Raw genomic sequence first — 57,396 nt, forward strand, 5'->3', positions numbered from 1 at the left:
ATGGTGGGCAGCCGCAACCCGACTGCGCAGGGCCGCGACAACGCCCGCGCGTTCGCCCGCGAGCTGAGCCAATCCGGCCTGTGCATCTGCTCGGGTCTGGCCCTGGGCGTGGACGGAGCAGCGCACCAAGGCGCGCTCGCGGCCAGTGGCGCCACCATCGCGGTCATGGGCACTGGGTTCGATCAGATCTACCCCAAGCGGCACCGGGCCCTGGCCGAGGAAATCGGCCAGCAGGGCCTGCTGATCAGCGAGTACGCCTGGGGCATGCCGGCCCTGCCAACCAATTTCCCACGCCGTAACCGCATCATTGCCGGACTGAGCCTAGGCACTCTGGTGGTGGAAGCGGCCTTGGCCTCGGGCTCGTTGATCACGGCAAGGCTGGCCAGCGAAGCGGGTCGCGAGGTGTTCGCGATTCCCGGCTCCATCCATTCACCGCTGAGCCGCGGCTGCCACGCCTTGATCCGCCAGGGCGCCAAACTGGTGGAGACGGCGGCCGATGTACTGGAGGAACTGCCGCCGGGCATGCTTGGCTCCCGGAAGGCCGCGGCCGACGGCGACGGCAGCCCGGCCCTGTGCAGCCCCGCCCAGCAGCAGGTGCTGGACCTGATGGGCTTCGATCCCATCGGACTCGATGCCTTGCAGCAACGCGGCGGATGGACGGTCGCCGACTTGCAGGCCCAACTGCTGGAACTGGAGTTGGCGGGGCAGGTGGCACGTTTGGCCGGGCAACGATTTCAACGCCGGGCCGGCGCTTGAAGGCAGGCTGCGGCTCGCGCGCCGCAGAGGCCGAAACGGGCTTTCCCGAGCATTTCCAGGCTCTTTGCGGCCATTTCTCGCCATTTTTCTGCGAAGTGCCTGGGTTATAGTCAGCCCATGTTTGACGTCCTGGTCTACCTCTACGAAACCTATTGGCGGCCGGACGCCTGCCCGGATCACGCCCAGCTGACGCGCAAATTGTCGGCCGTGGGTTTCGAAACGGACGAGATCCAAGAGGCCTTGTCTTGGCTGGATGGCTTGGCCAGCGCGGCCACGTCCTTCCAGGGCCAACAGAGCGAGAACAGCCTGCGTGTTTACTCGACCGCGGAACTCGACCATCTGGGCGAGCCCTCGGTCGGCTTCATCAGCTTCCTCGCCTCGGCCGGCGTGCTGCGCCCGCCCATGCGCGAGATGGTGATCGACCGCGCCATGGCCATTTCCGGCGGCCCCATGGACCTCGAAGACCTGAAGATCATCGTGCTGATGGTGTTCTGGAGCCTCGGCGAAGAGCCCGATGCACTGATCCTGGACGAACTCTTCGTGGCGCCGGAAGACCGCCTGATCCACTGAGTGAAAACGCTCGCGCGATGATGACAAAGGGCTGCCGAGGCAGCCCTTTTGCATGGAAACATGCCCAGCCTCAATTCAGCAGGCGGGAGGGATCGACATCAAGCTTGGCCAGCGCATTGCGGGTGGCGCGCACGGTCAAGGCCTCGTCCTGAGCGGGACGCAAGAGACCAGCTTGCAAGAAGGCCGCCATGCGGTTGAGCGGGAACAGCACGCCGCGGCCCGTGGGCGTGACGAACAAGGCCATTTGCCGGCGCATACCGCGCCAGGCCAGCTGCACCGCTTCGTTGCGGCCACGGTAATCCAGCATGAACCAGCCGCCGACCTGGAGTTCGCGCGCCCAGGCCAGCATGGCCGGCGTCGGCGCCGAACCGCCTTCGGCCACCACCTCCATGCCGTCGGACTCATGCCCGGACAGGTCACGGACCAGCAGCTCATTGATATCGGCCTCCTCGCTGCCCTCGGGCAGCATGGTTTCCAGCGTTTCCAACTGGTCCATCAGCTCGTCCAGGCGCTCGCGCGGGATCGCCGCGGTCTTGGCGGTGAAGGCTGCCGCCAAGGCATTGTTCAGGCCGCGCACATGCTCGTCCTGCTTGTCGACCGACAGCCCCGCCTGACCCATGCCGTCGCGCAGGGTCTTGAGCAAGGGCGGCAGGCGGCGAATCACCTCGGCACGCTCCTCGCGGGAGACCTTGGCACTGGCCGACCAGATCAGGTCGGCAGCGGCACGCTTCATCTGCTTGGTGTTGTCGGACTGGGCGCCAGTGCGCACCGCCGTGACGGCCAGCACATCGGCCCAGATGTGGAACAGGAATTCGCGCACCCCGTCCTGCACCGGCACCTCGTTGAGCATCTTGCGCAGCTCGATGGTGTACTGGATGGCCAGGGTTTCGCGCTGCTCGACCTGCTGGGCCAGGGAGACACCGTGGCGGGTGGTCTGATTCTCGTTCTTGAAGTAGTTGTCGAGGAACTTCTCGAACTCGGTCAGCACGGTCTGAAAAACACGGCGGCCGGTGTCCGGATAGGCCTCAACCACCTGCACCACACGCTTGATTTCGCGCTCCAGCGGGTCGCCGGCGGCGCCGCTGGTGCCAGTGTTGCCGCTAAAGCCCATGACACAAGCACCCATGCGGTCGATCAACTGGCGGGCCGGATGGTCGGTGGTGGCAAAGAAATCGGGTTCGCTGACGGCGACGCGCAGCACCGGCATCTGCAGGCGGGCAAACCAAACGCGCACCGAGGCCGGGATGTGCTCCTCCATCAGGATGCTCTGGAACATCATGGCCACCAGCTCGATGGTGGCGCGCTCGGCCGGCGTGTCGGCGGCCTGCTTGAGCACCGACTTGAAAGCCTGGTTGCGGGTCTTGATTTCTTCCAGCAGCTTAGGGGCGGCCGAAGGCTGACCCTCGGCGTGTACGGATTCGCGCTGCAGCGATTCCTGGGCATGCTTGATGGCCGCACTGAGACGGGGCGCAGCCGGACGGGAGGCGAGGTACGCCGGCGGCTGAGCGGAAGCGAATGCCATGGGCTCGACCTGAGTCGGCGCCGAGCTGGCATCCATGCGGGAGGCCGTCTCACTGGCCACAGCGGCAGCGCGCGTCGCCACGGTTTCGGCCATGGCCGTCGCGCCAAAGGCCGGCACTTGACGTCCGACAATCTTCTGCAGCAACTGCAACACCTCTTCAGCTTGGCTGCTGGCCGGGCTGCGCACGACTGCGCCAGCGCTGGCGTCGGGGAAGCCCGATGCCGCGCGGATCTGCGGCGAACGCGCGGCGGCACCGAACTGCGTCGCGCCGTATGGCATACCGGCGCCAGGCACATAGGCCGAGGCAGAGGCCAGCGGCGTGCTGTCGTTGCTGCGGCGAATGAAGGGGCGCAAATCGACCTCGGGCAGCACCGACTGAGAAATCAGCCAGCGGTTGGTCTCGTGATAGCACTCGACCAGCAGCTGGGAAAACTCCTCATGCAGCGTGGTCCTCAGCATCTGCCAATCGGAGCCGGCCAGACCGCTGCGCGTCCAGGCGTCGAGCACCAGCTTGGCCACGACGTTGGCACGCAGGAGGTCCTGCGCCGGCATGTCATCCTGCTTTTCCAGGACCTGCATGCGGGTGCGCAGGTCGGTGAACTCCCAGGTCGCCTTGTCCATCATGGCCAAGGCCAGGCGCGAGGCCGTGATCTCGCGCTCGATGGTGTCGTCGTCGACCAAGGACATGGTCGCCTGCTCGCTCGCACCCGAAGCCGCAGCTGCAGTGGACGTCTCCACGATGCCGTAGACCGCCGCATGGCGCAGGCCGCTGATCACGCCGGATAGCCAGGCCGGGCCGTGGCGGTTCCAGGACTGCACGCCATCACGCCGCGCCACCATCACCGCATATTCGGTCGTCTGCAAGAGCAGCTGCGCGGCAGCTTCATTGAGCACCTTGCCGAGTGCCGAGATGCCACGCACCAAGGACTCGATATAGATGCGCCGCGCCTGGGAGGCCAAGGCCTGATTGCGGGCGGCTGCGCTCATGGGAATTCGTAGGTCATGCTGAGTGGTTTTCGACCACTCTACACCACGGCTCCAGAGTTTGGATCGTCAGGATCTTCCTTGTTGATGGGCGTCTTCACCAGATCTTCGCGCTTGACACCCAACCACATGGCGATCGCCGCGGCCACAAAAACCGAGGAATAGATGCCGAACAAAATGCCGATGGTCAGTGCCACAGCAAAGTAGTGCAGGGTCGGGCCGCCGAAGATCAGCATGGACAACACCATCAACTGCGTGCTGCCGTGGGTGATGATGGTGCGGCTCATGGTGCTGGTGATCGCGTGGTCAATCACTTGATGGGTGTTCAACTTGCGGAACTTTCGGAAGGCTTCTCGCACCCGGTCAAAAATCACCACCGACTCATTCACCGAGTAGCCCAGCACCGCCAGAATCGCGGCCAGCACCGCCAGGGAAAACTCCCACTGGAAGTAGGCAAAGAAGCCAAGAATGATGACCACGTCGTGAAGGTTGGCGATGATGCCAGCCACGGCGAACTTCCATTCAAAGCGGAAGGCCAAGTAGATCATGATGCCGACCACGGTCACGATCAGAGCCAGGGCCGCGTCATGGGCCAACTCTTCACCCACCGCCGGGCCCACCACCTCACTGCGAGAGAGCTTGACCGGCTCGGCGCCGTCCGCGGTCAGGCAGACCTGCTTGCTGATGGCCTCGCCCTTGTCGCTGACGACTTGACGTTGGCTGATATGGCCGGATTCCGCCGAGCACAGCTCGGAGAAAACGCGGTCCACCTGCTCGGTCTGCTTGATGTCGCCGCGCAGAGGCAGGCGCAGCATGACGTCATGCGAACTGCCGAAGTTCTGCACCACGATTTCGCCAAAGCCCATCTTTTCAACCACATGGCGGGTCTTTTCGAGCTCAGCTGTCTTGGCATACTCGATCTCGATGACGGTGCCACCGGTGAACTCCACCGAGAAGTTCAGGCTGCGCGTGACCAGGAAGAAAACGGCCGCGGCAAAAGTCAGGAAGGAGATGACGTTGAAGATCAACGCATGCTTCATCAGCGGGAGATCCCGCTGGATTCGGAACAGTTCCATGATTCGAGGCTTTCTTGATTAGGCCTTGGCCACGGGCTGCTGCTCAGCCTCGGGACTCGCTGCGGGTTTCCAGATCTGCCCAATCGACAGCGACTTCAGCTTCTTCTGGCGGCCATACCAAAGATTGGCCAGAGCACGCGAGAACACGACCGAGGAGAACATCGACGTCAGAATGCCCAGGCAATGAACGATGGCGAAACCCTTGACTGGACCGGAACCGAAGGCCAGCAAAGCGATGCCGGCGATCAATGTGGTCACATTCGAATCCAGAATGGTCGCGAACGCGCGCTCGTAGCCGATGCTGATGGCCGCCTGTGGCGCCACACCGGCGCGCAGTTCTTCCCGGATGCGCTCGTTGATCAGCACATTGGAGTCAATCGCCATACCCAGCACCAGCGCAATCGCGGCGATACCCGGCAAGGACAGGGTCGCCTGCAGCATGGACAGCAGGGCCAGCAACATCAGCAGATTGAAGCCGAGCGCCAGGGACGAGAACACGCCGAACAACATGTAATAGATGCACATGAAGACGGCCACAGCCACAAAGCCCCAGGTCACGCTCAAAATGCCCTTGGCGATGTTCTCAGCACCCAGGCTGGGGCCGACCGTCTTCTCTTCGATGATTTCCATCGGTGCAGCCAGGGAACCGGCGCGCAGCAGCAAAGCGGTGTCGTTGGCTTCCTGCGTGCTCATGGAGCCCGAGATCTGGAAGCGATTGCCCAGCTCGCCACGGATCACCGGCGCGGTCACGACCTCGCCCTTGCCCTTTTCGAACAAGATGATGGCCATGCGCTTGCCGATGTTCTCGCGCGAGATGTCCTTCATGATGCGGGCGCCCTTGGCGTCCACGGTCAAGCTGACGGCGGGTTGCTGCTTGTCGTCGAAGGTGGTTTGGGCATCGTTCAGGCTTTCACCGGTCAGCACCACCTGGCGCTTGACGATGATGGGGCCGAAACCGCGGTCGATGAAGCGTTCGGTGCCGAAAGGAACCGGGCCGCTGCCGGCCAGCGCAGCCTGCGCCTCGGCGCTGTCGTCCACCATGCGCAGTTCCAGCGTGGCGGTGCGGCCGATGATGTCCTTGGCCTTGGCCGTGTCTTGCACGCCCGGCAGTTGCACGACGACACGGTCTGTGCCCTGCTTCTGAATCACCGGTTCCGCCACGCCGAGTTCATTGACGCGGTTGTGCAGCGTGGTGATGTTCTGCTGCAGCGCTGCGTCCTGCACGGCCACCTGGGCCTTGGGCTTGAGCGTGCCGACCAGACGCAGGTCCAGACCTTCAGTCACCGGCAGCCACTGAACATCTGGCAGTTGTTCACTGAGCACGGCCAGGGCCTGCTTGCGCACCGCTTCCTCTCGGAAGGTGACGCCGACGGCATTGCCGTCGCGGTTGATACCGGCGTGGCGAATGTTCTTCTCGCGCAGCATGGTGCGCACATCACCGGTCAGGCTTTCCGCCTTCTTGGTCAGCGCCGACTTCATGTCGACCTGCATCAGGAAGTGGACACCGCCGCGCAAGTCCAGGCCCAAGTACATAGGGTTGGCATGCAGGGCGGTCAGCCAGCGCGGCGAGCGCGAGAGCAGATTCAGCGCGACGATGTAGCTGGGCTCGTTCGGGTCAGCATTCAGCGCTTTGCTGATGACGTCCTTGGCCTTGACCTGGGTGTCCAGGTCGGCAAACCGGGCCCGCACCGAGCCGCCTTCAAACTGGACGAAGTCGGGCTTGATCTGAGCATCGCTGAGCGCCTTTTCCACGCGCGTGGCCACCGCGGCGTCGACCTTGACGGTGACCTTGCCGCTGGAGACCTGCACCGCAGGCGCCTCACCGAAGAAATTCGGCAGCGTGTAGATGATGCCGATCAGCAGCGCGACGACCAGGATCGCGTACTTCCACAGCGGGTAACGGTTCATGAAGGCTTCCTCTCAGGCCCGCACACCGGTACCGCCTCTGCTCATGCAAAGAAGCGGCAGCGATGCCGGTTGGGCCGCCGCGCAAGCGGCTGGCTTCTTGTCGGCCCGGGCCACCCGGGGCGGGCAGCCGGGCCGGGTTTCGGATTACTTGATCGTGCCCTTGGGCAGCACTTGCACGACGGCGCCGCGCTGCACCTGCAGCTCCACACCGTTGGCCACTTCCAGACTCAGGTAGCTTTCGCCGACCTTGCTGATCTTGCCCAACAGCCCACCCGATGTGACCACCTCGTCGCCCTTGGCGATGGCGTCGATCATGGCCTTGTGTTCCTTCTGGCGCTTCATCTGGGGACGAATCATCACGAAGTACAGCACCACAAACATCAGCACCAGAGGCAGCATGCTCAGCAGGCTGGACTCCGTACCGGTGGCGGCAGCGGGCGCAGCCTGGGCGAAAGCATTGGAGATGAACACGAGAAATTCCCTTTTGATTTGAATGCGGACATCGGACCAAGCCCATGCCACGCGGGGCCGGTGCCCGAATGAACGGCGGATTGTATGCGCCGCCTAAGGCCTGCCATGCTGGGGTCCTCCTGCATGACGACTGCGCGGCAAGCCTGCAGCACCGAGGCCCATCTGGGGCCGGCTGTGCTTGACAGCAAGTCGCGCCGTTAATATATTTACAGAATACCAACTCAAATGAGAATTCACATGACCTCTTCTCTTGCTTCGAATCTGCCTCGCTGGACCGGCGTCTTCCCCGCGGTCACCACCAAGTTCAAGCCCAACGAAGACCTGGACATCGCCGAGATGGAGCGCCATTTCGAGTTCCAGATCCAGAACGGCGTGCACGGGCTGGTCACCGGCGGATCCTTGGGCGAAGCCAGCACTTTGACGCTAGAGGAAAAGCTGGAGGTGGCGGCCACCGCCCTGCGCGTCTCTGCCGGTCGCGTGCCAGTGTTGGCCAATGTGTCGGAAACCAGCACGCGCAATGCCATCCGCTATGTCGAAGCCGCTGCCAAGCTGGGCGTGCAAGGCCTGATGCTGATGCCCGCCGTGCTCTACCCAGCCGACACTCGCGAGGCCATGACCAATGTGCGCACCATCGCAGCGGCCGCGCAACTGCCCATCATGATCTACAACAACCCGGTGTCCTACCGCGTCGACCTCAAGCCCGAGGACATGGCCGAGTTGGCCGATTGCGAATGGCTGGTGGCCATCAAGGAATCGACCGACAACATCCGCCGCATCACCGATCTGCGCAACACCCTGGGCACGCGCTACCAACTCTTCATCGGCGTCGATGACCTCAGCTTCGAAGCCCTGGCCCTGGGCTGCGAAGGCTTGCTGGCCGGCCTGTGTGACGCCTTCCCAGCCGAAACCGTGGCCATCTACAAGCTGATGCAGGCCAAGCGCTACGACGAAGCACTGAAGATCTACCAATGGTTCATGCCCCTGCTGCACCTCGATGTCAGCGCCAAACTGGTGCAGAACATCAAACTTGCCGAGGCCATGGCCGGCGTCGGCAATGAGAACGTACGCCGCCCGCGCTTGCCCCTGGTCGGCGCAGAGCGAGAACGCGTAGCCACCATCATCCAAAAAGGCCTGGACACCCGGCCCGATTTGAGCGGCCTGTTCTGATCCGTTCTGACAAGGGCCGATGGCCTGCGATGATGTAGCCATGAAAAGTAGCCGCCAGGACTCCAGCTCAAAGAACGCCCCAGCCACCGAGGAGGGCGAACCCGACAAACGTCGCTACGCCGACCAGGCCTATGACGCGCTGGAATCCATGATCGCCACACTGGAGTTGCGCCCGGGCGCACCCATCGTCGAGGCCGAGCTGATTGAGCGCACGGGTCTGGGCCGCACGCCCACTCGCGAGGCCCTGATGCGCCTGGTGGCCAGCGGCCTGATCGTGCAGCAGCCGCGTCGCGGCCTGCTGGTCAGCGACATCCGCCTGGCCGAGCATCTGGACCTGATCGAGGCACGGCGCGTGCTGGAGCGATTGATCGCAGCTACCGCCGCACGCCGCGCCACGCCGCAGCAACGCCAGGACCTGCTGCATTGCGCTCGCCAGATGATCAAAGCCAGCCAGGCCGGCGATCTGGCGGCTTATATGGCGGCCGACCAGGCTCTGGACCATGTGGCTCATGCAGCCTGCCGCAACCCTTTCGCGGTGGCCGCCGTCGTGCCCATGATCATCCAGTGCCGGCGCTTCTGGTATGCCTATCAACACCAAGGCGATATGAGCGAAGGCTCGCGTTGTCATCTGATGCTGGCGGAAGCCATTGCGGCCGGCGAGTCCGAACGTGCCAGCGCCGCCGCCGATGGCTTGATGGACTATCTGCGCAGCTTCGCCAGCGCCGTCATCGCCTGAAATTTTTCTCAATCACCCTTACGCCATGCGCATCATCGATTCCCACACCGGCGGCGAGCCGACCCGCATCCTGATTGACGGTGGCCCGGACCTGGGCAGTGGGAGCATGGCCGAACGACTGACGCGACTGCGCGAACAACACGACGTCTGGCGCAGCGCCATCGTCAACGAACCGCGCGGCTCGGACGTGCTGGTCGGCGCACTGCTGTGCGAGCCACAAGACCCAAGCTGCAGCGCTGGCGTGATCTTCTTCAACAACGTCGGCTACCTCGGCATGTGCGGCCATGGCACCATTGGCCTGGTCGCCACCTTGGCATTTCTGGGTCGCATCCAAGCGGGTGAGCACCGCATCGAGACGCCGGTCGGCACAGTCAGCGCCACGCTCCACGAGGACGGCAGCGTCACTGTGGCCAATGTGCCGGCCTACCGCTGGGCGCGTCAGCTGCGCGTCGAAGTGCCCGGCCATGGCGCCGTTCACGGCGATGTGGCCTGGGGCGGCAACTGGTTCTTTCTATGTGAAGACCATGGCTTGGACTTGCGCCTGAGCGAAGTCGAGGCCCTGACCGACTTGTCCTGGCGCATCCGCCTTGCCCTGCAGGAGCAAGGCATCACCGGAGAGCTTGAGCAGGAGATCGACCATATCGAGCTGATCGGACCGGCTCGTCACCCCGACCACCAAGGCCGCAACTTTGTGCTTTGCCCCGGCAAGGCCTACGACCGCTCGCCTTGCGGCACCGGCACCAGCGCCAAGATCGCCTGCCTGGCCGCCGAGGGCAAGCTGGCGCCCGGCGCGCGCTGGGTGCAGGAAAGCGTGATCGGCAGCCACTTCACGGCCAGCTTTCAGACCGCAGACCATGGCCGCGTGCTGCCCAGCATTCATGGCCAAGCCTACATCACCCTCGATGCGAATTTGATCTTCCAGCCTGGCGATCCCTTTGCCTGGGGCATCAGAGGCGACAGCTGCAGTAGCGGCGGCTGATGGCCGCCCAGCCTCTGCCCACTCGCCGCCATGCCGATGTGATCATCATCGGCGGCGGCATCATCGGCGCCGCCTGCGCACGCGAGTACGCGCGCCAAGGCTTGAGCGTGGCTGTGGTCGAAGCTGGGCCCATCGGCGGCGGAGCGACCGCGGCATCCATGGGACATCTGCTGGCCGTCGACGCCCTGGACCCGGCGGACCAGACTGAATCGGACCTGAGCCGGCGCAGCCTGCAGCTCTGGCAGAACTGGCTGCATGAGCAGGAGGCGCACCGCGAGCTGGCCGAATACAGCCGCTGCGGCACGCTCTGGTTGGCCGCAGACGCCGAAGAGTGGGCCCTGGCCGAACGCAAGCGCGACTGGTTCCGCAGCCAGGGCCTGGCCGCTGAGCTTCTAAACCGCGAAAAATTGGCGCAAGCCGAGCCCATGCTGCGCCGAGACCTGCTCGGCGCACTGCATGTGCCTGACGACGGCCGCGTCTACCCGCCACGTGTGGCCGCACAATGGCTGCAGGAAGCTCAGGCCAAGGTCTTCCGCGCACGAGCCGTGGGTTTCAAGGGTGCATCCGTGCGCCTAGACGACGGTCGCGAACTCTGGGGCGCCATGACGGTGATCTGCACCGGCTTGGCCGCGCAGGAGCAACTTCCCGCCGGCTGGCTGCTGCCCAAAAAAGGTCATCTGGCCATCACCCAGCGTCACCCGGGGCGGGTGCAGCACCAACTTGTCGAGCTGGGCTACCTGAAACGCGCCCATCTGGTGGATCAAGACACCGTGTCCTTCAATCTGCAGCCGCGGCCTGGCGGGCAACTGTTGATCGGCTCCTCGCGCCAGATTGGCCGAGACGACTCCGCACTGGATCCCGTCCTGCTGCAGCAGATGCTGCGCCAAGCCCTGCACTACCTGCCCGGCCTGGCCGAACTCAGCCTGCTGCGCTGCTGGACCGGCGTGCGCCCGGCCAGCCGTGACGGCCAACCCCTGATCGGCGCCCACCCGCGCCTGCACCGCTGCTGGCTGGCCACCGGGCACGAGGGCCTGGGCATCACCACCGCAATGGCCACCGCCGAACTGCTGGTGCAGCTGAGCCTGGGGCAGGACACGACATTGAAGCCCGACCCGTTCAGACCCGCGCGATTCCAAGAAAGCCCAGCCCATGCCTGACGCGCCCGCCGCCGAGATCCAGGTCTACATCAACGGCCAAGCCCTGCGCGTGCCCGCCCACTGCCATGTCGCCGCCGCCCTGAAGTGCGCCGGGCTGACACACAGCCGCCGCAGCGAGAGCGGGCAGCCGCGTGCCGCGTTCTGCGGCATGGGCCAATGCCAGGAATGCCGTGTCCGCATCGATGGTCAAGACCACTGCCTGGCTTGCATGACGCCGGTGGCCGAGGGCATGCGCATCGAGACCCAGGCATGAACACGGTCGCGCAAGCAAGCTCGGCGCGGCGGGAAGCCGATGTCATCATCGTCGGAGCCGGCCCAGCGGGCATTGCGGCCCTGCTGCCACTGCTGGACGCCGGGCGCCGGGTCATCTGGGTCGATCAATCCATGCGCGCCGGCGGCCAGATCTGGCGGGCCGGCCTGCCAAAGTTCTGGCAGCGTCAGCTCGATACCGCCTTGCGCCACCCGATGTTGCAGACCTGCTTCGGATGTACGGTGATCGCCGCCGAGCCCCGCGGGCAAGGTCCAGAGGCACTGCACGGTCTGCGCCTGCAGACGCCCGCAGCGACGGGATCGCAGGCCTTGCATGTCGCAGCACCACAAATGCTTCTGGCCCTCGGTGGCCGTGAGCGCCACCTGCCCTTCCCCGGCTGGACCCTGCCCGGCGTGACGGGAGCGGGCGGCCTGCAAGCGCTGGTCAAGCAAGGTTGGCCTGTCGCCGGACAGCGCGTGGTCCTGGCGGGAAGCGGCCCTTTGCTGCTGGCCGCGGCCGACACGGTGAGACAAGCCGGGGCTCAGGTCTTGCTGATCGCCGAACAGGCCTCGCGTGGGCAGCTGATCCGCTTTGCGGCCAGCCTGAATGCCCGCAAAGTCACGCAAGCTGCGAGCTTGGCATGGCGCTTGCGGGACATTCCCTACCGAGCCGGCACCTGGGTACAGGCAGCCATCGGACAGGACCGCCTGCAATCGGTGCAGCTGATTCAAGGCAAGGCCCGCCGAGAATTGGCATGCGATGCCCTGGGCGTTGGCTTTGGCTTGCTGCCCAACACCGAACTGGCACAGCTGCTGGGATGCCAGCTGCAATCAGACGGCACGATTGCCGTCGACGAAGGCATGGGCAGCTCGGTCGCCGGCGTCTATGCCGCCGGTGAGTGCACAGGCATTGGCGGCGTGGACAAATCTCTGGCAGAGGGGGCACTCGCGGCTCAGTCACTGCTGTTGCAAGCCCCGGAGGCGGCAAGAGCGCGCCGGCAGGCACTGCGCTTTGCCCGGCATTTGGCGATTCGCTTCGCTCTGCGACCCGAACTGCTGCAATTGGCCGACGCACAGACCTTGGTGTGCCGCTGCGAGGACATCCGGCTTGGCGCCCTCAGGGCTCACAGCGACTGGCGCGACGCCAAACTGCAGACCCGATGCGGCATGGGCGCTTGCCAAGGCCGCATCTGCGGCCCCATCACCGAATCCCTGCTGGGCTGGCCGGCACAACAGACTCGCGGACTGCGTGCGCCCCTGCAGCCAGGGCGACTGGGCGCCTTCGCGGAAGACTGAACGCCCGCCTCGTTCAGCCTGCTTCAGCCATGAAAAAAGCGACCCGAAGGTCGCTTTTTGCTTGTGATCGAGGTCGATCAGAAGTTGTGGCGGATACCAGCGGCCAGCGAGCTGAAGTCGTTCACGCTCTTGGCTTGGGTGCTGTCCACAGCCGTGTAGTAGCCATACACCTTGGTACGCTTGCTCAGGTTGTAGTTGTAGCCCAAGGTGTACTGCTTGCCACCGTTCTTGCCACCGTTGAAGGAGTCGCCACCGGCCTTGGTGCCGCCAACGTTCAGGTGGAATTCCGAAGCGCCCATGACGTACATGGCCGAAACGCGAGCGATGGTGCGGGTGGAGTTCTTGGCAGCGCCATTGTCTTCACGCTGGACGTAGGCGCCCAGGATGACCGAACCCAGCTCGTACAGACCGCGCACGGCGAATTGCTTGGCATCGCCTTGCTTGCTGAAGCCAGCACCCAGGTGCAGAGGACCCTGGTCGTAGTTACCGGACAGGTCCAGGCCGCGCTTGTCGCCAGCGGCGCCTTCGCCGGCGTGCACAGCGACTTCACCGGAGAAACCACCCACGGTGGGGGTGAAGTAGCCGACCTTGTTCTTGCTGGTGAAGCCAGCGCCGGAGTACAGCTTGTCTTCCGAAGAACCGGTGTCGTGGTTGTGGTTGCTGATGTAGTCAGCAGTCGCGAAGTACGAACCCGGGGTCCAACGGCCCAGACGCACGGCACCGAAAGCGCCGCTCAGCTGCACGGAGGACTCACGGCCCCAGAAGTCGCCGGAAGCGGCGCCGTTGTCAGAGTTCAGGCCGTGCTCCAAAGCGAAGCTGACCTTCAGGCCGCCGCCCAGATCTTCCGTGCCCTTGAAGCCCAGACGCGATGCATTGTTGGCGACGACGACCTTGCGGCCGGCTGCGCCTTCCTTCTGGCTCTCAACGGTGGTGTTGATACGGCCCCACAGGGTGACCGAGCTTTGGGCGAAAACAGCGGGAGCGGCCAGTGCTGCAATAGCAGCCACGAGTGCGATCTTTTTCATCGTATGCCTTATGTGAGTTGAATTTGTGCCGGGCTTAGCCACCCGGTCTTCTACGCAATGTGAGGGGAGTATAGAAGTCGACCGCGCAAGGAATCAGTCAGCGACGCGAAATTGCAACACTTCTCTGTTAAACCCTCTGCTGTGCGCTTCAGCACTTGTACCCACCGTCAGGCGATCTCGTCCTGCGCGGCCCCATCCAAGTGCGCGTCATCATTCCAGCCCACCAGGATGAAGCCTGCATCAGAGTAGAGCAGGCGGTTGATGGCCGCATTGCCCAGAGTCCAGGTGCGGGCCGCCTGCAAGGGTAGTCGGGTGGCGGCCCGGTAAAGGCAGTCGAGCACGCCACCATGCGTGACCAGAACCACGGTCTGCCCTGCGTGTCGTGTCAGCAGGCGCTCTGTGGCCGCCACACTGCGGGCATAGAAGTCGGTCAGTGTTTCACCGCCGGCAGCACCAAACTCAGGATCTCGGCGGCGCCAGCGCTCACTCTGCTCGGGCCAACGTTCGGCAATTTCCGACCAAGTCTGCCCTTCGAAGATGCCGAACTGGCGCTCACGCAGACCCGGATCCAGTTGCAAGGCCTGCCCGGCCCCTTCCGCCAGGGCCATGGCGGTCTGACGGGCTCGCCCCAGATCACTGCTATAGACCGCATCAATACGCTCACCAGCCAAAGCGGCAGCCAGCCGTCGGGCTTGCGCCTCGCCAACGGCGTTCAGGGGCACATCGAGTTGCCCCTGGATGCGCTTGTCGCGATTCCAGGCGGTTTCACCATGGCGTATGGCAAGAACGCGGGTGCTGTTGTCGAGCGGCATGGGCTCAGACGCCCCAGACCACATCGGCCTCGGCCCGCTGGGCGTGGCCGATCAGCTCTAGCAAAGGCCAGACGCGTTGACGCAGGCTGATGCCTTCGCGCCGCGGCGGCGGCTCGCCAGCCGCAGAGGCCTCGGCTTGCAGCTGGGCAAAAGCGGCTTCGTCCTCGGCCACGGCCCGCTCCAGTGCGGCACTGGCTTCAGGCAGCTGCGCGCCGCGCAGCAATCCTGGGCCGGCCGTTTCACGGCTCAGCAGGCGCAGGATTTGCTCACCCTGGGGCTGGAGCATGATGACGTCGGCACCAGCTTTGGATTTGAATCGATAGATCATGGCGGACATCCTCCCCGAGATCGCTGTTGGACACGCCGCATTGTGGGCCTAAGCCCAGGGCACATCTGGCGATTCAGATCAGCAGGCCACCCATCAAACGCATGCCCACACCTGGTGGATTGGGGCCGCCGCGCCGCCAGACTCGCTCCTCGAACTCCTGCGGCCCCAGAGCGGGCGCGTACAGATAGCCCTGGAACTCATCGCAGCCGGCGCGCAGCAGAAAGTCGCGCTGCGCCTCGGTCTCCACCCCTTCGGCAATGACGTGCAGGCGCAAGGCCTGGCCCATCTGGATGATGGCATTGACGATGCCGGCATCGCTGGCATCGGCGGGCAGGCCGGTGACAAAGCTGCGGTCGATTTTGAGCCGTTGAATCGGAAAGCGCTTGAGGTAGCCCAGACTCGAATAGCCGGTGCCGAAGTCGTCGATGGACATGCCGACGCCGAGCGCAGCCAGTGACTGGAGCCGGCGAAGCGCTTCCTCGGCATCGCGCAACAGGATGGACTCGGTCAGTTCGAGTTCCAGCAAGCCAGGCGGCAAGCCCGAGGCGCGCAAAGCATGGGCCACCGTATCAGCAAACTGGCTTTGTTGAAACTGCAGGGCCGAAACGTTGACGGCCACCGGCATGCGCCAACCCTGGCGCAGCCAACGCGCGGCCTGCTCCACGGCCTGATGCAAGACCCACTCGCCAATGGCGACGATGAAGCCGCTTTCTTCGGCCACCGGGATGAACTCCGACGGCGAAATCTCGCCACGCAAGGGATCGCGCCAGCGGATCAGCGCCTCGGCCCCAATCACCTGGCCATTGGCCAGATTGATCTGTGGCTGGTAGTGCAGCCGGAACTGCCCCTCCTGCAAGGCTTGCCGCATGGCATGGTCCAGGCGCATGCGCGACAGCAGGTCCACGTCCTTGCGAGGCTGGTGGAAGTGGAAGGCGGCGCGACCGCTCTCCTTGACCCAGTGCATGGCCTGCTCGGCACTGCCCAGCAACTCGTCGGCGCTGCCGCCATCGCCCGGAAACAGAGCGATGCCGGTGCTGCACGTGACGGTGAAGCTCAAGGTGTCGAAGCAAAAAGGTCGCGCCATGGCTTCCTGCACGCGCCGGGCCGCATTCTCGGCACCGCGGGCATCGGCCTGATGAATCAGCAGCGCAAACTCATCGGCGCCCAGTCGGGCCACCAGATCTACCTCGCGCAAGCAGGCTTTCAGGCGTTCCGCCACCTCGCGCAATACACGGTCGCCATACGAGTGGCCGAGCGTGTCATTGATCTGCTTGAAGCGATCCAGATCGACATTGAGCAGCGCAAACGGCGCGCTTTCGCGTTTGGCCATGGCCTGGGCATGATCGATGCGTTCGGCCAGGGCGCGCCGGTTGGGCAGGCCGGTCAACATATCGGAATGCGCGAGCTCCTCGATGCGCTGGCTGGCGGCCAGCTTTTCACTGAGGTCGCGGTAGGAATAGACACGCCCGATCGGCCGACCGCGGCTGAACTGCGGCAGCGACACCCGCTCCAGCACACGGCCATCGAGCAGGCTGATGACATCGCTGCTCTGCAGCAGAGCAGCGTCCTGGATGGCTGCTTGGCGCGCCATATAGGCCGCCCCGTCGACCACGCTGCGCCGCATCCAGGTTTGCACGGCCTCGTCATTGCGCTCGCGCAAGAGGTCCGGCGGGATCCCCCAGAGCGAGGCAAAGCGGCGATTGAAGGAACGTATGCGTCCTGCCAGGTCGACCACGAGAATGCCATCGGCCGTCGATTCCAATGTAGCCTGAAGCTCGGCCACCAAAGCCTCGCGCTCTTCCTCGGCCTGACGCTGCGGCGTCTGATCCCGCACCGAGACCAACCAGAATCCACCGCCTGACGCGGCCGCATCGCGGATGAAGCTGATGCGTCGAGTCACCCAAAGCATCTGGCCATCGGCATGGCGCAGCAAGGTATCCGAGAGCAGCTGAGCGCTGTTGTCCTGCGCTGCCTCTTGCCAGAACAGAAGGTCCTCGGGCGTGCTGGCCAGGGACTCCACGCTTTGCCCGACCCACTGCCCAGCGCTCGATCCGAGCAAGGCCACGGCGCCCGCATTCACCGCAAGGATGCGGCGGCTGCCCCCATCGACCAGCCACGCGGCCTCCAGCATGCCCTCGAGGAGGGCGGCTTGGGCGAGCGGGGCGGCGGTCGGAGAGGAGGGAAGCTGCAGGCTGACCAGGGTCACGCCGCCAGCTCCGAGCTGCCGAGTCCCTGGACGGGCTCGAAGAAATAGGCCACGCGGGTGCGCGGACTCAGATATTCCAGCGAGGCGCGCGGCAGATGCTGCGGCTTCAGGCTACGCCGTATGCCCAGGTCGGCATGCTGCTCCAGGTTCAGAACCAAGGCCTCTTCCCGCGGCACGCGCGGGTCATGAACCATGACCTTGGGCTTGAGTGGTCGCGAAGAGTTGACCGCCACCACCAAGGCGAAACGATCATCGGTCAGCTGCACCGTCGAGCCCGGCGGATAGACGCCCATCATGCGGATGAAAGCATTGAGCATGGTGGCGTCAAAACGATTGCGCCCTTGCGCAAACATCAAGGACAAGCCTTCATGCGGCGTCATCGCCTTGGAGGCCAGCAAGGGGTTGCACAGGCCGTCGAAGCGGTTGACCAAGGAGACGATGCGGGCGCCAGCACTCATGCGATCGACATTGATGCGCTGCGGAAAGCCGCTGCCATCGGCGTTCTCGTGGTGCTGAGCGATCACCAGCAGCGGCCCGGTCGACAGCCCCATACTCTGCGCCAAGGCCACCCCTTTGGCCACATGGTCCTGATAGCCCTGAAGCTCAGCGGCGGTGAAGCTGTCGTCACGGTGACGCAGGCGTGCCAGCACCTCGGTCTTGCCGATGTCGTGCAGCAGCGCACCCACGCCCAGGTCCATCATCTCTTCGCGCCCCAGCCCGAAGGCTCGGCCGAGCAGCAGCGAAATGATCGAGACATTGAGCGCATGTGCAGTGCCGCGGTCGCCGGCACCCTCGTTGAGCAGGCGGATATTGAGATCGCCCTCCACCAACATCTTGTCCAGCAAGGCGGCGGTCAGGGCGGTAGCCTGGTCTCGGGAATTGCGGGGATGCGTCGCCAGTTGCTCCATCACGCCGCGAAAGGCACCGGCCGCCTCGGCGTACTGGCGCTCACACAGGCTCAGCGCAGCGCGCTGCGCCTCCAGGGACTTGCGATGGGCCTCGCGAGCCAGTTCTTCGGCCGACAGCTGCGCGGGCAGGGTCACCACCACCGGCTCGGTGGGCAGGGGAACAGCCTCGGCCTGCAACTCGCTCTTGCCCGGACTCCAGCGCACCTGCGTCAGCCCAAGGCGTCGCAGGATCAGCAATTGATCCTCGGAACTCAGCTTGAAACTGCTGAGCGGAAAGGGATGCGACATCCAGCCCAGATCCAGGTGGATGAACATCCCCACCTTGAGCTGGCCCACATCGATCAAAGGATCGGCAGTTGTGTCCTTCATATTCTTCCTACGCCTTTTTTTTGCGGCGCCCTCTGGCTGAGCTTCGGCCACGCTGCGGCCAAACTTGAGCCCTTCTGCGAGTATTGCCGATGGAAGCTGACTGCCCGCCGAATCACGTGCAAATTGTCACGCCGTCAAGCGCTTGAACAAGACCTTGCACGCCGGGATTGTTCATCAAATGAACCAATGTTCTAATTAAGAACCACATCCCTCTCGACCTACACACTGCCTGACTGATATCGGCGCTCCGCGGCGCAGCTGCAGCCGGGCACGGTGCAAAGGTAGTTTTACCTTCTCGCTGGAGCCAGAGCCATGAGCCACGCCTACATCTGCGACGCGATCCGCACACCTTTCGGCCGCTACGGCGGCGCCCTCGCGTCCTTGCGCGCTGACGATCTGGGTGCGATTCCGCTGCGCGCCTTGATGTCGAGACACCCCCAGCTGGACTGGGAGGCCATTGACGATGTGTTCTATGGATGCGCCAACCAAGCCGGCGAGGACAACCGCAATGTCGCGCGCATGTCAGCCCTGCTGGCCGGCCTGCCGGTCGGCGTCGCTGGCATGACGCTGAACCGCCTCTGCGGTTCGGGCCTCGACGCGGTCGGCTCGGCGGCACGCGCCATCCGAGCCGGTGAAGCCGAACTGATGCTGGCCGGCGGCGTTGAGAGCATGAGCCGGGCGCCTTTTGTCATGCCCAAGGCCGAAAGCGCCTTTGCCCGCAGCAATGCCATCTATGACACCACCATCGGTTGGCGTTTCATCAACCCATTGATGAAGGCGCAGTACGGCGTGGACTCCATGCCGGAAACAGCAGAAAACGTGGCCAGCGACTTCGGCATCTCACGCGCCGACCAAGACCGAATGGCCCTGGCCAGCCAAGAGAAAGCCGTGGCGGCGCAGCGAGCCGGCTTTTTCGCCAACGAAATCGTAGCCGTGAGCCTGGCGCAGAAAAAGGGCGAGCCCATCGTCGTGGACCAAGATGAGCATCCGCGCGCCACCAGCCTCGAGGCCCTGGCGCGACTCAAGCCCATCGTACGGCCCGATGGCACGATCACGGCCGGCAACGCCTCGGGCGTCAATGATGGTGCCTGCGCTCTGCTGCTGGCCAGCGAAGGCGCCGCCGCGCGCCATGGCCTGACGCCGCGGGCCCGCGTGCTTGGCATGGCCACCGCCGGCGTGCCACCGCGCATCATGGGCATAGGCCCAGCACCGGCCACACTCAAAGTACTGACTCAGACCGGCCTGAGCCTCGCGCAGATGGACGTGATCGAACTGAATGAAGCATTCGCCGCCCAGGGCCTGGCCGTGCTGCGCCAGCTGGGGCTGGCCGATGATGACGCTCGCGTCAACCCAAACGGTGGAGCCATTGCACTGGGTCACCCGCTCGGCGCCAGCGGCGCACGCCTGCTGACCACGGCGGTCAACCAACTGGAGCGCAACGGCGGTCGCTACGCTTTGTGCACCATGTGCATCGGCGTCGGTCAGGGCATCGCGGTGGTGATCGAGCGAGTCTGAGCACGGCGGCACAAAGCTAAGAAAGGGAAAGTTTCTCGATTGAAAACCGCGTCAATCGCAATTTTCCCGCTCAAACAAAAGCCAACACACCAAGCAATTGCACCAAGAACGCCAGATTGGAACTTTCGGGGCAGCCTCACAAGACCTCCGCATGTCTTTTGGCATGGACTGATGTGCATGGGATACTGATTTCAATTCACCGAGCGGACATCACGCGAGGAACTTGCTCTGAGGGGGGCAAGACCGGGGCCAAACACCCGAAGTGATGTGCGCTGAGGCCATAGATTTCAGCTTTCGTCTTTCTCTTCTTTCACTCTCGCCGGACCTCCAAGCGCCGATTTCGCCGCACTCATCGACTTGTTTTTGTCTGCCAGCGCAAATGCGAAGCATTCGCTGGTAGAAAATGCGTGCTGCAGCAGGCCATGGCTGCACCGCGTGTGTGTCTGCCCCGATCGGGCAGCCTTGCAAGACGGTGAGCGCGCCGGCTCGACGCCAGTGCCTGAACCGGAACGCGGTGCCCGGCGGCAGTGAAATTTTTGATTGTTCTTGAATCCTGAAACGCGCTCTGAGCCTTGAGGGCGCACAACACACATCATCATGTCTGCTGCCCGCGCATTTGAAGACCTGTCCGCCCTGGCGCTCACAGCGCCTGCCGAACCCGCCCTCGACAAGGGTGGCTTGAGCTCCAGCACCCAGAAGCCAGAAGCTGCCGCCGCGAACGAAGGTCCGCTCAAGCGGGATCTCGTGGCCGGACTGGAAAAAGGCCTGGCCGTGATCGAAGCCTTCGATCAGGAGCGCCCCCGCCTGACCATCAGCGAAGTCGCCGGCCGCACGGGCCTGACCCGCGCCGCCGCACGCCGCTACCTGCTGACTCTGACCCATCTGGGCTTCGTCACCCAGGACCGCAAGATGTTTGCGCTATCGCCCAAGGTGCTGCGCCTGGGGCAAAGCTATATGCACTCGGCCCGCCTGCCGCGCATCGTCGAGCCCGAGCTGCACAAGCTGGCCTATGCGCTCAAGGAAGCCAGCTCGGCCGGCGTGCTGGATGGCGGCGACGTCATCTGCATCGCCGCCACCAGTGCAGGTCGTGTGGTCTCCCCTACGCTGCAGCCGGGCGCCCGCGTGCCGGCCTACTGTGCCGCCAACGGTCGCGTCATGCTGGCCGCCCTGCCGCAGGCCGAAGTGGACGACTGGATCGCCCGCCAGCAGCTGACCCCGCTGACGCCGCACACCATCACCCACCCGGAACGCCTGCGCATCGAGATCGCCCGCGCCCGCGCCCTTGGTTACGCCTGCATCGACCAGGAGCTGGAGCTGGGCCTGCGCACCGTGGCCGTGCCGCTGCGCAACTACCGCGGTGACGTGGTGGCGGCCATGAATATCAGCGTGCACGCTTCGCGCATGAGCATGGACCAGATGGTCGAGCATTGCCTGCCGCCGCTGCTGCAGGCGCAAGCCCATCTGCGCATGCTGCTCTGAAGCTCGCACTGCGCCCATGAAAAAAGCCACCTCGCCGAACCGGCGCGGTGGCTTTGTTTTTTGGCGCTGAAGCGACCGCAGCTCAGGCCCAGCGGCGTTGCTGCAGCAGCGGGCTGACCCGGTAGCGCTCACTGCGGTAGGCGGCGAACAAGGCGTCCAGCAACTCGACCACGCGCGCCGCGCCCAGCAGCGCCAGCCACTCGAAGGGACCGGCCGGGTAGTTGACACCCAGCTTCATCGCCAGATCGGCACCTTGCTCGTCGCAGACGCCCTGCCAGACGGCATCGCTGCCCTCGTTGACCAACATGGCCACGGTGCGTGCCACAGCCAGGCCCGGCACATCGCGCAGCTCGAGCAGCTCCCAGCCCAGCGCATGCCAGAGCTGACGCACCGCCTCGCGTGCCGGCGCAGAACAGCGCGGGCCAAAAGCGACGGCCAGGCCGTCGATACGATCGGGCGCCACCGGCCAGTCCATCACAGCCAATTCACCATAGCGGCGCTCATGAGCGAGCTGGGCGGCCGTGCGGCCATCACTGAGGTGCAGATGCATCTCGCCCAAGACCAGACCCGCCCAGTCGGCCGATTCGCCGCGACTGAAACTCAAGCCCCGATGACTGAACCAAGTCGCCAGCGCCTCGACCAGCGGGCCGCGCCCCACAAGACTGAGCGCCGGCAGAGCGACACTTCCCGGCGCAACCGGTACCGGCTGCGCCGGCGGGCCAGCATAGAAGCCCTTGCCGACCTTGCGGCCCAAACGGCCACCGTCCACCAAAGCTTTTTGCACCAGCGAGGGCTGGTAGCGCTTGTCGCCGAAATTGGCCTCGAACACCGATTGGGTGACCAAATAGTTGGTGTCGTGGCCAATCAGGTCCATCAACTCGCAAGGCCCCATGCGGAAGCCTGCACTGCGCAAGGCGCGGTCGATCAACTCGGGCGTTCCAGCCTGCTCTTGCAACAAGGCCAGGGTCTCGGCGTAGTAAGGCCGGGCGATGCGATTGACGATGAAGCCCGGCGTGCTCTTGGCGTGCACCGGCGTCTTGCCCCAGCTGCGCGCCAGCTGGGCGATCACCCCGGCTACACCGGCATCTGTCTCTGCGCCCCAGACCACCTCGACCAGCTTCATCAAGGGCACCGGGTTGAAGAAATGCATGCCGACCAAGCGCTGCGGGTGCTTCATGCCATTGGCCAGAGCGGTGACGCTGATGGACGAAGTGTTGGAGGCGATGATGGCGCCCTCGCCGAGCAAGCCGTCCAGCTCTTGCAGCAAGGCCTGCTTGGGCTCCAGCTTCTCAACAATGACCTCGATCACCAGGCTGGCATCCGCCAACTCGCTGGTGAGGCGGGCCGGCTGGATGCGGGCCATGATCTCGGCTCGCTCGGCCGCTTCCATGCGGCCCTTGTTGACCAGGCCGTCCAAGCCCTTGCCGATTTGGGCCAAGGCCGCAGCAGCTGCGCCTTCACGGACATCGAGCAAACGCACCGGATGACCGGCCTGGGCCGCCACCTGGGCAATGCCTGCGCCCATCACACCCGCGCCGACCACGCCGACCAGGGCATCGGCAGCCGGCAGCCGGGCGATCTGCCAAGCGCTGGAATTCAGCGAATCCGTCATCACACGCCCTCCTTGGCGGAATCATCGAGCGCCGGCACCCAGGCCGCCGGTCGTTTGGCGAGAAAGGCCGAAAACCCTTCGCGCGCCTCGTCGCCCAGGCGCACACGAGCGATGGTCTGCGCGGTCAGCTCGCGCACCTCGGCCGTCACCGGGCCCACCTCCAGCTGGGCAAACAGCTGCTTGATCTCGCCTTGCGCGCCGGGCCCGTTTTGCAGCAACTCGTGGATCCAGCGCGCCAGCGCCGCGTCGAGCTGATCGGCCTCGACCACCTCATGAACCAAGCCCAAACTTAAGGCCTCGGCAGCACCGATGCGACTGGCCGTCAAGGCCAGGCGCTTGGCCTGACGCGGGCCGACGGCATTGATCACGTAGGGGCCGATGACGGCCGGCAGGATGCCGAAGCGAGCCTCGCTGACGGCGAACTTGGCTTCGCTGCTGGCCACGGCGATGTCGCAGGCCGCGGCCAGGCCGACGCCACCGCCCAGGGCCAGGCCCTGGATGCGTGCGAGCACCGGTTTGGGGCAATGGGCGATTCGCTGCAACATGTCGGCGAACTTGCGCGCATCGGCCAAATTCCAGTCCTGGCTGGCCTCGGACGCTCGCTTCATCCACTGAATGTCGGCGCCGGCGCTGAAGGCCTTGCCGGCACCGACCAGCACAATCACGCGCACATGAGGGTCGGCCACCAGATGCTCAAAGGCCTGGGCCAGTTCGGCAATCATCAGCTCGTTGAAGGCGTTGAACACCTCGGGACGGTTCATGGTCAGATGCGCCACGCCGCGCCCATCGACCTCGATATGCAATGTCTCCACGGAAGAATGCTCCTTGTTGTGCGGCAAGTATCGCAGCGCAGAGGCACCGGGCTGGAGGCTTGGCGGCACAATCACCCCATGTTCGCGCCCTTCCTCCAGCCCCGGCAATTGCAGGGCGAAGCGTTGCAGATCGAAGCCATCGCGCGCCTGCAAGCCGACACCGTGCTTTTCGCCCTGCCCAGCTTTAGCCAGGCGCCGCAGTGCGAGCAGCCTGAGGCCGACTCTGAGCACGCCCACGCGCTGTTTCAGCGCTGCCTGGCATGAGCCTGCCACGCCGTTCCTTGCTGAGCCTGCTGGGCGGCACCCTGCTCAGCCCACTCAGCCAGGCACAGGACGAGACGGTTCTGGTGGTGCGTCACGCATTGAGCCAAGGGCAGAACGCCAAGGTCTTGAGTTATGAGCAGACCGTGCTGCAACTGCTGCTGGACAAAACCGTGGCCAGTCACGGCCCCTACCGCCTGGAGGCGAGCGAGGTGGTGTCGCAGAACCGCGCGTTTTTGCAGATCCAGAGTGGCGAGATCGACTTGATCAGCGCCATGAGTTCGTCGACCCGCGAACGGCAAAGCCTACCGGTGCGCGTCTGCCTCTACCGCGGGCTGATGGGCGTGCGCCTACCGATTGCCTTGCGCAGCCGCATGGCCGAGCTGGACGCGGTGAGCAGCAACGCCCAAGCGCAGGCCTTGCGCATGGGTCAGGTGGCCGATTGGCCGGACACCCAGATCCTGGCCGCGGCCGGCTGGCGCCTGGAGCGACTGCCCAAGCTCGCCACCTTCCCGGAGATGCTGCGCCGCCAGCGCGTGGACCTGTTCGCCCTGGGCGCCACCGAGGTCTACCCAATCATTGACGCCCTGCCTGATTTGGGGGTGCTGGAACGCTGGCTGATTGCCTACCCGGCCGCCTTCTATTTCTTCGTCAGTCCGCAGAAACCGATCTTGGCCGAGCGGCTTCGCAAAGGCTGGGAGCTGGTACTGGCCGATGGCAGCTTTCTGGCCCTGTTCGAACGCACGGTGGGCGCGCAACTCACGCGGGCCCGCCTGGCCGAGCGGCTTTGGTTGCGCGTGCCCAACCCCGATCTGCCGCCCGAAACCCCGCTGCAGGACAGCCGCCTCTGGCACCCTCTGGTGCGCAGCCGCCTGCATCAAGCGGACGGGCACTGATCCGAGCCCCGTCTTCATCCCTGACCTTTCCCTTGCCCACGAAGGAAGCCCGCATGATTCTTGAAGTCGCCGACATCCGCATACAGCCCGGCCAGCAGGCCGATTTCGAAGCTGCCATTCAGCACGGCATCGCCAGCGTCATCAGCCAGGCCCAAGGCTTCATCAGCGCCCAGGTCCAACATGGCATCGAGTCGCCCGAACGCTATCTGCTGCAGATCCAATGGGCCACGTTGGAAGACCACACCGTGCATTTCCGAGGCAGCCCGCTGTTCCCCGCCTGGCGTGCCATCGTCGGGCCCTTCTTCGCGGAGCCGCCCAAGGTCGAGCACTTCGGCGCGATCTGAGGTTCCCCAGCCACAGCAGGGAATATTCACGGCGGCTCGCAGCAGATGCCATGAATCAAAAAAGCCGCTGACCCCGAACAGGGGCAGCGGCTTTTTCTTTCTTCCATCGTTCGCCACGAGCGCCAGTCGGCGCTCATCGCTCAGACGGCAAGAATTACTTCTTGGCCTTCTTGGCAGCCGGCTTGGCAGCGGGCTTGGCGGCAGCAGCCTTGGCCGGAGCCGCAGCGGTCTTGGCAGCCTTGCGAGCCGCAGCCTTGGGGTCCACGGCGGCCTTGAAGCCAGCGCCCGGAGTGAACTTGGGCAGCTTGGCAGCGGCGATCTTGATCTTGTCGCCGGTGCTGGGGTTCACGCCGGTGCGGGCTGCGCGGGCGTGTTGCTTGAAGGAACCGAAGCCGGGGATAGACACAGCGCCACCCTTCTTGACGGTGGTGACCACAGCGTCCAGCAGGGTTTCCAGGATGCGGCCGGCTTCGGCCTTGGTCAGTTCGTGCTTGCTGGCCAGGTGTTCGATCAGTTCGGTTTTGTTCATTCCAGAATCTCGTCTCAGGTAGTTGCCCGACCATCTCGGGCGGGCCTATTTTCTACGAATCCGCGACAAGCCCGATGACTGCTTGCAAAAAGCTGGCTCTGCAGGTTCAATCAATGCAGTCATCGCAGTCCGGCGCCGCTCCGCTCTGGCAGTCGCGCCGTCCACTTTGAGCGTTTGAAGGCGGCCATGGCGCGACGCTCTCAACCGCTTGTTAGTCCCCGCAGCCTTGTTTCGATGCCGCAAGAGAACGCGACGCCCCGACAACCACTCTTGAGTGGACATGCGCCAGAGCCGGCCAGCAGCGCCCTGCTGCAAGCCTTGCCGCAGCAGCTGTGGCTGCTCGATGCCAGCCTGCAGCCCAGCCTCGCGTCGCCCTCTCTGCTGGACTTCCTGGGATTGAGCCTGCATGAGCTGCAAACCCTGGGTTGGCGCCAGATCATCCATCCCCTCGACCGCCTTGAGTTCGACCTGCGCTGGCAGCAGGCCTTGCTCTGCGGCCGCTTCGAGATGGACTACCGCCTGCGCGACGCAGAAGGCCGCTACCGCTGGCAACTGGCCCTGGCCCAGGCCCTGCCCTCGCAAGCCGGTCAGCCATTGCGCCTGCTCGGCACCCACACCGACATCAGCGCCCGCAAGGAAGCCGAGGCGCGCCTGCGCGAGGCCGACGAGCTCTGGAAGCTGGCCTTGGAAAGCGTCGGAGACGGCGTCTGGGATTGGTACATCCAGGAGGACGTCGAGATCTATTCGGCGCGCATCCTGCAGATGTACGGCTTCGCGGAAAGCGAGATCAAGCCCAGCCCGAGCGAGCTCGACGCGCGCACCCACCCCGAGGACCGGGCGCAGATGGAGCTGGACCGCGCCGCTCATTTTGCGGGTCAGGTGCCCATCTACAGCAACGAACACCGCGTGCTGTGCAAGGACGGCAGCTGGAAGTGGATCCACAGCCGTGGCATGGTGATCAGCCGCGACGCCCAGGGCCGGCCGCTGCGCATGGTGGGCACGCACACCGACATCACCCAGCGCAAGCAAGCCGAAGCGCTGATCTGGCACCAGGCGCATTTCGACGCCCTGACTGGCCTGCCCAACCGACGCACCCTGCGCGATCGCCTGGAGCTGCTGCTGATGGCGGCGGAGCGCGAAGGTGGGCGCCTCGCCCTGCTCTTCATCGACCTGGACCATTTCAAGGAAGTCAACGACACCCTGGGTCACGATATGGGCGACGCCCTGCTCCTGCAGGCCGCCGAGCGGATACGCGCCTGCGTGCGACCACAGGAGACCGTGGCCCGCATGGGCGGCGACGAGTTCACGGTCGTGCTCTCAGATTTGACGGACAGCGCCGAGGCCGAAGCCGTGGCGCAAAAAATCATTCTGGCCATGGCGGCCGCCTTCCATCTGCATGAAGAACGGGTGTTCGTCTCGGCCAGTATCGGCATCAGTGTGTTCCCCGACGATGGCCGACAGATCGAAGAACTGTTCAAGCATGCCGATCAAGCGCTCTATGTGGCCAAGGGCGCCGGGCGCAACCGACTGGGGCATTTCACGCCCGACCTGCAGCAGGCGGCGCTGCTGCGCATGCGCCTGAGCAATGACTTGCGCGAAGCCCTGCCGCAGGGGCAGCTGAGCTTGGAGTACCAGGCCATCGTGGCCATGGGCAGCCGCGTCATCTGTAAAGCCGAGGCTTTGCTGCGCTGGACCCACCCGAGCCGCGGCCGGATCGGGCCGGACCTGTTCATCCCCTTGGCTGAAAGCAGCGGTCTGATCATCGAGATCGGCGAATGGGTGTTCCAGCAAGCCGCACGCCAGGTCCTGGACTGGCGCCAGCGTCTGCATCCCGGCCTGCAAATCAGCATCAACAAAAGCCCGGTGCAGTTCCGCCACCAGCAAGGCCAGGCCGACCACGACCAGTGGGTGGCCACCGCGCAAGAGCTGGGCCTGGCGGACGGCGCACTGGCGATCGAGATCACCGAGGGACTGCTGCTCGAGGGCGACAGCGAGGTCAACCGCCAGCTGGAAACCTTGCGCCAGGGCGGCTTCCTGGTCTCGCTGGACGACTTCGGCACCGGCTTCTCGTCGCTGTCCTACCTGCATCAGTACGCGATCGACCTGCTCAAGATCGACCAGCGCTTCGTGCGAAATCTGCGCCCTGGCACCAAGGACCTGGCCTTGTGCAAGGCCATCATCACCATGGCGCATGAGCTGGGCCTGCAGGTGGTGGCCGAAGGCGTGGAAACCCAGGAGCAGTACGAGCTGCTGCGCAGCGCCGGCTGCGACTACGGCCAGGGCTATCTGTTCGCCCGCCCGCTGCCGGTCGAAGCGTTCGAGCAGCTGCTGCGCCAGGGCAAGGCCTGAGCTTCCACAAAAAGGCATCGCGCAATGACAAAAGGCCAGCACTTTCGTGCTGGCCTTTTTCAATTTGGTGCCCAGGAGAGGACTCGAACCTCCACGGAGTTACCCGCTAGTACCTGAAACTAGTGCGTCTACCAATTCCGCCACCTGGGCTTTTCTTCACTGCCGCAACAGCGAAGACCGCTAGTATAGCCTTAATTTCCTGGCTTGCAAGGACTAATTGAAAAAACTTGGGGCTCAGGTGCTCTGCACCAGCGCCAGCAAGGCGGCATGAACGCGCCGCACATCGCTGGCCTCGCTGCGCCAGTTGCTGAACGCCGCGCGTACGGCCCAGCGGCCACGGAAGCAGGTCGGCGTCAGAAAGGCTTCGCCGCTGTCGCGCAGTCGTTCCAGAAAGCGCTGCACGCTGGCGGCGTCCGTGCAGCCTGCCACGGCAAAGCAGACGATGTTGAGCCGAACCGGCGCCAGCAGCTCGAAGGCGGGGCCGCCGTCGGGCCCGGGGGTCAGGTCTTGCTGCAACAGTTCGCCGAGCAGGCGGGCGCAGTCGATATTGCGCCGCACGATCTCGGCCTGGCCGGCGCGGCCATAGGCCTGCACAGCAAACCAGGCCGGCAAGGCGCGCCAGCGGCGCGAGTTCTCGGGCGTCAGATGGACGAAATCGGGGCGCTCGCCGATCTCTCCCAGATAGGCCGCCGAGTTCTGGAACACACGCAGCTGCAAGGCCCGATGCCGGCTGAACTGCAAGGCGCTGTCATAGGGCACGTTCAGCCATTTGTGGCAGTCGATGCACACCGAGTCGGCGCCGTCCAAACCCTGGACCTGATCGGCCACCCGCTCATCGAGGGCCGCAAAGGCACCGAAAGCGGCATCAATATGGAGCCAGAAGGGGTAGCGTGCGCGCAAGGCCAGCAGGGCCGGCAGCGCGTCGAAATCACCGCTGTTGACCGTGCCGGCATTGGCCACCACGATCACCGGCGCGCCGGCCTGCGCTTGCAAGGCCAGCTCCAGCGCCTGCGGGTCGATCGCATCACGGCCCGGCAAGGTCGCCACCTGTTGGACCGCATTCCGCCCCAGGCCGAGCATGGACAAGGCCTTGTGGATGCTGGAATGCCCAGCGCCGGACAGGACCGCCACAGGACCCAGCGCGGCCGCGCCGGCCTCGCTGACGCGCACACCGCGCTGCTCGCCCAGCCATTCGCGCGCCAGGGCCAAGCCGACAAAATTGGACATGGTCGCGCCCGAGACGAAGGCGCCCTCATGCGCTTCGCTGAGGCCAAACCAGGAACCCAGCTCGCGCACGGTCTGGCGCTCCAGCTCCGGTGCTTCGGAATCCCAGCCGGCGGTCGGATTCTGATCCAGAGCCGAGGTCAGCCAGTCGCCCATCAGGCTGGCCGGGGTGGCGCCACCGGTGACAAAGCCCAGATAGCGTGGCCCGGCGCTGGCGCTCAGGCGCGGCAGCCAACGTTGCTCGAACAGGCGCAAGGCCGCCTCGGCGCCACCTCCGGCGGCGCGCTCCAGCTCAGCCTGCGGAGTCTGCGGCTGCACAGCCACCGGCTGTGAGTCCAAGCCCTGCAGGCTCTGCAGCGCCGTCGCGCGCGTCTGCGCCAGCAACTCGGGCAGCGTATCCAAATCGTGTTTCAACAGCTCATGCATGGCAAGCTCCAGGTGATGCAAGCCGCCATGCTAGAGTCGATTGGACTGATTCAAGCAATCCAATTCAAACGCCGTGGACTGGCCCCTTCAACCTTCTCTTCTTGCAGCCTTGCGCGCGGCCCTGCAGCAATCGCCACGCTACGCCGCCCTGGCAACCACGCTGCAAGGCCTGATCCTGCAAGGCGAGTTGCTGCCCGGCGACCGCCTGCCCGCCGAGCGACGCCTGGCCGACCAGCTGGGTCTGAGCCGCAGCACGGTGGTGGCTGCCTATGCGCGCTTGGCCGAGGGCGGCTGGGTCAGCACACGACAGGGTCAGGGCAGCAGCGTCTGCGCCGGCCCGCCCGGCCACGTCGCCAGCCGCAAGCGACGCGTGGCGCTGGGCAGCCCGGCTTTGCGCCGACTCAGCGGCAGCGAGCACGAGACCTGGATTGATTTCGCCCTGGCCACCGCCGTGCCCGATCTGGCCTGGCTGCAGCCCAGCGCCGCCGCCGCCAGCCTGGTGCTGCGCGAGAGCGCCTACCAGCCCGAGGGCATGCTGGCCCTGCGCGAGCGCATCGCCGCGCGCTACAGCCGGCAGGGACTGGTGACGACGCCCGATCAGATCCTGGTCTGCGCCGGCGCGCAGCAAGCCATCAGCCTGGTCGCCCAGCAATACCTGGCGCCGGGCGACTCGGTGCTGATGGAAACACCCAACTACTTCGGCGCCATCGATGTGCTGCGCAGCTGCGGCGTGCATCTGGACGGCATCGCCGTGCAAGCCCAGGCCCGGCATGCGCCGGCCTTCATAGCCGCCCTGGCACAAAGCCGCCACAAGCTCGCCTATGTCTGCCCGGCCCTGCACAACCCCACGGGCCTGAGCTGGAGCCAGGCGGCCGTCGAGCGCCTGGCGCGCACGGCCGCCCAGGGCAGCTGCCTGCTGCTGGTGGACGACTCCCTGGCCGAGCTGCACTTCGAGGCCTGCCCCAGGCCGCTGCCGGCCGCAGCGGGCGCACCGGTCGTTCACATCGGCAGCCTGTCCAAGACGCTCTGGGCCGGCTTGCGCATCGGCTGGCTGCGGGCACCTGCGCCCATCATCGAGACCTTGCGGCGCGCCAAGGCCAATGCCGACATCGCCTGCAGCTCGCTCAGCGCCGCCCTGGCCTGCGATTTGCTCGACCGCTACGACAGCTTGCTCACGCTCCGGCGCAGCCAGTTGCAGGAGCAAGCCCGCCATCTGCACGCCTTGCTGCAAGAGCATCTGCCCGGCTGGCATGTGCGCCAGCCCGAAGGCGGCCTGTTTCTATGGGCCGGCCTGCCCGCGCAAGGCCGCGATGCCTCCGCCTGGGTCGAGACGGCCGCGGCCCTGCGCGTGCGCCTGAGCCCAGGGCCCGCCTTGTCCGTGGGCGCCGGACATGAGCGTCATCTGCGCCTGGCCTTCACCCAGGCGCCTGCCCTGGCTCGCGAGGGTGTGCTGCGTCTGGCGGCAAGCCTGGCGTGTTGATGGCAGCAGTGCCCCAATGGGTCAGGCCGAGCAGGGCCTGCGGGTCGAACAGGCGCTGCAAGCGGCCCGACCAATCGAGCAGGTTCGTCTCGCTGAGCTGCCAGTAGCTGTCCTGCAGCTGCGGGCCAATGCCATGCTCGGCACTGAAGCTGCCCTCGAATTGCTGCACCAGAGCGTAGACCCCGGCGCGCAAGCGCGCCTCATCCAGGGCCGGCGCACTCTGGGGCCAGACCAGGTTGAAATGCAGGCCGCCATCGCCCAGATGCCCGAAGTCAGCCAGCTCGGCGGCCGCGAAGTGCTCGGCCAACCAGGCGCGGCCGGCCTCACGGAAGGCCATGAAGTGGCGCCGCGGCAGCGACACGTCGAAGCCCAACACCTTGCCACGCGCGCGCAAGCCTTCGCTGATATGGTGACGCAAGGCCCAACAGGCGGCGTCGGCCCCGAGCACAGCGTCGCTGACCCGCTCGCCGAACTCGCCTTCCAGCCAAGTTTGCAGCAAGGCCTGCAGATCGAGCTGCTCGGCGCGCAGATCCGAGCTCAGCTCGACCAGCAGCGTGTACTCGGGCAGATCACCGCCGAACCAGCGCATGCGCTCCGTCCCCAGGTCGCCGCCACAGCTCAGCGCCGCCTCCATGGCCGGGCGCGACATGCCTTCGCAAGCACTGACCAGACTGCCCATCGCCGACATCAGGCCTTGGTACAGCGGCAGCACGGCTTCCAGGCTGCTCGGCGACACCAGGGCCACCGCCTGCTGACGCGGGCGGCTGGCGAGCTTGAAGACCGCTTCGCTGATCACGCCCAGGCTGCCGGAGGAGCCGATGAAAAGCTGCTGCAGCGGCAAGGCGGCATTGTCTTTTTGCAGGCCACGCCCCAGGCGCAAGACCTGACCCTCGGCCAGCACCACGGTCAGTCCCAGGGTGTTGGCGCGCACATCGCCGTAGCGCAGCATGCGCGTGCCGCCGGTGTTGTGCGCCAGCATGCCGCCGACGCTGGGGTCGGCGCTCAGGTCGATGGCCAGCATCAAATCATGCGCGGCCAGGCGCTCGTTGATCTCGCTGAGCCGGAAACCCGCCGAAACACGCAGCGTACGGTCCAGCAGGTCCAGCTCGAACACCTCGCGCAGGCGCTCGGTGGACAGCAAGAGATCGCGTTCAGCGTCCACCGGCGTGGCGGCTCGCACCAGGCCGGTGTGGGCGCCTTGCGGCAGCACACGCAGGCCATGGCGGGCAGCCAGGGGCAGCAGCTGGGCCAGCTCGGCCGTGCTGGCAGGTCGCGCCAAAGCAGCGGCCTGGCCCGGTGCATAACGCGCCGGTTCCAGATAGCGCGGCTCGATGGCGCTACCGGCGCTCACATGGGCGGCGCCGCAAATGCGCGCCGCGGCCAGGAGGAAATCAGCCGACATCGGACTCAGCAAGCCGAGACCGCGCCTTGCGCCGTCATCTTGAAGATGCCGGTGGCATTGCCGGCGTCGAAGGCCAGGTCGAGTTCGCTGCCCACCCGCGCCCGCTCGATGAACTCGTAGAAGGAGCCCGGCACGGTCAAAGCGATCAACTTTCCTTCGCTCAAGAACTGACGCTGCACCTGAGCGGCATGAAAGGCGGTCTGCTTGACCCGGCCCGAGCGCGAGACTTCGATCTTGGCCTTGACCGGCCGTCCCAGGGCACGCTGCGCCTCGGCCAGTGCCTCAAGGTCGGTGACGCGGTCGGTGGCATGGTTGAAAGCCGTGCCTTCGGTGGCGATCCAGGCCATCTCGGCCGACTCCTGCAGCAACAGCTGGTAGTCGCTCAAGCTGACCGGGCCATGCTGGCGGTCGAAGCAGGCGATCAAGCGCGGCAAGAGTGCCAAGGCAGCAGCCCAGGGCAAGGTCTGGTCGCGCGCCAGCTGCTCCAGCCAGGCCATGTCTTGCGGGCCCAGCGGATCGCGGGAACTGGCCAGCACGCGCGTCACCGCCGCCTGGAATTCGGCCGAGAAACGCTCGGGATGCAGCTCGGAGACAAAGAACTGGGCAATGTCTTCGGGCATGTCTTCGTGGCACCAGGCGCGGCCGCTCATCTTGAGCGCCGGCAGCGGGTAGTTGTCAGCCAGGGCAAAGCCCAGCGGGCGCAGCACCCGGGTGATGGCAGCTTCACCTGGGGGCAGCGCGCCACTGGGCCAGGCTACCGTGCGCAGCGCGCCATGGTCGAAGCACAGGCGCTGACCGCGGCCCTGCTGCTCGGCCACATAGTCAGCCGCGGCCGGCACACGGCGCGTGACGTCTCTGAACAGCGCCATATTGAGCGCCTGTGCCAGCTCAGCGCGCGAGACAAGCTCGCCCACGGGCCGCAGCAAGGCTGGCGCGACCTGCAACTGGGCAAAGGTTTCGGTGGCTGCGGCGGCGCCCAGGGCGCTGTCGAGCAGACGGTACAAGCCGGATTCCAGCATCATGAGGATCAATCTCCAGGCAGGGCAAAACAAAGCCCGGGCATGCCGGGCTTTGCGCCATCAATGAAACAGGGGGGTCAGATGTCGAACTTCACGCCTTGCGCCAGCGGCAGCGAGCGCGAGTAATTGACCGTGTTGGTCGTGCGACGCATATAGGCCTTCCAGGCGTCAGAGCCGGACTCACGGCCACCGCCGGTTTCCTTCTCGCCACCGAAAGCGCCACCGATTTCGGCGCCCGAGGTGCCGATATTGACGTTGGCAATGCCGCAGTCCGAACCGCTGGCCGACATGAAGGCCTCGGCCTCGCGCACATCGTTGCTGAAGATGGCCGAAGACAAGCCTTGCGGCACCTCGTTCTGCAGGGCGATCGCTTCGTCCAGGGTCTTGTACTTCAGCGTGTACAGGATGGGCGCGAAGGTCTCGTGCTTGACGATGTCGGTCTGCGCCGGCATGCGCACCAGGGCCGGCGTGGCGTACCAGGCGTTCGGGTACTGGCTGGCCAGGGCACGCTCGCCGCCGGAGACCTCGCCGCCTTGCTCGCGCGCGGCAGCCAGAGCCTTCTGCATGGCCTCGAAGCTGGCGCCGTCGATCAGCGGGCCGATCAGGGTGCCGGCCTCGACCGGGCTGCCGATCTTGAGCTGGGCGCGGGCGCGGTCCAGGCGAGCGACCAGCTCGTCGTGGATGCTCTCGTGAATGATGACGCGGCGGGTGGTGGTGCAGCGCTGGCCGGCCGTGCCGTAGGCGCCGAACAGGATGCCGCGCACGGCCAACTCCAGGTCGGCGCTGGGGGTGACGATGATGGCATTGTTGCCGCCCAGCTCGAGCAGGCAACGGCCGAAGCGCGCCGCCACACGCGGGCCGACCGCGCGACCCATGCGGGTGGAGCCGGTGGCCGAGACCAGGGCGACCTGGGGGTGGTCCACCATGGCCTCGCCGACGGCCGCGCCGCCGTTCAGCAGCTGCGACAGATGCGCGGGCGCCGTGCCGCCGGCCGCGTTGTAGCGGGCCAGGGCGCGCTCGAACAGGGCTTGGGTGGCGATGGCCGTCAGCGGAGTCTTCTCCGACGGCTTCCAGATGCAGCTGTCGCCGCAGACCAGGGCCAGGGCCGAGTTCCAGGCCCAGACGGCGACGGGGAAGTTGAAGGCCGAGATGATGCCGACCACGCCCAGGGGCAGGTACTGCTCCATCATGCGGTGGCCGGGGCGCTCGCTGGCGATGGTCAGGCCATGCAGCTGACGGGAGAGGCCGACGGCGAAGTCGCAGATGTCGATCATCTCCTGCACCTCGCCCTCGCCTTCGCTGCTGACCTTGCCGGCCTCCAGCGAGACCAGACGAGCCAGGTCCATCTTGTGCGCGCGCAGCTCTTCGCCGAACAGGCGCACCAGCTCGCCGCGCTTTGGGGCAGGCACATTGCGCCAGTCCAGGAAAGCGGCATGGGCGCGCGCCACGGCGGCGCGCATGTCTTCAGCGCTGGCCTCGTGGACGGCGCCGAGCGCGGCGCCGTCGATGGGCGAGCGCACGTTCAGCGTGCCGCCGGTGAAAGCCGAGGAAGGAACGCCGAGGGCGCTCAGGAGTTCAGTGATGTGCGTAGTCATTGCGAGATTCTCCGCTCAACCGATGCTTTCCACTTGGCGCGACTGCTGGTAGGCCTTGCCGAACTCATTGGCCAGGAACTCGGGCAGCGAGACTTCCTCTTGCGACACGAAGCCCGACTGCGGCAGCTTGCCCTGACGGAACAAGTCGACGGCGGCGCACATGCCGGCCGCGGTGGTGATCTGGATGGCCGACAGCGGGCGGGCGCCGTCGCGCTCGGCGAAGATCTTGCGGGCGAACACTTCCTGCACCAGGCGGCCGTTCTTCATGCCCGAGACGGTCACGAACACCAGGACCACGTCCTGCATGGTGGCCGGCATGCTCTTGCGCATGATGTCCTTGAGCAGTTCCTGGTCGCTCTTCAGGGCCAGGTCGCCGAGCAGGAATTGCATCAGGTCGCGGTGGCCGGGGTAGCGCACGGTCTTGTAGTCGAGGTTCTTGACCTTGCCGGCCAGGGTTTCGCACAAGGTGCCCAGGCCGCCCGAGGTGTTGAAGGCCTCGTACTCGGTGCCGTCCAGCGAGAAATGCTCCAGGCCTTCCAGCGGCAAGGCGTCGATCTTCTCGCCGTCGTGGATGCATTCGCAGGGGTGGCAGTACTCGTTGATCAGGCCGTCGACCGACCAGGTCAGGTTGTACTTCAGGGCATTGGTCGGGAAGGCCGGCAGTGCGCCGACGCGCATTTTGACGTCGTTGAGGCTGTCAAAGCTCTTGGCCAGATGGGCAGCAACGATGCCGATGAAGCCCGGGGCCAGGCCGCATTGCGGCATGAAGGCCGTCTTGGCGCCTTCGGCGATGCGCATGATCTCCTTGGTGGCGGCCACATCTTCGGTCAGGTCGAAATAGTGGCAGCCAGCTTCCAGAGCCATATGGGCTGCGGGGATCGCCAGTTGGTAGGGCAAGGCATTGACGATGGCGGCATAGCCTTTGACCAGGCCGGCCGCGCCGGCGCCGATTTCGGCGATCACCTGGGTGCGGATGCCCTCGGCGGCCAGCACTTGCAAGGCGGCGGCGTTCTTGTCGAAAACGGTGACTTCGTAATGGCCCGAGCCATGCAGCAAGCGAGCAATGGTTTCACCGATATGGCCTGCGCCCAGCAATGCGATCTTCATTTGATTTGCCTCAAGAGGATTGGATGAGCCGCAGTCTAGGCAGAGACGCTGACGAAAAAAAGCCGGAGTTCGTCGAACTTTGAAGAGAAAATGACGAATCGTCGATGAATTTCGCCACAATGAATCAAACAAGGGTTTCCCATGAGCAGCTCTGAGAACGACCCTGACGCCGCAAGCGCCGCAGTCAAACCTCGTGCGCCGGCCCAGGCCAAGGACCAGACCGACCGCGAGCTGATCGCCCTGCTGCAGGCCAATGCCCGCGAGAGCACGGCCAATCTGGCGCGGAAATTGGGCGTGGCGCGCACCACCGTGGTGGCGCGGCTGGCTCGGCTGGAGGCAGAGGGCGTGCTGGTCGGCTACACCGCCAAGCTGGGGTCGGACGCGGCCGATCGCGGCGTACAGGCCTTTGTCGGCATCACGGTGCAGCCCAAGGCCGGGCGCGAGGTGGTGAAGCGGCTCACGGGCCTGCCCGAGCTGCGCCAGCTGGCCTCGGTCAGCGGCGAGTTCGACTACATGGCCTTGCTGCGCGCCGACTCGACCATGCGCCTGGACGCCTTGCTTGACGAAATCGGCGAGATCGACGGCGTCATCAAAACCACCAGCTCGGTGGTGCTGGCCTTGCGTGTGGACCGCAGCGCTTGAATGCACAGGCACAGGCACAGGGGCCGACGCTGCGCACAAGCGCACGGCACAGCGGCTCGTCTCTAGCCAAGTGCTAGGCAGACAGGCTACGCTGCACATCTGTGAGCAATGGGGGGTCTGTGTCAAAACACCAGCTTGGGCCGGCACCGCGGTTCAATATCGCCCTGGCCAGCGGCGCTCCGGGAGGGGCGCTGAAAGCGTTGATCATTGACGAGGGCGAGCTGTCGCGCTCGGTGATCAGCACCATGCTGCGCGATATGGGCGTGCAGCAGGTGCACACCGCACGCCGCCCCGAACAGGCACGCCGCCAGATCAAAGAGGCCGGCCATGCCTACGACATCATCATCACCGAGTTCCATTTCCGCCGCCTGAGCAACCATGACATGAGCGGGCAGGACCTGCTCGATGAGCTGCGCCAGGCGCGCGGCCTGCCCATGCAGACCATCTTCATCATGGTGACCGATGAGGCGCGCTACCAGCATGTCGCCGATGCCGTGGAAGGCGCGCTCGACGACTACCTGCTCAAGCCCTTCACCGCCCGCCAGTTCGAGGAGCGGCTGCAGATCATCCTGGACCGCAAGCACGCACTGCGCGAGGTCTTCGCCGCCATCGAGGCCAGCGACTACGCCGGCGCGGCCGAGCTCTGCGAGGCCATGTTCCGCAACAACGTTCAGTACAAGGTCTATGCCGCACGGATCGGCTCCGAGCTCTACCTGCGGCTGGGCCAGCTCGATGCCGCGCGGCGCATGTTCGAAGCCTTGCTGGAATACAAGGCCGTGCCTTGGGCGCGCCTGGGTCTGGCCAAGATCGACCTCGGCAATGCAGACACTGCCACCGCCTGCCGCAGCCTGGAGACCCTGCTGGCCGACAACCCCAGCTATGTCGATGCCTACGATGTCTACGGTCGCGCCCTGTTGGAGGAGATGAATTTCACCGGCGCCGCTGAAATGCTGGCCAAGGCTGTGCAGATCACCCCCGGCAATGTGGCGCGCTTGCAGAAGCTCGGTTCCCTGCAGCTGTTCCTGGGCTTCAGCGAATCGGCGGCCAAGCACCTGATGGCAGCGCTGAACATCGGCTCGCAGTCGCGCTCGCTCGACTACCAGGGCCTGGTCGCCCTGGGCCTCGCCTGCCTGGACGAGGAGGACCGGGACGGCTGCGAACGTGCCGCGCGCTTTTTGCAGGACGCGCAGCAGCGCTTTCCGGACAGCTTCCGCGTCCGCACCCTGGCACAGACTCTGGAGGTGGTGCTGGCTTTGTCAGAACGACGCGCCGATGCTGCCCAGAACGGGCTGCGCCAGCTGGCGGCCGAGCTCGACCACCCCGAACTGAGTTTCGAGATGGGCTGCAATCTGATCATGCTGCTGGTGCGCAGTGCCGGCCGCCAGGCCATGCCCGAGGCGCGCGCCTGGACCGAGCGGACCACGCAGCGCTTCGCCGTGTCACGGCCACGCACCCGCATGCTGGAAATGGCGGCCGCGGCCATGCCGCCCATCGAGGCGATCGTGCGCAATGCTGCGGCCGGCATCAACGAAGCAGCGCGCGAGGCCATGTCCCACTTGGTCAGCAAGCAGCACGAACGCACCTTGCAGGCCTTGCTGGAGCTGGCCCAGCGCAGCCTCAATGCCCGCATCATCAACCTGGCCCACGCAAGCCTGAAGCATCACGGCCAGCATCTGCCCGAAGCCACCGCACAGCGCCTTGGCATGGTGATCGATGACTTGCACGCACGCTACACGGACGGAGGACGGCGCTTCGTCGAGCGCGAGCAGCAAAGCTAAGCAAGGCCTGAACGGCGTGGAAGAGCGTTTCAGTCGGGTGGCGGCGCCCAGCGCTCCAAGGCCTGCAACAAGGCCTGCAGGCTGATGGGCTTGCTCAGATGGGCATCGCAGCCCGCCGCCAGGCATTGCGCCACATCTTGGGCGAAGGCATTGGCGGTCAGGGCGATGATGGGCAGGCGCTTGCGGCCCGCGGCCGCTTCTTGCTCGCGCCAGCGCCGAGTCGCCGTCATGCCGTCGAGTCGCGGCATCTGCACATCCATCAACACCAGGTCATAGCGCCCCTGCTGCAAGCAAACCAAGGCCTGCTCGCCATCGCCGGCCAGTTCAATGACATGGCCCAGCGGCGTGAGCATGGCCTCGATCACCAACACATTGACCTCGTTGTCCTCGCACAGCAAGAGGCGCAGCGGCCTCACTGGCCCGGCGGGCGCCTGCGCCGGGGCCGGAGAAGCGGCAGGCGGCGCCTCATGCGACGGCAGCGGCAGATTCAGCTCGAAGCAACTGCCCTTCCCTGCTTCACTGTGCAAGCGCAGCTCGCCGCCCATCAGCTGCACCAGGCTGCGCGAAATGGCCAGGCCCAGCCCCGTGCCGCCGAACTCGCGCGCGGTGCTCGCATCGGCCTGGCTGTAGGGCTGAAAGATGCGCTCTTGCAGATGAGCGGGGATGCCGATGCCCGTGTCCTGAACGCCGATCCTTACCCAGCCGGCCGCATCGCGCCCGGCCGTCAGGCGGACGCCGCCAACCCGCGTGAACTTGATCGCATTGCTGAGCAGATTGGCAAGCACCTGGGCCAGGCGCTGGGCATCACCCCAGACCCAGGCCTGCACTTCCACTGCACAGCTCAGCTCCAGGCTCAGGCCGCGCTCCTGGGCGCGGCCACGCTGCAACTCAATCTGCTGGCGCAGAAGCTCACCCAGATCGAAAGCATGGAGCGACAGACTCAGCTTGCCGGCTTCGATCTTGGCGTTGTCCAGCAAGTCATTGATCAGGGCGAACAGCTGCTGGCCGGCCCCCTGGAAGACTTGCACATAACGGCGCTGCTCAGCGCTCAACTCGGTGCGCGCCAAGATCTCTGCCATGCCCAGCACCGCATTCATGGGCGTGCGGATCTCGTGGCTGACGTGAGCCAGAAAGCGGGTCTTGGCCTGGTTGGCCGCCTCGGCCACTTCGCGTGCATGGCGCAGCTCACGGTGGTGCAGGCTTTGCCAGCGCTGCTCGGCCAGGCCGGCCAACATCAAGGCCAAGGTCAGCGTGGCCAGGGGGCCAAGCAAGGAAGGCAGCAAGAGCTGGCTTTGCACCAGCCAGATCGCCAGGCCCAACAGCAAGACCAGACTCAGCGCCGAGCTTCCCAGCAGCACGGCCCGGCGCTGCTGCGGTTGAAACGCGCGCGATCGGGCATGCAGCACACCCGGCACCGCGGCAAGTGCCAGCAAGACCGCCGCCCAGATCCAGCCGGCTGGCGCCAGCAGCTGACCGCGCGCGAGCAAGGCCGTGGTCGTGGCAAGAAAGGCTGAGCCGGACAAGCGACCTTGTGGCGTGCTCACCGAATCGGCAAAGAAGGCGCTGCTGCCGACGAACACGGTGCGGCCGCGCAAGCTCTCGCGCAAGGCCGGGTCATCACGCTGGCCCAGCGCTGCGCGCATCAGCCGGCCCCAGCTCAGATCGGGCAGGCCCTCCAGCCGGCTGGGCAGCTTGAGCTGCACGCGCCCTTGGGCATCGAGCGGCCAAGCCTTGATCGCCGGCAGCCGCTCGGGCTGCTCTTGCAGCAGCACCGCCAGTGGCAGCGCGGGCAAGACCTGACCCTGGTAGCGGTGCCAGAGCGGCTGCCGGCGCAGCAGGCCGTCGCTGTCCAAGGGCGAGGACACCAGGCCGACCCGGCCCAGCGCCACCGGCGCCTCGCGCAGCAGGGGCGTGGCCGGCAACATCAAGGCATTCCAGCTCAGACTGGACAGGCCCGGTGGCGCGTCGGACCAGGCGAGTCGCTTGAGCAGATCCTGCTCTTCGGCCGGCAAGGCCGAAGGAGCCGCCTCCAGCTGCAGGCCGGCCGCCGCCAAGACCGAGGGCGGCCCCTTGTGCAGCGCTCGTGCCAGCTCAGCATCGCCCTCGCGCTCGCCCGCGAGCACCAGATCGATCACCACCCGGCGCGCACCGGCCTGCTGCAGATAGTCCAGCAGCAGGGCGTAGACCGAACGCGAATAGGGCCAGTCGCCCAACTCGGCCTGCATCTCGCGCAAGGCGTCGTCATCGATGTCCAGCAGCGCCAGCTCGTCCACGCGCAAGGGCTGCGCGGTCAAACGCAGCAGACCGTCTTCGAGCGCCAGGTCCAGGGGCCGCAAGGGGCCGCTGCCCTGCGCCAGCACGATCACGCACAGGGCCAGAGGCAAGGCCAGGCAAGACGGCCCCCAGCGCCGTAAGTGGCGCCAGCTGCGCCATCCCCGCCCGCGAACCGCGGCCATCAAAGCCCCAGCAGGAGCAAAGGCAGCAGCCAGAGCCAGCGCGGGTACGGCACCTCGATCTCCTGCACCTGTCCATAAGGGCCGGGCTGCCCCAGCTCATCCAAGCCGCGCACGCGCAGGAAGTAGCGGCCAGGCCCGGGGCGCGGCAGGCTGAGGCTGGGGCTGTCGCTGCTGAAGTTCTGCAGCTCCTGGCCGAAAGCCGCATCGCGTGCCCACTGCAATTCATAACGCGCCACGCCCGCGGATGCACGCCAGCGCAGGTTCAGCTGCTCGCCGGCCACCTCGGCCTCGGCCGGCTCCGGGCTGGGCGGCAGCGGTCGCAGCTCGAAGGCCTGGCCATCGCCGAAGGGACCGCGCGCCTCGCCCTGCATCGAAGCCAGGCGCCAGTGGTAGCGGCCATAAGGCAGGCGGACGCTGTGGCTGACATCGGCGATGCTGGCCTGGTCCAGCTGCAGCTCGCGGAAGTCGGCATCGCGTGCGACCTGAATACGGTAGGCCTGGGCGGCACTGTTGCGAGTCCAACGGAACTCAAGCTGCTCGCCATAGAGGCGGGCATCGGCCGCCGGCGCCTGGCTGAACGGCGGCTCGGGCCTGGCCTGGATCTGCAGCAAGCGATCGCTGGCCAGCCCCTCCAGGCCGAGCGCGTCGATGGCGCGCAGGCGCAAGCTGTAGCGACCATCGGGCGGCAGAGCCTCCCAACTCAGCTCGGGCTCGCTGGCGCGGTGATCGAGCAGCAGGCGGCTGAAATCGCCTTCGGCAAAGAGCTGGGCACGGTAGGCGCTCGCCCCCGGATGCGCGGCCCAGCGCAGGCGCAGCGGCAAGCGGTCGACCACGGCCAATTCGGCCGGCAAGGTCGGCGCGGCCAGCAAGGGCGCCGCCTGCGGGCGGCCTCTGCCGTCGGCCACCATGCCCATGCCGGCCGGCACCGCCAAGGAAGAATGGTCGCGGCTGTCCGCCGCCACCCGGCCTTCCAGCACCTCCATGCGAGCCAACTCGGCCTGAAGATGCACGCGGAACTCGGTGCCACGCACGCCCAGATTCACATGCGGCGTGCGGATCTCGTAATGCGGCACGCGGCCGCCCTTGGGCGTGACTTGGCTGTCCGCCCCACCTTCGTGCAAACGCAGCTGCACCGCGGGGATGGCGCTGCGACCGTAGACCAGCAGCTGCTCGAGGCTGAGGTCGCTGAGCGGCGGGATCAGCAGCCGCGAACCATCGACAAAGCGCAGAGTGACGGAGGACTGGGCCGCGCTGCGCAAGCGGTCGCCGCTGCGCAGCTCCTGACCGGCGGTCAGACGCTGCTCAGCCTGGCCGCTGCGCAGCAACATGACCTCACCCTGCACAAACACGGTCTGGGCCACACTGGCCTCACGATTCAGCCAGGCCAGAGGCATGCGCAGCACACCGCCCGGCGGCAGGCGCAAGGGATCGGCCACCCGGTTGAGACGCTGCAACTCGCGCCAATGACGGCCCGGCAGCAGATAGCGCTCGGTCAAGCCGATCAAGGTATCGCCCGCCTGGATGCTGTAGTGCCAGTCGCTGTCGGCCGCGGCAGGGCCGGAGACCGCGGCCGGCCGGCTTTGTGCCCAAGCCGGAGCCGGCATCAGAGCCCACAGTCCGAGTGCCAGTACAGCCGCAGCGGATGTGCTGCCTTGGCCACCCGCGTTCCTGATGGTGTGTCGCATGCGCCTTCTCCCTGGCCTTGGCGGCCATCAGCGTCCTTATTGCCGGCATGGTAGCCAAAAAGAACTGTGGGCTGGACGGGAATGGCCCGGGGGCGCAGCTCCGATTTGCGGCTGATAGCGTGCCAGGCTGGGACGGCTGAGAGCGCTCAGCCCAAAACGCAAAAAGCCCGTCGCAAGCGACGGGCTTCGAGAGCGGCAATTCAATGGTGCCCATGACGCGGATCGAACGCGTGACCTCTCCCTTACCAAGGGAGTGCTCTACCACTGAGCCACATGGGCAGTTGGAAGGCTTCCAGCTGCATCCGGCTCCGCGGAAGGAACCGGAAAAACAAAAGCCCACCGAGGCGATGGGCTTGTGTCTGATATTTTGGTGGCCTGGGGCGGAATCGAACCACCGACACGCGGATTTTCAATCCGCTGCTCTACCAACTGAGCTACCAGGCCGTCGTCTTGAATGACGTTCTTGCTTTTTTCACTGCCTTGCTTTGCTTCGAGAAGCACTGCAAATCAGCGAAGACCACGACTATAGCACTAAATTCCAGCTCCGCGCTTATTTCTGCTGAGGTCGACACCCAATTGTTTCAACTTTCTGTACAGATGGGTGCGCTCCAGGCCGGTTTTCTCGGCCACGCGGGTCATGGAGCCGTTCTCCTTGGCCAGATGGAACTCGAAATAGCTCTTCTCGAAGGCATCACGGGCTTCGCGCAAGGGGCGGTCCAGCTCGAAGCTCTGCTCCGAAGCCAGGCCGGCCGCCGGCAGGCTGCTTTGCGGCAGGGTGCTGAGGCTGGGCGCCACGTATTGCGGCGTCAGTTCGCTGCGGGCATAGCTGCTGGGCAGACCAACAGCCGGCGCCGGGCGCGGCGCGGCCTTGACCAGGGACTGCTCCACCGCACGCAGCAGCTTTTGCAGGGTGATGGGCTTTTCCAGGAAGGCGATGGCGCCGAACTTGGTCGCTTCGACCGCGGTGTCGATGGTGCCGTGGCCACTCATCATGATGACGGGCATGGTCAGCAAGCCGGCCCCGCCCCACTCCTTCAGCAAGGTGATGCCGTCGACATCGGGCATCCAGATGTCCAGCAGCACCAGGTCGGGGCGCATGCGCTCGCGCACCGCGCGCGCCTGCGCTGCGTTTTCTGCCAACTCGATCGTGTGGCCCTCGTCACTGAGGATTTCAGAGAGCAGAGCACGTATGCCCAGCTCGTCGTCGACTACAAGAATGGTTGCCATGGAGTCCTAGTTCAATGGGGCTTTTCAGCAGAGCCCGCATCGGCTGCTGCAGTCGCGAGTTTTGAAAATGATAACGAAACTTGCGCACCGGTCACCGCTTGCGCCTCGTCGCCTTGGGCGTGCAGGTTGCTGAGGCGTATGCGTGCGGCGTGTTCATCGGCAATTTTCTTGACCACCGCCAGACCCAGGCCGGTGCCCTTGGTCTTGGTGGTCACATAAGGTTCAAAGGCGCGTTTGAGCACTTTCTCGGCAAAGCCCGGGCCGTTGTCAGTGATCTGCAAGCGCACGGAGCGCGGCGCGCCGGCCTCGGTGAAGGCCTGCTGGGTGCGCACCAGCACCTGCCCGCCCGCCTGCTCCTGCACGGCGTCGAGCGCATTCTGTACCAAGTTGTGAATGACCTGCCGCAATTGCGAGGCGTCGCCGAGGATGCGACTGGCGTCGGGAGCCAGTTCGGCGTGTAGGCGCCCTTGCTCCTGGGCCTCGGCATACAGGGTCAGCACCTCGGCCACCAGGGCATTGAGATCCAGCGCCTTGAGCTGGGCCGAGGGCAACCGGGCGTAGTCGCGGAACTCATTGACCAGCTGCTTCATGGACTGCACCTGGTTGACGATGGTGGCAACCGAACGCACCAGCATGGCCTGGTCGGCGCCTTCCAGCTTGGCTTCGAGCTTGTGCTGCAGGCGCTCGGCCGAGAGCTGGATGGGGGTCAAGGGGTTCTTGATCTCATGGGCCAGGCGCCGCGCCACCTCGCTCCAGGCGGCCGAGCGCTGGGCCGAGACGACTTCGGAGATGTCATCGAACACCATCAGGCGCGCGCCCTGGGGCAGCGGCGCGCCGCGCACCAGCAGGGTCTGCACATCCTGGCTGCTGTCGAGCTGCAGCTCAAAGGCGTCCTGCCAATGGTCGCGTTCGCCGCTCTCGGGGTTGTACTGCTCGAAACGCTGCCAGACGGCCTCGGCAAACGCCTCCAGATGCGGCACCTCGCCCAGCGGCCGGCCCTGGTAGACCGACAGCGGCAGGCGCAGGATGCGGGTAGCGCCGGGGTTGACGGTGTCGATGTGGCGCTGGGCGTCGAACACGATCACGCCGGCGGTCAGGTTGTCCAGAATCGTCTGCAAATGGGTGCGCGCGCTTTCCAGCTGGGCCACACTGCGCTCGACCATGACCCGAGCCTCGGACAGCTGCTCGGTCATGTCGGCGAAGGAACGGGTCAGGCCGCCGAGCTCGTCGCGCGTGCTCAGCATGGGCTTGCGGCTGAGGTCACCCTGGGCCACCTGGCGCACGCCGTCGGCCAGCAGCAAGAGGGGCCGCGCCAGCTGATTGCCGAAGGTGACGGCCAGCAGCAAGGCGGCAAACACCGCCAGCACCAGCACCAGGGTCAGGGTGCCCAGATACATGCGGCGCAGGCCGTCGCGTTCCAAGGCCCGCTGCTGGTATTCGCTGCTGGCGTTTTGCACCGCCAAGGCATTGGCCAGCACCGTGGCCGGCAGGCGCTGCACCACCATCAGGAAGCGCTCGCCCGAATTGCCCAAGCCCAGGCGCATCTCGCTATTGGGCAGCTGGGCAATGGCTCGGATGCGGGCCTGGCCTTGCAGGGCCAGGGCCTCGTCCTCCAGGCCCTCCAGATGGCTGACAACGCGGGCATTGCGCGCCTGGCGCAGCAGGGACTCTGCCGGCCGGTCGGTCATCAAGGAATTGGTGTCGCCACCGACCGACAGCAAGATCTGGCCATTGCCGGCCACCACCGCGACCACACGAGCACCCATCTGCTCGCGCAGACGTTCCAGCACCAGGGGCTGCGGAAGGCTGCCGGCTTCGCCGAGACGCTCAGCAGCATCCAGGGTGCGGTTGGACAGCTCATTGACCAGGCCGTCCAGGGTGCCGCGGCCCAGATTCAGGCCAGCCTCCAGGGCCGAGGCTAGGCGCACATCGAACCAGCTGTCGATGCTCCGGTTGACGAATTGGTAGGACACGCCGTAAATCAGGATGCCAGGCACCATGCCCACCAGGGCAAAAATGCCGGCCAATTTCATCAGCAGGCGGCTGCCGAACTTGCCGCTGCGCACGCGCAGGAACAAGCGCACGGCCGCGCCGACGATGACCAGCAGCAGCAGCCCGGCGACCAAGGCATTGAGCCAAAACAGCCACTCGTAGTGGCGATCGAAGAAGCCGCGCTGGCTGGTGGCGCTGATGGACAGCAAAAAGGCCAGAACGCCACAAATGCCGGTGATGATCACCAGGGCGATGATCCAGGCCCAACGCGCCCGTTTGCTCATGGGGTGGGCGCGGATGCTGCGGCCGTTCGCAGGCTGAAGTCGGGGTTCAGCCCCAGATTGCGTTCAACCCCCAAATTCCAGCCCTGGCCAATGCTGAGGCCGATCTGCATGGGCTTGGGCAGTTGGGAGGTGTCGAGCCGGTAACTGAATTCCAAGTAATGGCTGCCGTCCTCGTCGAGCTCGCGCGCTTCGGCGATGCGCCAGCCGGAAACGCCGCGCAAGGAGGCCAGAGCCTCGGGCAGATTGTTGAAGCTCTGTGTCAGCCCGCCGGAACTGACCCGGTACTGCCGCGTCAGCGCATACCAATACAGGCGCCAGCTGCGCGATGCTTTGCTGGCCCGCGCATCGCGCCAGTACCAGCGCTTGCGCTGCACCGACACCTCGGCCACAAAGTACAGCGAGACCCCTTTCATCAGGGCGTCTTCGGCCGCACGCGGCAGTTCGAAGCGGGTGCTGAAGCTCAGCTCCAGGCCCTCATCGCTGCGTATCGTGCTCATGGCGCTGAGCTCCACGCCATCGGCTCGAACCGGCATGGTCGAAGCCGCCAGCAGACAAGCCAGAGCCCAGGTCAGCCAAAGCCGCCAGAAACTGGCCGGGCGGCTGGCACGGCGATGAAGGATGACAGGCGAACTCAAGGGCAATGCAAACGGAGTAAAGACGCGAAATTGGGGTCAGAGCGATTTTTGCCAGGCTGCCGCAGCCCTCGCAAGCTCAGGCCCGCTTGTGCAACAAGGCGTAGAAAAAGCCATCGAACACCGCCTCGGCCGAAGCTCGCGGCTGGGTCGACACGGCCATGTTCTCCGGCGCCTCATTGTGTGCGAGCGGCAGCAGATGCCCCGTGAAGCCGCTCACCTCCAAGCGACTCGCGTCGGCTTGACGTTGCAAAAACGCATCGATCTGCGCTTCACCCTCGGCTTTGAACATGGAGCAGGTGGCGTAAACCAGACGACCGCCCGGCTTCAGCGTCGGCCACAGGGCGGCCAGCAGCTCCGCCTGGATGGCTGCCAACTGGGCGATGTCACCAGGCCGGCGCAACCAGCGCACATCGGGGTGGCGGCGCACGATGCCGGAGGCGCTGCAGGGCGCATCGAGCAGGATGGCGTCGAACATACGGCCATCCCACCAAGACCCGGTCATGCGGGCATCGGCCGCTTTCAGCTCGGCACGTTGACCCAAGCGGGCCAGGTTGTCCTGCACCCGCAGCAGGCGCTTGGGGTCGCTATCCAGGGCCAGCAGATCGAACTCGCCCAGTTCCAAGAGATGGGCGGTCTTGCCGCCCGGCGCGGAGCATGCGTCGAGCACGCGCGCGCCGGCCTGCAAGGCCGGCAGCACGCCTTGAGCCTGGGCCAGCAAAGGCGCGGCGATCTGGGCGGCGGCGTCCTGGACCGAGACCGCGCCCTGGGCGAAGCCAGGCAAGGCCGTGACCGGCACCGCGCGCTCCAGCAGCAGCGCCTGCGGTGCCAACGGCCCCAGGGCGTGAGCGGCAATGCCGGCCTCCTGCAAGCGCTGCAGATAGTCGGCCGCCGAACCCTGCCGGGCATTGACGCGCAAGGTCATGGGCGGATGCTGGTTGTTGGCCAGCAGCAGCGCGGGCCAGACCTCGGGCCAGTCCGCACGCAAGCGCTCGCTCCACCAGAGCGGGTGGTTATAGACCGCCACCGGCCCGTTTGAGCCCTGGCCAGCCTGAGCCTGCAAGGCCGGCCGTTCCCGCAAGAAGCGGCGCAACACGGCGTTGACGAAGCCCGCACTGGCGGGCAAGCGCTTGCGCACGGCGCTGACGGCCTGGTCCACCACGGTGTGGTCGGCATAGGGCGCAGGCAACTGGTCCGGGCCGGCGTCCCAGAGCAGGGCCAGCGCACTCAAAAGCAGACCCTCGACCTTGGGCGGCGGGCTCTTGGGCGCAAGAATGGCGCGCACCGCCTCGGCACTGCCCAGGCGGCGCAGCACATGGAAGCTCAGGGACTGGGTGGCCGGGCGCAGCTCGGCGGGGCATTTCGCCAGCACATCGGTCAAGGAGCGGCCGCCGCGCACGGCCTGCACGGCATCGGCCACTTGCATCAACAGTTGCTGAAGCGGCGGCGCCAGGGCAGGACCGGCGGGGTTCGACGGCGCGGGCTTGGGCATGGAGGGGGCAGAGGGAAGGCTCACCCTTTCAGTGTAGGTGAGCCCTCCGTACGCCGAGCAGGCAAGACCTGGCCCTGCACAGTCTTTGCAATCCGTACACAATCGCCCGATTGCACCGAACAGCGAGATCCCCCCATGACCGGCGCCCTGCCTGCAAACCCCTCTCCCCGCGATGAGCGCGAACTGGCCGAGCTGCCCGCTTCGGAGCGCGTGCGCTACCGACTCGTCGGCGCAGGCTGCCGCCACCACGCCAATGACAATATCGCCGACTTCATCAAGGACGGTGAGCTCGACGAGATCCAGGCCGAAGTGCAGGCCAAGCTGCAAGAGGTGCTGCGCGCCCTGGTGATCGACACCGACAGCGACCACAACACCCAGGACACCGCTAAACGCGTGGCCAAGATGTTTGTGCGCGAGGTCTTCAAGGGCCGCTATGTGCCCATGCCCCCGGTCACCGAGTTCCCTAACTTCACCCGGCTCAACGAGCTGATGATCGTCGGCCCCATCACCGTGCGCAGCGCCTGCTCGCACCACCTCTGCCCCATCATGGGCCGGGTCTGGATCGGCCTGCTGCCCAACGAGCACTCCAACCTGATCGGCCTGTCCAAGTACACCCGCATCTGCGACTGGATCATGAGCCGCCCGCAGATCCAGGAAGAGGCCGTCACCATGTTGGCCAACGAGTTGCAGGAACGCGTGCAGCCGGACGGCCTGGCCATCGTCATGGAAGCCGACCACTTCTGCATGCACTGGCGCGGCGTCAAGGACACCGAGACCAAGATGACCAACAGCGTCATGCGTGGCGCCTTCCTCAAGGACCCGAATCTGCGCCGCGAGTTCCTCTCGCTGCTGAGCAAGAAGTAAGTCCAAGAACAGACCTCAGCCCCAACGGAGCCCACCCCATGCTAGTTCGCCTTCTCTACGCCAGCCGCGCCCACATTCCCATGGGCGAGGCTGAGCTCAGCACCATCCTGAAGCAGTCGCGCGAGCACAACCCGGCCGAGGGCATCACTGGCCTGCTCTGCTACAGCGATGGCATCTTCATGCAGGTGCTGGAAGGTGGCCGTGACGCGATCAATGCACGCTACAAGCGCATCGTCAGTGACACCCGCCACCACGACGTGATCCTGCTCAGCTACGAAGAAGTAGGCGAACGCGTGTTCGCTGGCTGGTCCATGGGCCAGGTCAATCTTCAGCGCCTCAACCCGGGCCTGGTACTCAAGTACTCCGAGACCGCCAAGCTCGACCCCTACAGCATGAGCGGCAACTCGCTCATGGCCCTGTTCCACGAGCTGGTCAGCTCAGGCGCCATCGTCTGCAGCTGAACCTGGCGGACGCACCGACTCTGTCGGCTGCCGGCACATTGCTGAAATTCAAATGCAACCACAGAGGCACGGAGGCACAGAGCCAAAACCAATTCAGCTTTGTATTTCTCTGTGCCTCTGCGCCTCTGTGGTTGCCTTTTGTATTCGGCTGCTTTGTGCCGATTCCTGCCGCAGCTTCGCTCAGAGCGAGCGCGCCTCCCGAAAGCCATAGAAGCTGGCCAACACTCGGGTCGGGAACTGGATGATGGCTTCGTTGTAGGCGCCCACAGCTTGGTTGAAAACCTGGCGGGTGAAGGAGCGTTGCCGCTCGATCATCTTGAGCTCATCCACCTGGGCAAACAGCTCCGGGTGCTCACGTAAATCGGCATGGTGTTCGAGCATGGACATCAGCCGCGTCAGCGCCGCCGCATGCACTGCGCTGGCCACGCCCAAGCTGGCCACAGGATCACCGGCATAAGGCCGAGCACGCACGGCCTGCAGCGCCACCTGCACCTCCTGCTGCGCGGCATCCAGGGCATCAAAGGTCGCCTGCTCGCTGGGCAGCAAGGGTCGCAGCACGGCCAGCAGGTTGGCGCACACCGCGGCGCGCGCGCTCAGATGGGTATCCAGCTGGGCGAAGGCCGCGGCAATCGCGTTGCGCAAACTCATGACGCGGTTGTAGGCGCCAATGGCCCAGAACAACAGCACAGCCGCCAGACCCCAACCGGCCCAGCCCCAGTCCCAAGCACCTTCGCTAGGCCCCATGTTCAGACCTCCACGCGGCCAGCTTGGAACTCCTCGAAGCCACGCGCACGGAGCTCGCAGGCCGGGCAGCTGCCGCAGCCATAGCCCCAGGCGTGGCGCTGGCTGCGCTCACCCAGATAGCAGGTGTGGGTGTGCTCGATCACCAGCTCATTCAGCGCCGCACCGCCGAGCTGCTCGGTCAAGGCCCAGGTCTGGGCCTTGGTGATGAACATCAGCGGGGTTTCCAGCGTCATCGGCGCATCCAGACCCAGGCTCAGCGCCACCTGCAAGGCCTTGAGCGTGTTGTCGCGGCAGTCAGGGTAGCCCGAGTAATCGGTCTCACACATGCCGCCCACCAACACCGAGGCGCCGCGGCGGTAGGCCAGGGTGGCGGCAAAAGTCAGGAAGAGCAGATTGCGGCCCGGCACAAAGGTATTGGGCAGGCCGTTGGCCTGCATCTCGATGGCGCGGTGCTCCGTCAGCGCCGTGCTGGAGATCTGGCCCAGCAGGCTCAAGTCCAGCACATGGTCCTCACCCAGCTTGGCCGCCCACTGTGGGAAGGCTGAGGCCAGCTCACGGCGCACGTTCTGGCGGCATTCCAGCTCGACGCGGTGGCGCTGGCCATAGTCGAAGCCCAGGGTTTCGACCTCGGCATAGCGTTCCAAGGCCCAAGCCAGGCAGGCGGTGGAATCCTGGCCGCCCGAGAACAGGACCAGGGCTTTGCGTTGGGTATTGGCTTGGGGAGGGGTGTTCATGCGTTCCAACTCTGACAGCGCCGCGCAGTCGCGGCAGACGATGCCTGCCAGTGTGCCAGGGTCGCCCGACCTGGGTTCGACGCCGAGGAGTGCGCCAAGGCGCTAAGCTCACATTTGCACGCACTCGAGGACTGCCGATCATGAAACACAAGCTCCCGAACTTCTGCCTCTGTCTTCTGCTGCCGGGCTTGGCCATGGCGCAGCTGCCGAACGCCCCGATCAGCCAGGTGCTGGTCTACCCCGGCGGCGCCACGGTACAGCGCACGGCCACTGTGGCCACCGGTGCGCGCGAACTCGTGGTCCGCTGCCTGCCGGCCCGCTTCGAGGCCGACTCGCTGCAGGTGCAGGCCGATGCTGGCATCCAGATTGGCGAGATCAGCATCCAGACCTTGGATCGTGTCCGTGCCCCGGAGTGCAATAGCAGCCCGCTGGACCAACGCATCCGCGAGCTGGAGGATCAGCGCGCCGCACTGCAGGCCGAGAACGAAGCGCAAGACATGGCCCTCGGCTTCCTCAAGAACTATGGCGGCAACGAGAGTGCAGGCAAGCCGACTGCGCCCATCGCCTCGACCGTGGACGCGCTTCGCCGCAGCGGCCAGGACGCGCTGCAACGCAAGCACCAGCTTTCCCGCCGCCTGCAAGACATCGACGAGAAGCTCACACCGCTGCAAGCCGAACGTGACCACCTGATTCAAGCCAACCCGCAGCTGCGCAGCGTGCGCATCAACCTGGCCGCGACTCGCACCGGCGAGCTGCGCCTGAGCTACCGCCTGAATCAAGCAGGCTGGAGCCCCATCTACCGCGCCCACCTCGACACGCAGACCCAGCAGCTGCGCTTAGAGCGCCTGGCGCAAGTGGCCCAGACCAGTGGCGAGGACTGGAACGGCGTGGCACTGCGTCTGAGCACCAGCACGCCACGCGGTCAGAGCGGCCTGCCTTCGCCCTACCCATGGACCCTGGACATCCTGCCACCCATCTCCGCACGCGAAGTTCAGGTCACGGGGTCGCGCATGGCCGCGCCGGCAATGGCCGCAGCGGCGCCCGCGCCAGCCTTTAAGTCGGACGCCGGTGCCTTTGAGGCGATCGCCCTGCCCAACTTCGACATCAGCGCTCAGCAAGGCGAGTACAGCGCCGAGTTCGAAGTGCCCGGCCGCGTCAGCGTCAACAGCGACGGTCAGCGCGTCAGCTTTGCGCTCGGCAGCGAGAAGTTGGCCGCCCAGGTCTTCGCCCGCGTGCAGCCACAGCAGGACCGCCAGGCCTATCTGCTGGCCGAGCTGAGCCGCCCCAGCGGAAGCTGGCCGGCCGGCGCGCTGCAACTCTTCCGCGACGGGGCCTTCATCGGCAACAGCCAGCTGCAGCTGGGCAGCGAGGAAAAGTTGGAGCTCTTCTTCGGCCGCGACGAACTGCTGCGCTTGGCGGTGGAGCCGCCGCAAAAGGACGGCGCCGAGCGCGGCTTCATCGGCAGCCGCAACGAGCAGAAGATCCGCCGCGCCTACCTGGTCGAGAACCTGCACCGCCAGCCCATCCAGCTGCAGCTGATCGAGCCCTCGCCCGTGGCCCAGCACGAGGACATCAAGGTGCAAACCCAATTCAGTCCTCCGCCAAGCCAGCAGCGCTGGAAACAGCTGCCCGGCGTGATGGCGTGGCAGCTGCAATTGGCGCCTGGCCAGAGCCAGCGCTTCACGGCCGAGTATCTGATCAGCACGCCCAAGGATGCGCGGGTGAGTGGATTGCGCTGAAGCTGCGCTGGCAGGCCAATGGACAAAGGGCAGATTCCCCGGATCGGGGGGGGCCGCTAGGGTAACTGCGCATGACAGCGGCATGACAGGCCAGAGACACTCCGCGCACTTCAATGCCAGGGAGAGAGTCTCGATGAAAACCCGTGTCTGCCAACTGATTGCTGCCGCCTGCCTTTTGATGAGCCAGGCTGCCTGGGCCGAGCTGCCCCGTGGCAGCCTGACGTTTTTGCAGCCCAAGGGCACGGTCAGCACGACCGAGACCATTGACATCTGGCTTCGGCTGACGCTGGACGCAGACTCCCCGGCGTTCAGCTTCTCCAGCGAGCCCCTCACCGGCATCTCACCCACGGATTTGCCGCATGAGGGCTTCTACCACGACCCGATCACGGGTAACACCACACAGAGCGTCTTCGCGCGAATTGACAGTGTTTTCCTCAGCGCCTCGATGACCTTGTCGGGCAGCGAGTTCGCAGGCTACGACTTCCAATTCGCCACGATCTACAACCCGCAACTGCCGGGCCCCACCTACCAGAATCACTTCAATCTGGCCCCCGGCCAAAGCTACGACTACCTGTTTGGCCGCTTCACGCCCAAGGCGGGTGGCGCACCGGAAGGCATCGTCAATCTGTTCCAGACGTCGATGACGCTGCAGTACACCGGCGTGGATGCCCAGGGCCGGGTGCTGTACGCCGCCGCCCAGCCCGTCATCGCATCGAGCTGCGAGAGTGGTGACTGGGCCACTTGCGGCTTCACCCGCACCGTCACCGCCGTGCCCGAGCCCAGCAGCTATGCCTTGATGGGCCTGGGCCTGGCCGGTGTGCTGGGCCTGGCCCGCCGCCGCCGCGCCACGGCCTGAGCTCAGCCCCAGACCACAGGCTCAGAACCAACCGCCCAGGTCCGCCCGAATCTCGGGCGGATGGGCGGCATTTTCTTGCAGGCCTGCTTTCAGGGCGCTCCGCGCCTGGCGGGCGGCGCGGCTGTCGCTGGCGGGTGCATCCAGCTGCGCTTGCATCAGCTCCTGCAAGGCATCGAAGGGGTGACCGGCCGGCATTTGCGGCGGGCGCGCCTCGCGCGCCGCAGCCAGCGCCTTGGCTACATCGGGGGCGCCCATCATCACCAGGGTCAAGGCCAGGTCCAGCCGGGCTTGCCAGAGCGGCGGCACCTGGCGATCCGGGCTGGTTTCCAGCAGGTCCACGCGCCGGGCCAACAGAAGGCGGCTGCCGGCCAGATCTCCTCGGGCGCGCAACAGTTCCCCTTCGGCCTGGGCCACGCGACTTTCCAGCCAGAGGTCGCGATCGAGGTGCAGATCGGTATCGCCACGCAAGCGTGCGATGGCCTCGCCCGCCAAGCCCAGCTCGCCCAGCAGCAAGCCGCTGCGCGCCAGGGCCAGCCAGGCTTCGGCCCGGCTCACGCCCATCTGCGCCCGGGTCGACTCAATCTCTTCCAGCAACTCAAAGGCCTCGTTGCGCAAGCTCGCCGCCGGCGCCGCGCCCGCCTGTGCGCGAGCCAGCAAGAGCGAGGCCTTGGCGGCCGTCCGGGCATTGAAGGGCGCGCCACTGCCCAGGGTGTTGAAAGCCTGGCGGGCCGCCAGGGCCTGGGCATACTCGGCGCGGTCGCTGTGATAACGGGCAATCTCCGGGTACATGAAGGCACGCATGGAGTTGCCGCGGCCATGCAGACGGTCCATCTCCTCGCCCAGCGCTTGGGCACGCGCCTGGACACCTTCGTACTTCCCTGCGCGGATATCCATGGTCAGGATGTTGCGACGGATGGCCAAGGCATGACGCAAGTTTTCCTTGGGCGGGTTCTGCAGCGCCGGCTCGGTCAGGCGCAGCTGCTCCCTGGCCTCGCCGATGCGCCCCTCGCCGGCCAGGCGCACCGCCTCGACCATGTGATGGAAGGTTCGGTAGAAATGACCCTCAGGGTAGAGCAGGCGCACCAGCTCGCCTGCTTGATCCAAGGCCGCTTTCGCCTCGGCCAGGCGCCCGGTTTTCATATAACCATTGGCCAGCGCATAGTGGATCTCGCGCATGCGGTCGGACTTGGGGCCATGCAGGCGCGCCACGCGCTCGCGCAGTGGCTCCAGCTCGGCGACCACGAGGTCGTGCGGCCCGGTGGGCACGTGAATCTGCGCCAGCTTGATGTGCGCGTCCACCGTGCGCTCATCATCCTCACCGTAGAGCTGGGCGGTCAGGGCCACCCATTCGCGGGCCAGGGGCGCGGCCAGGTCGTAGCGGTCCAGCGAGGCATAGGTCTGAGCCAGCACCGAGAGCAAACGCGCCTTGGTCGCGGGCTCGTCCTGGAACTTGCCGGCCAGCTCGCTGCGGCTCTTTTCCAGCAAGGCCATCACCGTGGGTGCCTGGCCGCCGTGAACATCGGGGCTGGCACTGCCCAACAACTCGGTCAGGTAAAGCGTCACCTGGTCGGATTCCCGGGCCGCCGCTTGCGCCCGGCGCCATAGGTCCAGGCTCACGCCCAGACCCAGCAGCACCGCAAAAGCCAGGCCGCCGGACAAGGAAGCCGCAAGAGCATTGCGCCGCAGCCAAAGCCAAATCCGGTGGCGCCAATCCTCGCGGCGAGCGCTGACCGGCCGGTGGCGCAGCCAGCGCGACAGGTCCTCGATCAAGGCGCCGACGGCCGGGTAACGCTCCTCGGGCAGCTTGCGCAAGGTCTTGGCGACGATGGCCTCCAGGTCGCCCCGGGCACGCTCGGCATCGAGCGGGCGGGCACCGACCGGTGCATCCGCATCTGGGGCCTGGGTCAGCAAGGCCCCCAGGCGCGGCGCGTCCTGGTGCAGCAGCGCATATTCAATCGCTGTGCGGCTGCTGCCGGCGCTGTAGAAGGGTAAGCGCCCCGAGATCATCTCGAACAGCAGCACGCCGAGCGAAAACACATCGGCCGCCACGCCGACCGGTGCACCACTGAGCTGTTCGGGCGAGGCATAGGACAAGGTCAAGCCGCGGCCGCTGACGCGGGTCAGATGGCCCGGGTCTTCTTCATCGAGCAAGCCAGCGATGCCGAAATCCAGCACCTTGACTTCGCCCTCGCTGCTGACCATCACGTTCGAGGGTTTCAGGTCGCGGTGCACCACCAGCTGGGCATGGGCATGCTCGACGGCCTGAGCCACACGGATCAGCAGCGCCACCCGCGAGGCCAGCGTCGGGCACTCGGCCCGCACATGCTCGCCCAGATTGTGACCAGCCACATACTCCAGCACCAGATAGGGCACACCGTCAGCGATGCCAGCATCGAGCAAGCGCGCAATGCCGGGGTGCTTGAGCCGGGCCAGCACTGCCCGCTCGCGCGCAAAGCGCTGCGACAGCGGCGCCTGCTGCAGATCGCTGCGCAGCAACTTGACCACGACCTCCTGCTCATACAAGCCATCGGCACGGCGGGCCAACCAGACCTGGCCCATACCACCCTCGCCGATCTTGCGCAGCAGCTGCCAGGCCCCCATGCGCTGGCCGCTGAGCGAAGGGGCGTCCGTGATTTCGTCCAGCGCTGGCGCCGCACTGCCGGCAGGCGACATGGCGGGCGCAGGGAACTGGGTCTCCGCCTGCTGCATCAAGCGCTGCGCCAGCTCTGAGGCCAGGGCCTCATCACGCGCCGACAAGGCGGCCAGCCAGGGGCCACGCGCGACATCAGCCAGGCTTTGGGCCTGGCGCAGTAGCACGTTCAGCTCGGTCTGGCGGGCGTCTTCGCCCATGCTCAGCGGCGGACTTCGCCCTGTCCCAGTACCACCCACTTGAGCGAGCTCAGGCCTTCCAGGCCGACCGGGCCACGGGCATGGAGCTTGTCGGTGGAGATGCCGATCTCGGCGCCCAGACCGTACTCGAAGCCGTCGGCAAAGCGCGTGCTGGCATTGACCATGACGCTGGCCGAATCGACCTCGCGCAGAAAGCGCATGGCATGGGCGTGATTGCTGGTCAGGATGGCGTCGGTGTGATGCGAGCCGTAACGATTGATGTGTTCGACGGCCTCATCGAGGCTGTCCACCACCTTGATGCTGAGGATGGGCGCCAGATACTCCTCGCTCCAATCGGCCTCGGTCGCCGGCTTGATCACGGCGTCAGGGATGGGGCCCAGCAAGGCCAGGC

48 protein-coding genes and 3 tRNA genes (2 of these 51 cut by a window edge) are annotated in these 57,396 nt (G+C 65.8%); 21 read left to right on the top strand and 30 right to left on the bottom strand.

Features of this window, described 5'->3' with window-relative positions:
* Positions 1-756, top strand: partial view of a DNA-processing protein DprA gene (gene dprA / locus LNV23_RS01210; protein WP_263561270.1) — the 3' portion only. 360 nt of this gene lie to the left of the window's left edge; only the last 756 of its 1,116 coding nucleotides appear in the window; its start codon lies beyond the left edge, outside the window; the stop codon is at positions 754-756.
* A 117-nt stretch (positions 757-873) separates the two neighbouring features.
* Complete coding sequence (locus LNV23_RS01215; RefSeq protein ID WP_263516561.1) at positions 874-1,326, top strand: Smg family protein; 453 nt, start codon at positions 874-876, stop codon at positions 1,324-1,326.
* A gap of 70 nt (positions 1,327-1,396) precedes the next feature.
* On the opposite strand, the gene LNV23_RS01220 is transcribed toward LNV23_RS01215, so the two are convergent.
* From LNV23_RS01220 to yajC, 4 genes are all read right to left on the bottom strand, one after another.
* On the bottom strand, positions 1,397-3,835 hold the full coding sequence (locus LNV23_RS01220) for a DUF1631 family protein (RefSeq protein ID WP_263561271.1): 2,439 nt from the start codon (positions 3,833-3,835) through the stop codon (positions 1,397-1,399).
* Between the two features lie 38 nt (positions 3,836-3,873).
* Positions 3,874-4,908 (bottom strand): protein translocase subunit SecF, encoded by a 1,035-nt coding sequence (gene secF / locus LNV23_RS01225; protein WP_263561272.1) that lies wholly within the window; start codon positions 4,906-4,908, stop codon positions 3,874-3,876.
* Between the two features lie 18 nt (positions 4,909-4,926).
* Positions 4,927-6,816, bottom strand: coding sequence for a protein translocase subunit SecD (gene secD / locus LNV23_RS01230; protein WP_263561273.1), 1,890 nt, complete (start codon positions 6,814-6,816; stop codon positions 4,927-4,929).
* Positions 6,817-6,960: 144 nt separating this feature from the next.
* Positions 6,961-7,287 (bottom strand): preprotein translocase subunit YajC, encoded by a 327-nt coding sequence (gene yajC / locus LNV23_RS01235; RefSeq protein ID WP_263516557.1) that lies wholly within the window; start codon positions 7,285-7,287, stop codon positions 6,961-6,963.
* A 237-nt stretch (positions 7,288-7,524) separates the two neighbouring features.
* On the opposite strand from yajC, the gene LNV23_RS01240 reads away from it, so the two are divergent.
* Genes LNV23_RS01240 through LNV23_RS01265 form a run of 6 tightly spaced genes read left to right on the top strand, consistent with a single transcriptional unit; the run spans position 7,525 to position 12,871 of the window.
* Entirely contained in the window at positions 7,525-8,454 is a 930-nt protein-coding gene (locus LNV23_RS01240; protein ID WP_263561274.1) for a dihydrodipicolinate synthase family protein, read from the top strand.
* Between the two features lie 40 nt (positions 8,455-8,494).
* The gene (locus tag LNV23_RS01245) at positions 8,495-9,190 is read left to right on the top strand and encodes a GntR family transcriptional regulator (protein WP_263561275.1); all 696 of its coding nucleotides are present in this window, start codon (positions 8,495-8,497) and stop codon (positions 9,188-9,190) included.
* Positions 9,191-9,215: 25 nt separating this feature from the next.
* Entirely contained in the window at positions 9,216-10,169 is a 954-nt protein-coding gene (locus tag LNV23_RS01250; RefSeq protein ID WP_263561276.1) for a 4-hydroxyproline epimerase, read from the top strand.
* Entirely contained in the window at positions 10,169-11,326 is a 1,158-nt protein-coding gene (locus LNV23_RS01255) for an NAD(P)/FAD-dependent oxidoreductase (protein ID WP_263561277.1), read from the top strand. The genes LNV23_RS01250 and LNV23_RS01255 overlap by 1 nt, the downstream gene beginning before the upstream one ends.
* Complete coding sequence (locus tag LNV23_RS01260) at positions 11,319-11,579, top strand: (2Fe-2S)-binding protein (protein ID WP_263561278.1); 261 nt, start codon at positions 11,319-11,321, stop codon at positions 11,577-11,579. The genes LNV23_RS01255 and LNV23_RS01260 overlap by 8 nt, the downstream gene beginning before the upstream one ends.
* Positions 11,576-12,871, top strand: a complete 1,296-nt coding sequence (locus tag LNV23_RS01265) for an FAD-dependent oxidoreductase (protein WP_263561279.1) — start codon at positions 11,576-11,578, stop codon at positions 12,869-12,871. The genes LNV23_RS01260 and LNV23_RS01265 overlap by 4 nt, the downstream gene beginning before the upstream one ends.
* 77 nt (positions 12,872-12,948) lie before the next feature.
* Here the strand turns inward: LNV23_RS01265 and LNV23_RS01270 are convergent, their stop codons facing one another.
* The 5 genes from LNV23_RS01270 to LNV23_RS01290 form a co-directional block, all read right to left on the bottom strand.
* Positions 12,949-13,896 (bottom strand): porin, encoded by a 948-nt coding sequence (locus tag LNV23_RS01270; protein ID WP_263561280.1) that lies wholly within the window; start codon positions 13,894-13,896, stop codon positions 12,949-12,951.
* A 167-nt stretch (positions 13,897-14,063) separates the two neighbouring features.
* Positions 14,064-14,708 (bottom strand): histidine phosphatase family protein, encoded by a 645-nt coding sequence (locus tag LNV23_RS01275; RefSeq protein ID WP_263561281.1) that lies wholly within the window; start codon positions 14,706-14,708, stop codon positions 14,064-14,066.
* 4 nt (positions 14,709-14,712) lie between these two features.
* A complete protein-coding gene (locus LNV23_RS01280) occupies positions 14,713-15,036 on the bottom strand; it encodes a DUF1840 domain-containing protein (protein ID WP_263561282.1) in 324 nt (107 codons plus the stop codon).
* Between the two features lie 73 nt (positions 15,037-15,109).
* Positions 15,110-17,242, bottom strand: coding sequence for a putative bifunctional diguanylate cyclase/phosphodiesterase (locus LNV23_RS01285; RefSeq protein ID WP_263561283.1), 2,133 nt, complete (start codon positions 17,240-17,242; stop codon positions 15,110-15,112).
* On the bottom strand, positions 17,239-18,519 hold the full coding sequence (locus tag LNV23_RS01290) for a cyclic di-GMP phosphodiesterase (RefSeq protein ID WP_263561284.1): 1,281 nt from the start codon (positions 18,517-18,519) through the stop codon (positions 17,239-17,241). The genes LNV23_RS01285 and LNV23_RS01290 overlap by 4 nt, the downstream gene beginning before the upstream one ends.
* A gap of 312 nt (positions 18,520-18,831) precedes the next feature.
* Between LNV23_RS01290 and pcaF the strand changes: the two genes are divergently transcribed.
* Both pcaF and LNV23_RS01300 read left to right on the top strand, forming a co-directional pair.
* Positions 18,832-20,034, top strand: a complete 1,203-nt coding sequence (gene pcaF, locus LNV23_RS01295) for a 3-oxoadipyl-CoA thiolase (RefSeq protein WP_263561285.1) — start codon at positions 18,832-18,834, stop codon at positions 20,032-20,034.
* 597 nt (positions 20,035-20,631) lie between these two features.
* Positions 20,632-21,513: an IclR family transcriptional regulator domain-containing protein gene (locus LNV23_RS01300; protein WP_263561286.1), complete on the top strand. Its 882-nt coding sequence runs from the start codon at positions 20,632-20,634 to the stop codon at positions 21,511-21,513.
* 82 nt (positions 21,514-21,595) lie between these two features.
* On the opposite strand, the gene LNV23_RS01305 is transcribed toward LNV23_RS01300, so the two are convergent.
* A complete protein-coding gene (locus LNV23_RS01305) occupies positions 21,596-23,125 on the bottom strand; it encodes a 3-hydroxyacyl-CoA dehydrogenase (RefSeq protein WP_263561287.1) in 1,530 nt (509 codons plus the stop codon).
* Positions 23,125-23,937 (bottom strand): enoyl-CoA hydratase-related protein, encoded by an 813-nt coding sequence (locus LNV23_RS01310; RefSeq protein WP_263561288.1) that lies wholly within the window; start codon positions 23,935-23,937, stop codon positions 23,125-23,127. Before LNV23_RS01310 ends, LNV23_RS01305 begins: the two co-directional genes overlap by 1 nt.
* Positions 23,938-24,015: 78 nt before the next feature.
* On the opposite strand from LNV23_RS01310, the gene LNV23_RS01315 reads away from it, so the two are divergent.
* From LNV23_RS01315 to LNV23_RS01325, 3 genes are read left to right on the top strand one after another with little or no spacing between them, the layout of a single operon-like run.
* Positions 24,016-24,201, top strand: coding sequence for a hypothetical protein (locus tag LNV23_RS01315; protein WP_263561289.1), 186 nt, complete (start codon positions 24,016-24,018; stop codon positions 24,199-24,201).
* Positions 24,198-25,094 carry a transporter substrate-binding domain-containing protein gene (locus LNV23_RS01320; RefSeq protein WP_263561290.1) on the top strand — a complete coding sequence of 299 codons (897 nt, stop codon included), beginning with the start codon at positions 24,198-24,200 and terminating at the stop codon, positions 25,092-25,094. The genes LNV23_RS01315 and LNV23_RS01320 overlap by 4 nt, the downstream gene beginning before the upstream one ends.
* Positions 25,095-25,147: 53 nt before the next feature.
* On the top strand, positions 25,148-25,438 hold the full coding sequence (locus tag LNV23_RS01325) for an antibiotic biosynthesis monooxygenase family protein (protein ID WP_263561291.1): 291 nt from the start codon (positions 25,148-25,150) through the stop codon (positions 25,436-25,438).
* A 154-nt stretch (positions 25,439-25,592) separates the two neighbouring features.
* Here the strand turns inward: LNV23_RS01325 and LNV23_RS01330 are convergent, their stop codons facing one another.
* Entirely contained in the window at positions 25,593-25,967 is a 375-nt protein-coding gene (locus LNV23_RS01330; RefSeq protein WP_263516537.1) for an HU family DNA-binding protein, read from the bottom strand.
* A gap of 270 nt (positions 25,968-26,237) precedes the next feature.
* Between LNV23_RS01330 and LNV23_RS01335 the strand changes: the two genes are divergently transcribed.
* On the top strand, positions 26,238-28,316 hold the full coding sequence (locus LNV23_RS01335) for a putative bifunctional diguanylate cyclase/phosphodiesterase (RefSeq protein ID WP_263561292.1): 2,079 nt from the start codon (positions 26,238-26,240) through the stop codon (positions 28,314-28,316).
* A 65-nt stretch (positions 28,317-28,381) separates the two neighbouring features.
* Here LNV23_RS01335 and LNV23_RS01340 read toward each other — a convergent pair.
* Positions 28,382-28,466 (bottom strand) — tRNA-Leu (locus LNV23_RS01340).
* A gap of 84 nt (positions 28,467-28,550) precedes the next feature.
* On the bottom strand, positions 28,551-29,966 hold the full coding sequence (locus LNV23_RS01345; protein ID WP_263561293.1) for a pyridoxal phosphate-dependent decarboxylase family protein: 1,416 nt from the start codon (positions 29,964-29,966) through the stop codon (positions 28,551-28,553).
* A 73-nt stretch (positions 29,967-30,039) separates the two neighbouring features.
* Here LNV23_RS01345 and LNV23_RS01350 point away from each other — a divergent pair, with 73 nt between their 5' ends.
* A complete protein-coding gene (locus LNV23_RS01350) occupies positions 30,040-31,446 on the top strand; it encodes an aminotransferase-like domain-containing protein (RefSeq protein WP_263561294.1) in 1,407 nt (468 codons plus the stop codon).
* Here the strand turns inward: LNV23_RS01350 and LNV23_RS01355 are convergent.
* The 4 genes from LNV23_RS01355 to LNV23_RS01370 form a co-directional block, all read right to left on the bottom strand.
* Positions 31,382-32,848: an FAD-binding oxidoreductase gene (locus LNV23_RS01355; protein WP_263561295.1), complete on the bottom strand. Its 1,467-nt coding sequence runs from the start codon at positions 32,846-32,848 to the stop codon at positions 31,382-31,384. The genes LNV23_RS01350 and LNV23_RS01355 overlap by 65 nt on opposite strands.
* 5 nt (positions 32,849-32,853) lie before the next feature.
* A complete protein-coding gene (locus tag LNV23_RS01360; protein ID WP_411910531.1) occupies positions 32,854-33,864 on the bottom strand; it encodes a 2-oxoadipate dioxygenase/decarboxylase family protein in 1,011 nt (336 codons plus the stop codon).
* Positions 33,865-33,944: 80 nt separating this feature from the next.
* Positions 33,945-35,462 (bottom strand): L-piperidine-6-carboxylate dehydrogenase, encoded by a 1,518-nt coding sequence (amaB, locus tag LNV23_RS01365; RefSeq protein ID WP_263561296.1) that lies wholly within the window; start codon positions 35,460-35,462, stop codon positions 33,945-33,947.
* 15 nt (positions 35,463-35,477) lie between these two features.
* A complete protein-coding gene (locus LNV23_RS01370) occupies positions 35,478-36,569 on the bottom strand; it encodes a saccharopine dehydrogenase family protein (protein WP_263516530.1) in 1,092 nt (363 codons plus the stop codon).
* 141 nt (positions 36,570-36,710) lie between these two features.
* On the opposite strand from LNV23_RS01370, the gene LNV23_RS01375 reads away from it, so the two are divergent.
* Together LNV23_RS01375 and LNV23_RS01380 are read left to right on the top strand one after the other, a co-directional pair.
* Entirely contained in the window at positions 36,711-37,211 is a 501-nt protein-coding gene (locus LNV23_RS01375) for an Lrp/AsnC family transcriptional regulator (RefSeq protein WP_263561297.1), read from the top strand.
* A 119-nt stretch (positions 37,212-37,330) separates the two neighbouring features.
* Positions 37,331-38,989, top strand: a complete 1,659-nt coding sequence (locus LNV23_RS01380; RefSeq protein WP_263516528.1) for a response regulator — start codon at positions 37,331-37,333, stop codon at positions 38,987-38,989.
* 29 nt (positions 38,990-39,018) lie between these two features.
* On the opposite strand, the gene LNV23_RS01385 is transcribed toward LNV23_RS01380, so the two are convergent.
* From LNV23_RS01385 to rsmB, 8 genes are all read right to left on the bottom strand, one after another.
* Positions 39,019-41,373, bottom strand: coding sequence for a CHASE2 domain-containing protein (locus tag LNV23_RS01385; protein ID WP_263561298.1), 2,355 nt, complete (start codon positions 41,371-41,373; stop codon positions 39,019-39,021).
* Between the two features lie 71 nt (positions 41,374-41,444).
* Positions 41,445-43,130, bottom strand: coding sequence for a FecR family protein (locus LNV23_RS01390; RefSeq protein ID WP_263561299.1), 1,686 nt, complete (start codon positions 43,128-43,130; stop codon positions 41,445-41,447).
* Between the two features lie 204 nt (positions 43,131-43,334).
* A tRNA-Thr gene (locus tag LNV23_RS01395) sits at positions 43,335-43,409 on the bottom strand.
* Between the two features lie 89 nt (positions 43,410-43,498).
* Positions 43,499-43,574, bottom strand: a tRNA-Phe gene (locus LNV23_RS01400).
* An 87-nt stretch (positions 43,575-43,661) separates the two neighbouring features.
* Positions 43,662-44,357, bottom strand: coding sequence for a response regulator (locus LNV23_RS01405; RefSeq protein WP_263561300.1), 696 nt, complete (start codon positions 44,355-44,357; stop codon positions 43,662-43,664).
* A gap of 11 nt (positions 44,358-44,368) precedes the next feature.
* The gene (locus LNV23_RS01410; RefSeq protein ID WP_263561301.1) at positions 44,369-46,633 is read right to left on the bottom strand and encodes a sensor histidine kinase; all 2,265 of its coding nucleotides are present in this window, start codon (positions 46,631-46,633) and stop codon (positions 44,369-44,371) included.
* Complete coding sequence (locus tag LNV23_RS01415) at positions 46,630-47,268, bottom strand: DUF4390 domain-containing protein (protein ID WP_263561302.1); 639 nt, start codon at positions 47,266-47,268, stop codon at positions 46,630-46,632. Before LNV23_RS01415 ends, LNV23_RS01410 begins: the two co-directional genes overlap by 4 nt.
* A 76-nt stretch (positions 47,269-47,344) precedes the next feature.
* Positions 47,345-48,757, bottom strand: a complete 1,413-nt coding sequence (gene rsmB / locus LNV23_RS01420) for a 16S rRNA (cytosine(967)-C(5))-methyltransferase RsmB (RefSeq protein ID WP_263561303.1) — start codon at positions 48,755-48,757, stop codon at positions 47,345-47,347.
* Between the two features lie 135 nt (positions 48,758-48,892).
* Between rsmB and folE the strand changes: the two genes are divergently transcribed.
* Complete coding sequence (folE, locus tag LNV23_RS01425; protein ID WP_263561304.1) at positions 48,893-49,621, top strand: GTP cyclohydrolase I; 729 nt, start codon at positions 48,893-48,895, stop codon at positions 49,619-49,621.
* Between the two features lie 38 nt (positions 49,622-49,659).
* On the top strand, positions 49,660-50,082 hold the full coding sequence (locus LNV23_RS01430; RefSeq protein WP_263561305.1) for a BLUF domain-containing protein: 423 nt from the start codon (positions 49,660-49,662) through the stop codon (positions 50,080-50,082).
* 180 nt (positions 50,083-50,262) lie between these two features.
* On the opposite strand, the gene LNV23_RS01435 is transcribed toward LNV23_RS01430, so the two are convergent.
* Positions 50,263-50,826 carry a LemA family protein gene (locus LNV23_RS01435; protein ID WP_263561306.1) on the bottom strand — a complete coding sequence of 188 codons (564 nt, stop codon included), beginning with the start codon at positions 50,824-50,826 and terminating at the stop codon, positions 50,263-50,265.
* A gap of 2 nt (positions 50,827-50,828) precedes the next feature.
* Positions 50,829-51,560, bottom strand: a complete 732-nt coding sequence (queC, locus tag LNV23_RS01440; RefSeq protein WP_263561307.1) for a 7-cyano-7-deazaguanine synthase QueC — start codon at positions 51,558-51,560, stop codon at positions 50,829-50,831.
* Between the two features lie 140 nt (positions 51,561-51,700).
* Between queC and LNV23_RS01445 the strand changes: the two genes are divergently transcribed.
* Positions 51,701-53,299 carry a DUF4139 domain-containing protein gene (locus LNV23_RS01445; RefSeq protein WP_263561308.1) on the top strand — a complete coding sequence of 533 codons (1,599 nt, stop codon included), beginning with the start codon at positions 51,701-51,703 and terminating at the stop codon, positions 53,297-53,299.
* Between the two features lie 133 nt (positions 53,300-53,432).
* Entirely contained in the window at positions 53,433-54,155 is a 723-nt protein-coding gene (locus LNV23_RS01450; RefSeq protein ID WP_263561309.1) for a PEP-CTERM sorting domain-containing protein, read from the top strand.
* A gap of 21 nt (positions 54,156-54,176) precedes the next feature.
* Here LNV23_RS01450 and LNV23_RS01455 read toward each other — a convergent pair whose 3' ends face one another.
* Both LNV23_RS01455 and LNV23_RS01460 read right to left on the bottom strand, forming a co-directional pair.
* Positions 54,177-57,005: a serine/threonine-protein kinase gene (locus tag LNV23_RS01455; RefSeq protein WP_263561310.1), complete on the bottom strand. Its 2,829-nt coding sequence runs from the start codon at positions 57,003-57,005 to the stop codon at positions 54,177-54,179.
* A 2-nt stretch (positions 57,006-57,007) separates the two neighbouring features.
* Positions 57,008-57,396 carry the 3' portion of a glutamate-5-semialdehyde dehydrogenase gene (locus LNV23_RS01460; protein ID WP_411910532.1) on the bottom strand. Its footprint extends 865 nt past the window's final position, so 389 of the gene's 1,254 nt are visible here — the last part of the coding sequence; its start codon lies off the right edge, out of view — the gene reads right to left on this strand; the stop codon is at positions 57,008-57,010.

This window comes from Kinneretia sp. DJ1R-11 (assembly GCF_025717595.1).
GTDB lineage: Bacteria > Pseudomonadota > Gammaproteobacteria > Burkholderiales > Burkholderiaceae_C > Paucibacter_A.

What these genes read in the sequence shown, in the direction of transcription:
- LNV23_RS01215 (WP_263516561.1), top strand. Translation starts at nt 874, where the DNA reads ATGTTTGACGTCCTGGTCTACCTCTACGAAACCTATTGGCGGCCGGAC.
- LNV23_RS01220 (WP_263561271.1), bottom strand. Translation starts at nt 3,835, where the DNA reads ATGAGCGCAGCCGCCCGCAATCAGGCCTTGGCCTCCCAGGCGCGGCGC.
- secF (WP_263561272.1), bottom strand. Translation starts at nt 4,908, where the DNA reads ATGGAACTGTTCCGAATCCAGCGGGATCTCCCGCTGATGAAGCATGCG.
- secD (WP_263561273.1), bottom strand. Translation starts at nt 6,816, where the DNA reads ATGAACCGTTACCCGCTGTGGAAGTACGCGATCCTGGTCGTCGCGCTG.
- LNV23_RS01240 (WP_263561274.1), top strand. Translation starts at nt 7,525, where the DNA reads ATGACCTCTTCTCTTGCTTCGAATCTGCCTCGCTGGACCGGCGTCTTC.
- LNV23_RS01245 (WP_263561275.1), top strand. Translation starts at nt 8,495, where the DNA reads ATGAAAAGTAGCCGCCAGGACTCCAGCTCAAAGAACGCCCCAGCCACC.
- LNV23_RS01250 (WP_263561276.1), top strand. Translation starts at nt 9,216, where the DNA reads ATGCGCATCATCGATTCCCACACCGGCGGCGAGCCGACCCGCATCCTG.
- LNV23_RS01255 (WP_263561277.1), top strand. Translation starts at nt 10,169, where the DNA reads ATGGCCGCCCAGCCTCTGCCCACTCGCCGCCATGCCGATGTGATCATC.
- LNV23_RS01260 (WP_263561278.1), top strand. Translation starts at nt 11,319, where the DNA reads ATGCCTGACGCGCCCGCCGCCGAGATCCAGGTCTACATCAACGGCCAA.
- LNV23_RS01265 (WP_263561279.1), top strand. Translation starts at nt 11,576, where the DNA reads ATGAACACGGTCGCGCAAGCAAGCTCGGCGCGGCGGGAAGCCGATGTC.
- LNV23_RS01270 (WP_263561280.1), bottom strand. Translation starts at nt 13,896, where the DNA reads ATGAAAAAGATCGCACTCGTGGCTGCTATTGCAGCACTGGCCGCTCCC.
- LNV23_RS01275 (WP_263561281.1), bottom strand. Translation starts at nt 14,708, where the DNA reads ATGCCGCTCGACAACAGCACCCGCGTTCTTGCCATACGCCATGGTGAA.
- LNV23_RS01280 (WP_263561282.1), bottom strand. Translation starts at nt 15,036, where the DNA reads ATGATCTATCGATTCAAATCCAAAGCTGGTGCCGACGTCATCATGCTC.
- LNV23_RS01290 (WP_263561284.1), bottom strand. Translation starts at nt 18,519, where the DNA reads ATGAAGGACACAACTGCCGATCCTTTGATCGATGTGGGCCAGCTCAAG.
- pcaF (WP_263561285.1), top strand. Translation starts at nt 18,832, where the DNA reads ATGAGCCACGCCTACATCTGCGACGCGATCCGCACACCTTTCGGCCGC.
- LNV23_RS01300 (WP_263561286.1), top strand. Translation starts at nt 20,632, where the DNA reads ATGTCTGCTGCCCGCGCATTTGAAGACCTGTCCGCCCTGGCGCTCACA.
- LNV23_RS01305 (WP_263561287.1), bottom strand. Translation starts at nt 23,125, where the DNA reads ATGACGGATTCGCTGAATTCCAGCGCTTGGCAGATCGCCCGGCTGCCG.
- LNV23_RS01315 (WP_263561289.1), top strand. Translation starts at nt 24,016, where the DNA reads ATGTTCGCGCCCTTCCTCCAGCCCCGGCAATTGCAGGGCGAAGCGTTG.
- LNV23_RS01320 (WP_263561290.1), top strand. Translation starts at nt 24,198, where the DNA reads ATGAGCCTGCCACGCCGTTCCTTGCTGAGCCTGCTGGGCGGCACCCTG.
- LNV23_RS01325 (WP_263561291.1), top strand. Translation starts at nt 25,148, where the DNA reads ATGATTCTTGAAGTCGCCGACATCCGCATACAGCCCGGCCAGCAGGCC.
- LNV23_RS01330 (WP_263516537.1), bottom strand. Translation starts at nt 25,967, where the DNA reads ATGAACAAAACCGAACTGATCGAACACCTGGCCAGCAAGCACGAACTG.
- LNV23_RS01345 (WP_263561293.1), bottom strand. Translation starts at nt 29,966, where the DNA reads ATGCATGAGCTGTTGAAACACGATTTGGATACGCTGCCCGAGTTGCTG.
- LNV23_RS01355 (WP_263561295.1), bottom strand. Translation starts at nt 32,848, where the DNA reads ATGTCGGCTGATTTCCTCCTGGCCGCGGCGCGCATTTGCGGCGCCGCC.
- amaB (WP_263561296.1), bottom strand. Translation starts at nt 35,462, where the DNA reads ATGACTACGCACATCACTGAACTCCTGAGCGCCCTCGGCGTTCCTTCC.
- LNV23_RS01370 (WP_263516530.1), bottom strand. Translation starts at nt 36,569, where the DNA reads ATGAAGATCGCATTGCTGGGCGCAGGCCATATCGGTGAAACCATTGCT.
- LNV23_RS01375 (WP_263561297.1), top strand. Translation starts at nt 36,711, where the DNA reads ATGAGCAGCTCTGAGAACGACCCTGACGCCGCAAGCGCCGCAGTCAAA.
- LNV23_RS01390 (WP_263561299.1), bottom strand. Translation starts at nt 43,130, where the DNA reads ATGCGACACACCATCAGGAACGCGGGTGGCCAAGGCAGCACATCCGCT.
- LNV23_RS01405 (WP_263561300.1), bottom strand. Translation starts at nt 44,357, where the DNA reads ATGGCAACCATTCTTGTAGTCGACGACGAGCTGGGCATACGTGCTCTG.
- LNV23_RS01410 (WP_263561301.1), bottom strand. Translation starts at nt 46,633, where the DNA reads ATGAGCAAACGGGCGCGTTGGGCCTGGATCATCGCCCTGGTGATCATC.
- rsmB (WP_263561303.1), bottom strand. Translation starts at nt 48,757, where the DNA reads ATGCCCAAGCCCGCGCCGTCGAACCCCGCCGGTCCTGCCCTGGCGCCG.
- folE (WP_263561304.1), top strand. Translation starts at nt 48,893, where the DNA reads ATGACCGGCGCCCTGCCTGCAAACCCCTCTCCCCGCGATGAGCGCGAA.
- LNV23_RS01430 (WP_263561305.1), top strand. Translation starts at nt 49,660, where the DNA reads ATGCTAGTTCGCCTTCTCTACGCCAGCCGCGCCCACATTCCCATGGGC.
- LNV23_RS01435 (WP_263561306.1), bottom strand. Translation starts at nt 50,826, where the DNA reads ATGGGGCCTAGCGAAGGTGCTTGGGACTGGGGCTGGGCCGGTTGGGGT.
- queC (WP_263561307.1), bottom strand. Translation starts at nt 51,560, where the DNA reads ATGAACACCCCTCCCCAAGCCAATACCCAACGCAAAGCCCTGGTCCTG.
- LNV23_RS01445 (WP_263561308.1), top strand. Translation starts at nt 51,701, where the DNA reads ATGAAACACAAGCTCCCGAACTTCTGCCTCTGTCTTCTGCTGCCGGGC.
- LNV23_RS01450 (WP_263561309.1), top strand. Translation starts at nt 53,433, where the DNA reads ATGAAAACCCGTGTCTGCCAACTGATTGCTGCCGCCTGCCTTTTGATG.
- LNV23_RS01455 (WP_263561310.1), bottom strand. Translation starts at nt 57,005, where the DNA reads ATGGGCGAAGACGCCCGCCAGACCGAGCTGAACGTGCTACTGCGCCAG.